The following is a 57,671-nucleotide window of genomic DNA, read 5'->3' on the forward strand; positions in this document are numbered from 1 at the left end:
TTACCCGCGAAGAGGCCTGTCAGGCGAGTGCCGGTTGGCCTTCGTTCTCCGGGTGCAGCGGCAGCAGCGGCGAATGCGGGTCGTTCTTGATCGACGCACGCCATGCATCGATCCAGGCCGCATTGTGTTCGGCCCATACCTGCTCGTGGAGGCGGGTCAACGCCACCGGGTCGCTGAGCAACGCCAGGCGGGTGTTGAGGTCCAGCCCTTTCGGGCCAACCTCCATCGCCTTGGCCACCCGCTCAACGCGCAACGCTTCGATGGGCGCTGCCTGGCCGTGGCGCGCGGTGGCCATGGCGCAGGCCAGGGCATTCTGGCGTGGGTCGACCACGGCCCGCACGAAGCCGTCATGCAGGGCATGCCAGCGGTTCTCGTGGGTGTACTGGTCGGTGGCCAGCAGCTCCTGCGGCGTGGCGTATTCTTCCGGGATGAGGAACAGCTTCTCATCCTTGGCCGCCAGGCCCAGGCGCGTGCGGCTGGAAATCACCGACACAGGGATCGACAGCACCAGCGAACCGACGATTGGCGCCAGCCACCACAGGAAGCTCGGGTTCAGCCACGCCACCAGCCCAGCCCAGGCAAAGCCCAGCAGGGTTTGCGGGCCATGACGGCGCAGTGCTTCGCTCCACGGCGTAGAGTCGTCATCGCGCTGCGGCGAGTTCCAGGTCGCCGCCCAGCCCAGGAACGCGGCCAGCACGAACCGGGTGTGGAAGATCATGCGCACCGGTGCCAGCAGCATGGAGAACAGCATCTCCATCAGCATCGACAGGGTGACCTTGATGCGCCCCCCGAACTCGGTGGCGCCCTTGGCCCAGATCAGGATCACGCTGAGCAGCTTGGGCAAGAACAGCAACACAATGGTGGTGGAGAACAGCGCAACGGCTTTTTCCGGGTGCCACTGTGGCCACAACGGGTACAACTGGTAGGGCTCGATGAAGTACTGCGGCTCCATCAGCGTGTTGGTGGCCAGCAACGCGGTGGACAGTACCAGGAACAGGAACCACAAGGGCGCCGACAGGTACGACATCACCCCGGTGAGGAACACCGCACGGTGCACCGGGTGCATGCCCTTCACCAGGAACAGGCGGAAGTTCATCAGGTTGCCGTGGCACCAGCGGCGGTCGCGCTTGAGCTCGTCCAGCAGGTTGGGCGGCAACTCTTCATAACTGCCCGGCAGGTCGTAGGCGATCCACACCCCCCAGCCGGCACGGCGCATCAGCGCTGCCTCGACGAAGTCGTGGGACAGGATCGCACCGGCGAACGCACCCTTGCCGGGCAACGGCGCCAGGGCGCAGTGTTCGATGAAGGGCTTCATGCGAATGATCGCGTTGTGCCCCCAGTAGTGCGACTCACCCAGCTGCCAGAAGTGCAGGCCGGCGGTGAACAGCGGGCCATACACACGGGTAGCGAACTGCTGCATACGCGCATACAGGGTGTCCATGCCAGAAGCCTTGGGCCCGGTCTGGATGATACCGGCATCCGGGTTGGCCTCCATCAGGCGCACCAGGCTGCTCAGGCATTCGCCGCTCATCACGCTGTCGGCGTCGAGCACCACCATGTACTTGTAGTCGGCGCCCCACCGGCGGCAGAAGTCGTCGAGGTTGCCGCTCTTGCGCTTCACCCGGCGCCGGCGGCGGCGGTAGAAGATACGGCCGAAGCCTTTGGTTTCACGGCACACATCCAGCCAGGCCTGTTGCTCGGCCACGGCGATGTCGGTGTCATTGGTATCGCTGAGCACGAAGAAGTCGAAACGGTCGAGGTTGCCGCTGGCCGCCACCGACTCGAAGGTGGCGCGCAAGCCGGCGAACACCCGGGGTACGTCTTCGTTGCAAATCGGCATCACCAGCGCCGTACGCGCGTCGGCAGCGATCGGCTCGTTACCGGCACTGCTGCCGGAAATCTTGTACTTGTCGCGCCCGGTCAGCAGCTCGAGGAAGCCCATGAGCGCCGTCCAGAAACCTGCGGACACCCAGCAGAACAGGATGCCGAACAGGATCAGGATGGACGTCTGCAACGCATACGGCCACACCTGCACCACGGTGTCCCACAGGGGCTGGCGGGTGACTTCGTCCAGGTCGACGAACGACCAGCCCTGGTACGGCAGGATGCTCTTCATGTACCAGCCGGCGACAAGGGTCTGGCCGATCATGAGGGTGAGCAGGATGTACCGGCGGATGGAGCCCACTGTGCGCCAACGCGCTGCCGGCAGCTCGCGCTTGGGTGGCTGCGGCGCGTTGGGGCGCCCGGTCATGCGCCGCCACAGGCGCACCAGCACGTTGGTGCGCCAGGGCTCTGGCACCACCTTGGTGCGGTTGATCGGCGGGGCGATCTTCAGGCGCAGGCGGCCACTGCCATCGACACTGAGCATCTCGGCGTCTTCAAGCTCGGCCCCATTGCCCACGGCCAGGCGCGAGCCCACCGAGGCCTGCACGGCCTCGGCAGGGCTGGCGTGCGGGGTGGCAGCCAGGCGTTGATGCAGCTCGCTGAATGACGTGCAGCTGGCAAGCTCTGCTCGCTGCTCGTCACTCAAGGGGAGGTGGGCCAGGTACTCGCCAAGCGATACCGGCCTTGCGTTTGAGTTACTCATCGGCAGGCAACTGGTAGCTCCAGGTCTCGGTCAGCACCTTTTCGGTGGTGGCCGGGGCCCCGGTGGTGGGCGCCGCCTCGGCGGCAGGTTGTTCGGCCTTGGTCGCCTTGCCGGCCTTGGCATGCTTGGCAGCAGCCTTGTCCTGCTTGGTTTCCTGGGCAGGTGCGGCAGCCTCTACCGGCACATCACGCACCAGTGCGGCACGCATCTCGGTCGCTTTATTGGCATCCTTCACCTTGAGCCGCAACGTCAGGCGCCAGCCCTTGGTTTCAGGGTTGTAGCGCAGGTTGTTTTCCACAACCTCGGCGTTGTCGCCCACGCTGATCTGGCTGCGCACCGGGGTGTCTTCCGGCAGAGCAGCCAGCGCAGGGCCGGCAAAGTCGACCAGGAAGGCAACGCTGCCATCCGGCTGACGTATCAGGTTGGACTGTTTCACATCACCGGTGGAGCGCAGGGTCTGCTTGACCCAGCCCAACTCAGGGGCCTGGAATTTGGGCTCGTCGATGGTCCAGTGCAGGCGGTAGGCATAGTCCATGGCTTCGCCCGGCTCAGGCAGTTTTTCCGGGCTCCAGAACGCAACGATGTTGTCGTTGGTTTCGTCGGCGGTCGGGATCTCCACCAGGTCGACGGAGCCTTTGCCCCAGTCACCCTTGGGCTCGATCCACGCGCTTGGGCGCTTCTGGTAGTTGTCGTCCAGGTCTTCGAAGTCGCTGAAGGCACGCTGGCGCTGCATCAGGCCGAAACCGCGCGGGTTTTCCACGCTGAAGTTGCTGACCGACAAGTGCTTGGGATTGTTCAGCGGGCGCCACAGCCATTCACCGTTACCGGCGTGAATCGACAGGCCTTCGGAGTCATGCAGTGCCGGGCGATAGTTCAGCACCTTGGAGGGCTGGTTAGGGCCAAACAGGTACATGCTGGTCAGCGGTGCGATGCCCAGGCGGCTGACGTGGTCACGCAGGTAAACACGCGATTGCACGTCTACCACCGTGTCGTTGCCAGGGCGCAGGGTGAGCTTGTAGGCGCCGGTGGAACGCGGCGAGTCCAGCAGGGCATAGATGACCAGGTGCTTGTCGGCCGGCTGGGGCTTCTCGACCCAGAACTCGGTGAAGCGCGGGAATTCCTCGCCCGACGGCAGCGCGGTGTCGATGGCCAGGCCACGGGCCGACAGGCCGTACACATGCCCTTTGCCGACCACGCGGAAGTAGCTGGCGCCAAGCAGGGTCATGATTTCATCCTGCTTGTCGGCCTTGTTGATCGGGTACAGCACGCGGAAACCGGCGTAACCGAGGTTCTTGGTGGCGTCGGCGTCATGCGGGACGTCGCCGAACTCGAACCGGCTCGGGTCGTACTTGATTTCCTCGACCTTGGTGGCGGTGACCTCGTTGATCTTCACCGGCGTGTCGAAGTGCATGCCCTGGTGGTAGAAGGACAGCTTGAACGGCGTCTTGTCGTTGGCCCACTCGGCCTTTTCCTGCAGGAAATGAATCTTCTGGTAGTCCGCGAACTTCATGTCGCGGAACACGGCCGGCAGGTTGCTTTTGGGGGCTTCGTACTTCTGGCCGGCCAGATCCTTTGCCTTGGCTGCAACATCGTCAAGATTGAATGCCCATAGCTGGCCCGCGCTCATCAGGCCGACCAACGCCACGCTGGCCATCAGCGCCTTGCGTAGCCGGACGCCAGGGATTCTTGATGCTTTTTGGGGACTAACAATCACGAGCAACCCTCGCCGAAAACAGATCATGAAACCAACGGCCAGCGACAAATGCCGGGTTGGCGAGCACTGTTCGGACCCCGTAAGGGCGTAATGATTCCCCAAACGGATCCAGACATTGCTCGAGTCAGAGTGAAACGAACCTGCGAACGCAGGCCCATGCAGCGCGCGATTATCCAGCAGGTCGCGTGACAACGCATCAGGCTGCAACAACTATTTATCGTACAAAACCCCTTGTTTTCCCAATGGACAGGGGTTTTTTAACCTCAAATTTGTAACATTAATGTTACAGGGCCATCATTCACCAGATGCACCTGCATATCTGCACCAAATTGGCCCGTCGCAACCTCGGGGTGGCTGGCCTTGGCCCGCTCCACCAGGTAGTCAAACAGCTCGGCGCCAAGCGCAGGTGGCGCCGCAGTGGAAAAGCTCGGGCGCATGCCATTACGGGTATCCGCTGCCAGGGTGAATTGCGACACCAGCAGCAAGCCACCGCCCACCTCTTTGAGCGAGCGGTTCATCTTGCCCTGCTCATCGCTGAACACACGGTAGTTCAACAGCTTGTGCAACAGCTTGTCGGCCTGTTCGCGGGAATCTTCAGGCTCGACGGCCACCAACACCAGCAGCCCTTGGTCGATGGCACCTACCACCTGCCCCGCCACTTCCACGCGCGCACCGCGCACCCGCTGCAGCAGGCCTTTCATGCTTCTTCCAGGGGCAGGTCCAGCAGGCGCCGGGCCATCTGGTCGGCAGCCCGCACCAAGGCGTCGGTGATACCGGGCTCGGAGGCGGCATGGCCAGCATCGCGGATGACCTTGAGCTCGCTGTTGGGCCAGGCCTGGTGCAATGCCCAGGCGTTGTCCAGCGGGCAGATGACGTCGTAGCGACCATGCACGATCACTGCCGGCAGATGGGCAATTTTAGGCACATCGCGAATCAGCTGGTCGGGCTCGAGAAACGCATTGTTCATGAAGTAGTGGCATTCGATGCGGGCAATCGAAAGCGCCCGCTGCGGCTCCGAGAAGCGGTCCACCACCAGCGGGTTGGGGCGCAGGGTGGCCGTACGGCCCTCCCAGGTAGACCAGGCCTTGGCCGCGTGCATCTGGGCGATCTGATCGCTGCCGGTCAGGCGCTTGTGGAACGCAGCCACCAGGTCGCCGCGTTCTTCGGGCGGGATCGGTGCCACGTAGTCCTGCCAGTAATCCGGGAACAGGCGGCTGGCGCCCTCCTGGTAGAACCACTGAATTTCCTGCGGCCGGCACAGGAAGATGCCCCGCAGGATCAGGCCGTGAACCCGCTCGGGGTGAGTCTGGGCGTAGGCCAGCGCCAGGGTGGAGCCCCAGGAGCCGCCGAACAGCACCCATTTATCGATGCCAAGGTGCTCACGGATACGCTCCATGTCCTCGACCAGGTGCCAGGTGGTGTTGTTTTCCAGGCTGGCGTGTGGCGTGGAGCGGCCACAACCGCGCTGGTCGAAGGTGATGATGCGGTACAGGTTGGGGTCGAAGTAGCAACGGCTCTGAGCGTCGCAACCGGCGCCTGGCCCACCGTGGATGAACACCACCGGCAACCCCTCCGGCGAGCCGCTTTCATCAACGTACAACACGTGCGGCGCTTCCACGGCCAGATCGTGCCGGGCGTAGGGTTTGATCTGCGGGTAGAGGGTCTGCATTGCGCACTCCGTGTGAGGATGGTTCGGCCGTGGGCCATCATAAACCTGAATTGCAGTTTCGGCACCGTCCCCGCTTACCTGAGCCACTACCAGGCCACAGATATCTACCTCCTACCGGCGCAACCGGCCAGCGATAGTGCCCTGTCATCTCCGAAGGGCTCTCGCCATGCCAACAGCAGCCACCGAACAACCCACCTTTCACGCTGCCACCCTTGAACGCCAGGTGCCTGCCTGGCTCAAGGCCGCACCGCCGGCCACCCACCAGGCCATGCGCAACTGGCACCTCGCCCCCGCCTGGCTGACGCCAGCGCTTGCCCAGCACCCCGATGTAGCAAGGGCGTGGCAGGCAGAGCACGCCCGCCACCGTGACAATCAGGCGCAGGTGCAACAGCTGTTCACGCAACTGCCCGACCTGGAACGCTTCGCCTGTGACCTGCTGAGCGACGCCATCAAGCAGCGATTCGGGCTGGAGCTGGACGTACGCACCACCTACCTCATCGATGCGCGGCAGATCGACAGCGCCACGGCTGGTGACAGCCGCCAGGCCGTCGACCGCGCCACCCGCTCGCTGCTGCAGTGTGCGCTGCACAACTTCGACCGGGCCGCTGCCGAGCCTGGCGGGATGGACGCACCCGCCGGCATGCTGAAAAAATCGGTCATCGTCGACCACCGCCGCTACATGGGCAGCGTGCCCATCACCAACGCGCTGGCGATGCCTGCCGAGGACTTCGCCGGGCTGTGCCGCACGCTGGATATCGGCGGCAAATACCATGACCGGTTACATGCCATTTACTACCCGGGGTCCGATGAAGCGGCGCTGGCCGTTTACCGCTGCCTGGGCAATGCGCAGGTGTCGGCGTTTCGCCAGGCACTGCATTTCGCCAGGCTCAAGGGCGATATCAGCCAGGCGCTGTATACCGCCGCGCTGGGAGTACCCCTGGACCAGCCGCCCTTGGCCAATGCCAGCGTGCACTTCAGCCTCGTGCAGCTTTGGGAAACCGAATTGACCGGCGTGCTGCTGGTTACACTGCGCACCGACGGCCATCAGGCTGTCGCCTTGTACATCCCCGAGGATGAGGCAACGCCGTTGAAGGAGTTCCCGACGCTCCAGGCGTTGCACTCGGCGCTGCGTGACCGGCTGCTGGCCGACATCACCTACCTCGACCGGCACATACCCGACCGTGACCAGGCTTCTACCATCAGCCGCCTGCGGGACCGGCTGACACCCCTGCAGTGGAGCGAGCGCGGCATACGTGAGCGGGTGCCGACACCACATGCCGAGTTGTATCCGGTTGCCCAACCCCTGCGCCATACCTTCCAGGGCGCCATGGCCTTCCAGCGCGCCCAGCGCCATGAGATGGACGTGCTTTACAACGCCATCCCGACCCAGATCGTCGACCGCCGCTCGGCCCAGGCGCACCGGCAGTTGATTGCCGGGCGAGTACTGGGTGCACTGAACATCGCCGGCTTTTTCGTCCCGGGCCTGGGCGAGCTGATGCTTGCTGTATGCGTGGTCCAGCTGGCACATGAGGTGTACGAGGGGATCGACGCCTGGCACAACGACGAGCGCGACACTGCCTACGGTTACCTGGTGGACGTTGTCGAGAACGTCGCCGCGATGGCCGCCTTTGCCGCCGCTGCCAAGGTAATCAAGGGCCAAGGCGGCACTCCGGGCCTCCCCCCCGCCCCGGTGCCCACGCCTTCCTTCATCGAGGAACTGCACGAAGTCGAAACAACCGACGGCCAGCTGTGCCTGTGGAAGCCGGACCTCACTCCCTACCGCAGCCAGCAACCGCTGCCGCCTGAGCTTGAGCCAGACTCGCTCGGCCTGCGTTACTACCAGGGCCGAAGCTGGCTGGTTCTGGAGAATGAGCACTATGCCGTCGGCCGCTCGCCAGATACGGGTGACTATCATGTGGAGCACCCACACACGCCCCGCCGCTATCGGCCGCCCCTGCGGCACAACGGGGCTGGCGCATGGCTGCACGTCATGGACCAGCCACGCAACTGGTCGGGCACCGCCTTGCTGCATCGCGCCGGGCATCTGAGCGCTCACTTCGATGCACCAACCCTGCGCCGCATTCTTGCTGTCAGCGGCGTTTCCGAAGATGCGTTGCGCCGGTCGCTGGCAGACAGACTGCCGCTGCCGGCCTTGCTGCAAGACACCCTGCAACGCTTCAAACTGGACCAGTCCGTACGCCTGCAAGCCGATACCACCACATGGGCCACCCGTTTCAGCGAAGCCTATGCGGCCCTTGGGAACCCGACAGGCGCCGACGCCCAGGCCATCCAGCGAGCGTATGCGGCGCTGCCGAAGGCGGTGAGCGAAGAAGTGGCAGCCGCGCTCAGCAGCGCCGAGCGCGACATGCTGGCCCACAGCAAAGTACCGCTGCGTGTAGCAGAAGAAATCCGCGTGTATCAGCAGCAGGTACGCCTGGCCCGTGCCTACGAGGGCCTTCATCTGGCGTGCGTGCGCACCTGGGACAGCGACCGCCTGATCATCGACACCCTGGTGCAGCTCCCCGGCTGGCCTGGCGGCACACGGCTACGGCTGCTGCAGCGCAGCACCTGGCCTGCAGCCGAACATGTGGTGGGCGGTGAACGCGATGAGGCGCACGTCACCATCACCCACGCACGGGCCGGCTACATCGTTCACGAACACAGCCAGCCAGATGCTGCGATCGTGCTGCACCGCAACCTGTATGCCGCCTTGCACCAGGCATTGCCGCAGGTCATGGCGCAGATGGGGGTGGCCCATCCGCAAGCACTGCAACGGTTGCTGCAGGAGCGCCCCCCACTGCCCCGCGCCGCTCTACGAGCGGTGCTGGGGATGCAGCCCGTGCGGCCCGGGTATCGCTCGCCGATGCGCCTGGCCGACGGCAGGCTGGGTTACCGCCTTGGAGGAGGTGGCCCGGCCATACAGAGCGTGGGGCGCCAGGCATTGCTCACGGCAGCGCAGGCAGCAGGCCTTGCCGCGGATGACAGGTCGGCTGAACAGGCCCTGCAAGCGCTGGCCAGCAGGGGGCTATCCCAGCGGCAGATGCTCGACCACCTGCAGACCTTGCTCGAACAACGCCACGAACTGATCAGCCGCCTGGACGACTGGGGCGAAGCCATCACACCGGCCTCCGATCAGGCTGCGCGCAGTTACGACAACCTGCGCGAGGCCATCCTGCAGCATTGGCAAGCCACCGCGTTGCAGGGCAGCAGCACGCCCATGATCAACCTACGGGTAACCCAGGTTCCACTGGCCGATATACCGCTGACCCTGCCTGACTTCTTCAACGCTCAGGTGCGCAGCCTGAGCCTGGTCGACCTGCCATCCGGTGCCCTGTCGGGCTGGGCGCAGAACGAGCGCCTGTTGCAACGCCTGCTGCGCCAGATGCCGAACATCGAGTCGCTGGAAATCACCCGCCCGTATGATCCCAGGGCAACGCCTTCGTTTTTTCTGTTCAGCATCCCCACCATTGCCGAACAACTGCCGGGCTTGCAGCGGCTGGTGCTGACCAACCAGAACATGGCGCTTTCCGAAAGTGACGTGAACCTGCTGGCTGGCCTGGGCCAGTTGCGTTACCTGGACCTCAGTGGCAACCGCCTGGCGCAGAACAACAGCCCAAGCTTCCATGAGCTGACCCTGGATTACCTTGGGCTGAACCAGATGCAGCTTTCCCAGTGGCCGATTGGGGTCGGCAGCGACGCCCTGGCCCGCATCACCCACCTGTCACTGCGCGACAATAACCTCAGGGCACTGCCTGCGTTTCTGCTCAACGAGGCAGAGGCCCTGACCAGCCCGCCGGTGATTTCGCTGCAAGGCAACGCCATCAACGAAACCCATTTGCAGCGCTTGCTGCTGAACGAGCGTATGGACGCCTCCGGCATCAGCACCGACCAACCGGCGACGCTGGCCGAACGCCTGGCACGCCTGCGCGAAGAGCGGCAACTGATGCGTGACGCCATCGACGGCTGGGCCCAGGCCTCCAGCTCCAGCAACCCACTGACCCAGGCGGCCCTGGAAGACAGGCAGCGCATACAGGCAGCTGTCACGCAGTTCTGGGAGCAGCAGGAACAAGGGCAGCATTACCTGCGCCTGCAATTGGAAGACGTCGCCATCGCCAACTTTCCGCGGCGCCTGCCGCCGTTCTTCGGCGAGCGGGTACGGGCACTGAGCCTGACGCGGCTGCAGGGGTCCGCGGCGCAGCTCGATGAACTGCTGAGCCGGTTCCCCAACATCACGCGCCTCACAATCGACAGCCATCAGGAAGCCACGGGGGCACTGGCATCTACCTTGGTACGCCTGCCCCATCTCACCCACCTGGAGTTCCGCAACATGGGGCTGGAGGTTGACCAGACCATGCTGGAAACCCTTGCCCGCCTGGAGCACCTGACATCGCTCGATCTGTCCGGCAACCGCTCGGCAGCCATCGCCCAGGTGCCCACCCGGCTGGCTCACAACCTGCAATCGCTGACCCTGGCCAACATGAACCTGCAGGGCTGGCCAAACTGGTGCGACAGCCTGCTGCCGCTGGAGCTGCTGGACCTGAGCAACAACAACATCGCTGAGTTGCCCGAGCACATTCTCTCGAACCTGAACAACCCCATGCCGATTTCCTCCATTGCGCTGTTCGACAACCCACTGCCCCTGGAAACCATCCTGCGCGTGCGCACCTTCTCGGACAGCCAGCACAGCTACTCCTTCGCCCTGGACATTCCGGAAAACCTGATGCTGGTGGACAGTTCCAGCGAAGGCTCACTCGACCACCCGCACTTCCCGCTGATGGGCGACGACATGCCCCGGCTGGAAGACTGGCTGCTGGGCAGCGAAGCGCAGAACACAGCACTGCAGGACAGCTGGCAAACCCTGGGCGGGAGCCCCCTGCTGCGCCTGGTGGGCCGCTTGCGCAACGCGGCACCGTATGTAGCACCGGGTACCCGTGGCAGTTTTTGCGAGCGGGTGCGGATGATGCTGGTGCTTGCGGCCGGCAACGAACGCGAACGCCCGGTGATGGAGGCGATTGCCGAAGCGGCCCTGCCCGACCCTGAAAGCGGCGCACAGACGTGCCACGACGGGGCGCTGCAGGAATTCAACAACATCGAGCTGTACCTAATGGGGCAACGCCTGCTGATCGAGGCAGGCGACACGCTACAGGCCATGCGCCAGCGCCTGCTGCAGCTGTTCCGTATCGAACAGCTCGAACGCCTGGCCAGCCAGCGTTCCAGGCAGGGTGACCTGGTCTCGGTGCGCCTGGCCTACCGCCGGGAGCTGGCACGGGAACTGGACCTGCCGATCGCCGACAGCATGCGTTTTCGCAGTGCGGCCAACCTGGCCCCTGACGAGCTTTCCGAAGTGATGGAAGCAGTACGGCGCAGCGAACGGGGCCAGCCGCTGATCGACTACCTGATGGCCAACGATGACTGGACGACACGGCTGCGGGGCGAATACGCCGAGCGCTTTGCCGAGATCCAGGCGCACTTGCGCGAGCGTGTACTGGCGCTGGCTAGCCTGGACTATCCCCTGGCCCAGGAACTGGACCTGCAAGGTGCCTTGCAGGCCGCCGCGGTACAAGAGGAGCTGGAACTGCTGCGGGACCTGACGATTGCGCAGGTCAATCAGACGTAACGCACCGCAACTCATCGCAAGCGCTCACGGACCTGCACATGACATATTGATTTAGCAGGGACCTGTGTGGGAGCGGCTTCAGCCGCGAACACCGGCGAAGCCGGTGCCATACTGGGCTGCCCCACAAAAGTTGGACACCTATCCAATTTTTGTGGGGCAGCCTAGAAAGCGCGGCGCGGCTAACACCCGTACCGCGCACGGCCCCAGTCCAGCATGGCCTGCAGCAGGTCACGCAGCACGTGTTGGGTGGGCTGGGCCAGGTCTTCGCGGTAGTCGAAAGGCGCGTGCTCCTGCATGTAGGTGCTTTGCGCAAGCTCCAGCTGTACCGCATGGATATGCCCGGCCGGGTCACCATAATGACGGGTGATGTGCCCGCCCTTGAAGCGGCCATTGAGCACATGGCTGTAGCCTTGGGCTTGTGCACACACCGCTTCCAGCTGTTGCGCAAGGGCGGCATCGCAACTGGCGCCATTGAAGGTGCCGAGGTTGAAATCCGGCAGCGTGCCATCGAACAGGTGGGGGATGCATGAGCGGATCGAGTGGGCATCCCACAGCAGGGCGTAGCCAAACTGCGCGCGCAGGCGCTCAAGCTCGCGCTGCAATGTGCCGTGGTACGCCTGCCAGACCTGCTCCAGGTACTGTTGGCGTTGCTCGGCGGTAGGTGCCAGCCCGTCCTTGAACAGGGGCTGGCCGTCGAACAGCGTCGCGGGGAACAGGCCAGTGGTAGCCCCGGCGTACAACGGCTTGTCATCCTGCGGGCGGTTCAAGTCGATAACGAAGCGTGAGTACTCCGCCGCCAGCACACTGGCGCCCATTTCCTGGGCAAAGCCGTACAGCCTGGGGATATGCCAGTCGGTGTCCGGCAAGCCTTGCGCTGCATCGACCAGCCCGTCGCGCACCGCGCTGCTCAAGCGCAGGCCGGCATGGGGCATGCTGATCAACAGCGGCAGGCGGCCTTGGTGAAAACTCAGTACCTGTTCCATGGGGCCTCGCTCAATGGGTGATTTCTTGCCCGCTGCGCACGATGCGCTTGGGCAGGTCGCCGCCCAGCCAGTAGGCCAGGTCGGCGGGGCGTTCGATGTGCCAGGCCACGAAGTCGGCCACCTTGCCCGCTTGCAACGTGCCATGGCTGTGGCCAAGGCCCAGCGCGGTGGCGGCGTGCACGGTGACACCAGCCAGGGCCTCTTCAGGTGTGAGGCCAAAGCAGGTGCAGCCCATGTTCAGCATCAGGCGCAGTGACAACCCGGGCGAAGTACCCGGGTTCAGGTCGGTGGCCAGGGCCATCTTCACACCGTGGCGGCGCAATGCAGCCATCGGCGGCAACTGGGTTTCCCGCAGAAAGTAGAACGCCCCGGGTAGCAACACCGCGACCGTTCCGGCGGCCGCCATGGCGATGGCGTCCTCTTCGGTCATGAACTCCAGGTGATCGGCCGACAGCGCCTGGTAGCGGGCGGCCAGGCTGGAGCCGTGCAACGATGAGAGTTGCTCGGCATGCAGCTTGACCGGCAAGCCCAGTTCGCGCGCCGCGATGAACACGCGCTCTACCTGGGCGGGCGAGAACGCCAGGTGTTCACAGAAGGCGTCCACCGCATCCACCAGGCCTTCGGCAGCCAACGCCGGCAGCATGTGCTCGCAGATGTGCGTGATGTAATCATCAGGCCTGCCACTGTACTCGGGCGGCAGTGCGTGTGCGGCCAGGCAGGTAGCGCGCACGGTCAGCGGCAACGCCTGCCCCAGGCGCCTGGCCACGCGCAGCATCTTGCGCTCGCTGGCAAGGTCAAGGCCGTAGCCGGACTTCACTTCCAGGGTGGTCACGCCGTCACGCATCAGGGCCACGACCCGCTGACGGGCGCTGGCGAACAGCGCCTCTTCACTGGCCGCCCGGGTGGCACGCACCGTACTGGCGATACCCCCGCCCTGGGCGGCAATTTCGGCGTAACTCACGCCTTTCAGACGCTGCTCGAACTCGCCACTGCGGTTACCGCCAAACACGGCATGGGTATGGCAGTCGATAAGCCCAGGCGTCACCCAGGCACCGCCCAGGTCCACCGTGCGCTCGGGCATGGGCGCGGTCAGCTCGGCCTTGGGGCCCACCCATTCCACAAGCCCATCACAGGTGACGATGGCTGCGTCTTCGACCGCCGAATAATGGCCGTCGACCATGGTTGCCACGTGGCAGTGCTGCCAGAGGGTTCTCATGTACAGTCTCCTTTGCTAACGGTGCAGTTCGGCACGTTCCGCAACCGGCCTGCCCTGCCCGGCGCGCGGCTTGCACCACAGCAGGTAGGACGCCACCAGGAACACCAGCCACACCAGCCCGACCAGCAATGCCGCCTGGGTGTCGGGGAAGTAGCCAAGCACACCGAAGATGAACACCATGAACGCGATCGCCATGGCCGGGCCGTAGGGCCAGAACGGTACCGGGAACTTGAGCTTGGCCATCTGCTCACGGCTCATGCGCCGGCGCATGGCAACCTGGGTCACCAGGATCATCAGCCAGACCCACACCGTGGCGAAGGTAGCGATGGAAGCAATCAGCAGGAACACGTTTTCCGGGATCAGGTAATTCAACAGCACGCCGATCAGCAGCGCAGCGCCCATCACCATTACGGTCATCCAGGGTACGCCGTGCCGGGACAGGTGGCTGAACCCGCGTGGTGCATGGCCTTGCTGGGCCAGCCCATACATCATGCGGCCCGCGCCGAAGATGTCGCTGTTGATGGCAGACACCGCCGCAGAGATCACCACGATGTTCAGCACCGCTGCTGCAGAGCCGATCCCCAGGTTGCTGAAGATCTGCACGAAGGGGCTGCCCTGGCTACCGATTTGCGGCCAGGGGTACAGGCACATCAGCACGAACAGGGTGAGCACGTAGAACAGCAGGATGCGCAGCGGCACCGCGTTGATCGCCTTGGGGATCACCCGCTGCGGGTCCTTGGCCTCGCCTGCGGTCACGCCGATGATCTCGATGCCGCCAAACGCGAACATCACCACCGCGAAAGAAGCGATCAGGCCCCCTACGCCATTGGGCATGAAGCCGCCATGGTCGAACAGGTTGCCGAGGCCAACCGCATGGCCGCTACCCACCTGGCTGAAGCCGAACGCCATGATGCCCAGGCCTGCCAGGATCATGGCGATAATGGCGCCGACCTTGAGCAGCGACAGCCAGAACTCCATCTCGCCGAAGACCTTGACGTTGCACAGGTTCAGGCCGCCGATCAGGAAGACAATGCCCAGCACCCAGATCCAGCGGGCTACTTCCGGGAACCAGAAGCCCATGTAGATACCGAAGGCGGTCACGTCGGCGATGGCCACGATGACCATCTCGAAGGCGTAGGTCCAGCCGAGGATGAAGCCCGCCATGGGCCCCAGGTACGTGCTGGCGTAATGGCCGAAGGAACCGGCCACGGGGTTGTGCACGGCCATTTCACCCAGGGCGCGCATGACCATGAACACCGCTGCGCCGCCGATCAGGTAGGCCAGCAGCACGGCAGGGCCGGCCATCTGGATGGCAGAAGCGGAGCCGTAGAACAGGCCGGTACCGATGGCGGAACCTAAGGCCATGAAACGGATGTGGCGGGCACTGAGCCCGCGTTTGAGACCTTGAGCTTGTTGCATGTCACGTCCTTGAATTGTTTTTGTGGTCGTGAGGGCACGGGGCTGCTGCGCAGCCCCTCAGGCATTACAGGCTGGGCAGTACCCCCGCCGGCAGCAAACCGGTCAGGCTGCCTTTGGCCAACAGTTCCACAGCCTTTTCGATGTCCGGCGCGAAGAAACGGTCACGGTCATAGTGCGGTACTTCGCTGCGCAGCGCCTGGCGGGCCTGCTCCAGCTTGGCCGAGGTCTTCAGGCCCTTGCGCAGGTCCAGCCCCTGGCACGCACCCAGCCACTCGATCGCCAGCACCCCACGGGTGTTTTCGGCCATCTCCCACAGGCGCTTGCCGGCTGCCGGGGCCATGGACACGTGGTCTTCCTGGTTGGCAGACGTCGGCAGGCTGTCGACACTGTGCGGGTGCGACAGCGCCTTGTTTTCGCTGGCCAGTGCCGCTGCGGTCACCTGGGCGATCATGAAGCCCGAGTTGACCCCGCCGTTTTCCACCAGGAACGGCGGCAGCTGGGACATGTGCTTGTCCATCATCAGCGAGATGCGGCGTTCGCTGAGCGAGCCAATTTCGGCAATGGCCAGGGCCAGGTTGTCGGCGGCCATGGCTACCGGTTCGGCGTGGAAATTACCCCCGGAAACCACGTCGCCTTCGGCGGCAAACACCAGCGGGTTGTCCGATACGGCGTTGGCCTCGACACCCAGCACCTCGGCGGCCTGGCGCAACTGGGTAAGGCAGGCTCCCATGACCTGCGGTTGGCATCGCAGCGAGTAAGGGTCCTGGACCTTGTCGCAGTTCTTGTGCGACAGCGAAACCTCGCTGGCTTCGCCCAGCAGGTCGCGGAAGCAGGCTGCCGTATCGATCTGCCCGCGCTGGCCGCGCACCTCATGGATACGGGCATCGAACGGCGAGCGCGAACCCAGCGCAGCCTCGACGCTCAGGGCACCACAGGCGATGCCAGCCGCATACAGGTCTTCGCCATGGAACAGACCCCGCAGGGCGTAGGCGGTGGAGGCCTGGGTACCGTTCAGCAGGGCCAGGCCCTCTTTGGCCGCCAGGGTCAGGGGCTCAAGGCCGGCAACGGCCAGCGCTTCAGTTGCGGGTAACCACTGGCCGTGGTGACGGGCCTTGCCCTCGCCCAGCAGCACCAGCGACATGTGCGCCAATGGCGCCAGGTCACCGGAAGCACCTACCGAACCCTTCAGCGGAATGTGGGGGTACACCTCGGCGTTCACCAGGGCGATCAGCGCATCGATCACCTTGCGGCGAATACCCGAGAAGCCGCGGCTGAGGCTGTTGATCTTCAGCACCATGATCAGCCGCACCAGGGCATCGTCCAGCGGTGCGCCAACCCCGGCGGCATGGGACAGCACCAGCGAGCGCTGCAGGTTTTCCAGATCGTGGCTGGCGATGCGGGTGGACGCCAGCAGGCCGAAACCTGTGTTGATGCCATAGGCGGTGCGGTCTTCGGCAATGATCTGTTCGACACAGGCCACGCTTGCGTCGATACCGGCCGCAGCCCCTGGGTCGAGCTGCAGGCGTACGGGCGCGTCATGAATGGCGCGCAGCTGGGCAAGGGTCAGGGCGCCGGGCTTGAGGGTAAGTTGGGTCACGTTGCTACTCCAGTCGCGGGGCATGGCGGGCGTGTCTGTCGGCGCCGGCGTGCCCCTTCTTGTTGTTCAGTATCACCCGCGAAGGGTGCGAGCCAAAGCGTGGCGGTCAGCCGGTGATCATCGGCAGGTCCAGACCTTGCTCGCGGGCGCAGTCGATGGCGATGTCGTAGCCAGCATCGGCATGGCGCATTACGCCGGTGCCAGGGTCGTTGGCCAGCACCCGGGCGATGCGGGCGGCGGCTTCATCGGTGCCGTCGCACACGATGACCATGCCGGAGTGCTGGGAGAAGCCCATGCCAACGCCGCCCCCGTGGTGCAGCGATACCCAGGTGGCACCGCTGGCCGTATTGAGCAGGGCGTTGAGCAGCGGCCAGTCGGAAACGGCATCGGAACCGTCGCGCATGGCTTCGGTTTCGCGGTTGGGGCTGGCTACCGAGCCGGAGTCCAGGTGATCGCGGCCAATCACGATGGGCGCCGACAACTCGCCGCTGCGGACCATTTCGTTGAACGCCAGGCCCAGCTTGGCGCGCAGGCCCAGGCCCACCCAGCAGATGCGGGCTGGCAGGCCCTGGAAGCTGATGCGCTCGCGGGCCATGTCCAGCCAGCGGTGCAGGTGGGCGTCGTCGGGGATCAGTTCCTTGACCTTGGCATCGGTCTTGTAGATGTCCTGGGCATCGCCAGACAGCGCGGCCCAACGGAACGGGCCGATGCCGCGGCAGAACAGCGGGCGGATGTAGGCCGGGACGAAGCCTGGGAAGTCGAAGGCATTGGCAACGCCCTCTTCCTTGGCCATCTGGCGAATGTTGTTGCCGTAGTCGAAGGTGGGAATGCCCTGCTTCTGGAAATCGAGCATGGCCTGCACATGCACGGCCATGGACTGCTTGGCCGCCTTGACCACGGCAGCCGGCTCGGTCTGGGCGCGGTCACGGTATTGCTCCCAGCTCCAGCCTGCGGGCAGGTAACCGTTGAGCGGGTCGTGGGCGCTGGTCTGGTCGGTGACCATGTCCGGGCGTACGCCGCGCTTCACCAGCTCGGGCAGAATTTCAGCCGCGTTGCCATGCAGGGCGATGGAAATGGCCTTGCCCTCGGCGGTATAGCGGGCGATACGGGCCAGGGCGTCGTCCAGGTCGATGGCCTGTTCATCCACATAGCGGGTTTCGAGGCGGAAATCGATACGGCTCTGCTGGCATTCGATGTTCAGCGAGCAGGCGCCGGCCAGCGTAGCGGCCAGGGGCTGAGCACCGCCCATGCCGCCCAGGCCGGCGGTAAGCACCCATTTGCCTTTGAGGCTGCCGCCATAGTGCTGGCGGCCTGCTTCGACGAAGGTTTCGTAAGTACCTTGGACGATGCCTTGGCTGCCAATGTAGATCCAGCTGCCGGCGGTCATCTGGCCGTACATGGCCAGGCCCTTGGCATCCAGCTCGTTGAAGTGTTCCCAATTGGCCCAGTGCGGGACCAGGTTGGAGTTGGCGATCAGCACGCGGGGCGCGTTGCTGTGGGTCTTGAACACACCCACGGGCTTGCCCGACTGCACCAGCAAGGTTTCGTCGTCTTCCAGGCGGGTGAGGGTTTCGACGATCTTGTCGTAGCAGGCCCAGTTGCGCGCAGCACGGCCAATGCCGCCGTAAACCACCAGTTCCCTGGGGTTTTCTGCCACTTGGGGGTCCAGGTTGTTCATCAGCATGCGCAGCGGGGCTTCGGTCAGCCAGCTCTTGGCGGTGAGCTTGTTGCCACGGGGGGCACGGATTTCAACGTCACGGTATTTGTTGTTGTCGGTCACGGGAAGGTCCTCTGCGGTCGTCCGCGGGCAGATGGGGCATGGCGGGTATACAAACACATCTTTACTTGTATGTACAAGCATGGACAACCGAAATTTCTAGATGACTCTAGGGGCCTCACGGTGATTTACCGACGAATGCGGTTGGGCTGGCGGGTGTTCGCCTTTATAGGTGCAGCGCCTGGGAGATCGAGCGCCGCCCGCGCGGCGCTCGGTCTCATAGGCGCAGATCATGTTGCGGCGAACACCTGGCGGCCCTGATGCAATCTCTGCCCCGGACCCTCCACCGGCAGAATGCGGTTGGGCTGGCGGGTGTTCGCCTTTCCAGGTGCAGCGCCTGGGAGATCGAGCGCCGCCCGCGCGGCGCATCGCGAGCTGCGCTCGCTCCTACGGGGGCGGAGTGAGGCAGCTTGGGATTATCAGGCCGTTATACCGTGCCCGGCCAAAAACGCCACGAACGCATCTTCATCCAGCACCTTGAGCCCCAACTCGCTGGCCTTGGCCAGCTTGGAGCCTGCACCGGGGCCTGCGACCACGCAGTGGGTCTTGCCAGAGACGGAGCCTGCCACCTTCGCCCCCAGGCTCTCCAGCTTGTCCTTGGCAATGTCCCGGCTCATGCGCTCGAGGGAACCGGTGAGCACCCAGGTTTGACCGGCCAGCGGCAAGCCTTCTGCCACTTTCTTCTCGCTGTGCCAATGCATGCCGAAGGCCAGCAACTGGGCTTCGATATCGCGGGCCAATTGCTGATTGGCAGCATCACGGAAAAACTCACGCACAGCGTCAGCCTGTTTGGTATTGAGCGCCTGGCGCAGGTCGATACCGTCGGCGGCGATGATCTTGTCCAGGCTATCGAGCTTGGCCACCAGCTTTTCAGCCCCGGTTGGGCCAACGGAGGCAATGTCCAGCTTGGCAATCAGGCCGGCAAGTGTGGTGCTGGCGGCAAACTCGGCAGCCAACTCACCTTCATCCTGCAATTGCATACCACTGTCCAGAAGTTGCTGGATAACCTTCTGGTTGTGCTCGTCTTCAAAGAAGTTGTGAATTTCATACGCCACCTCCAGGCCGATATCAGGCAGGTAGGTAAGCACCTGCGGCAAGGCTTGCTGCACGCGCGCCAGGCTGCCCAGCGAACGGGCCAGCACCTTGGCGGTTTCCTCGCCCACATCCGGAATGCCAAGGGCGTAGATGAAGCGTGCCAGGGTGGGTTGCTTGCTGGCTGCAATGGCATCCAGCAGTTTTTTGCTGGACACTTCGGCAAAGCCTTCCAGGCCCACCACCTGGTCGAACTCCAGCTTGTACAGGTCTGCAGGCGAGGCGATCAGGCCTTCGTCCACCAGCTGCTCGACGCTCTTCTCGCCCAGGCCGTCTATGTCCATGGCGCGGCGCGAAACGTAATGGATAATCGCCTGCTTGAGCTGGGCACCGCAGGCCAGGCGGCCGACACAGCGGTACACCGCACCTTCGCTGGTGGTTTCCTTGCCCTTGCTGCGCTTGACCAACTGGGTGCGCTCCACCTGCGACCCACACACCGGGCACTGGCTGGGCACCTGCACCGGGCGGGCGTGCTCGGGGCGGCGCTCCAGCACCACCTGCATCACCTGAGGGATCACGTCCCCGGCACGCCGGATGATGACGGTATCGCCGATGCGCAAGCCCAGGCGGGCGATCTCGTCCATGTTATGCAGGGTGGCGTTGGACACCGTCACACCAGCCACCTTCACCGGTTTCAGGCGCGCCACCGGCGTCACCGCCCCCGTACGCCCCACCTGGAACTCGACGTCCAGCACCTCGGTGAGCTCCTCCATGGCGGGGAACTTGTGGGCGATGGCCCAGCGCGGCTCACGCGCGCGGAACCCCAGCTCGCGCTGGCTGGCCAAGCTGTTGACCTTGAACACCACGCCGTCGATTTCATAGGGCAGGCTATTGCGCCGCTCACCAATGTCGCGGTAGTACTCAAGGCACTGCTCGATGCCTGCTGCATGGCGCAACTCGCGGCTGATGGGCAGGCCCCAGGCCTTGAGCTGCTCAAGCGTGCCGATATGGCTGTCGGCGATGGGTGCAGCCACCTGGCCAACGCCATAGCAGCAGAACTCCAGGGGCCGGCTGGCAGTGATTTTCGAATCCAGTTGGCGCAGGCTGCCAGCAGCGGCGTTGCGCGGGTTGGCGAAAGTCTTGCCCCCGGCCTCGGCCTGGGTCGCATTCAGCCGGTCGAAGCCGGCCTTGCTCATGAACACCTCGCCACGCACCTCAAGCACGGCTGGCCAGCCTTGGCCCTGCAGCTTGAGGGGAATGTTGCGCACGGTGCGCACGTTGGCGCTGATATCCTCGCCGGTAGTGCCATCGCCCCGGGTTGCGCCCTGCACCAGGTGACCATCCCGGTAAAGCAGGCTGACTGCCAGGCCGTCCAGCTTCGGTTCGCAGCTGTAATCCACCGCACCGGGCAGGTCGAGGCCCTCCACCACGCGGCGCCCGAATTCACGCAGGTCAGCCTCTTCGAAAGCGTTGCCCAGGCTGAGCATGGGCACTTCGTGACGCACCTGGCTGAATGCAGCCAGTGCCGCCCCACCGACGCGCTGGGTAGGCGAGTCGGGGGTGACCAGGTGCGGGTTATCGGCCTCAAGCGCCTTGAGCTCGTTGAACAGGCGGTCGTATTCGGCATCGGGAACGCTGGGCTCGTCGAGCACGTAATAGCGGTAGTTGTGCTGGTCGAGCTCGGCACGCAGTTCGTGGATACGGGTTTCGGCGGTCATTTTCAGGATCTCTTGCAAAGCAAAAGAGCAGCACTGGGCTGCTCTTGCACTTGAAACAGGGTGGACAGGGCTTGGCCAGACCTATCCACTTGGGCACATCAGCGCTTCTGGGTCAGCGCCCGGCGCTCGAACTCGACAATGCGCTGGCGGTAGTGCTCGATGGTCTGGGCGGTCAGCACACTGCGCTGGTCGTCCTTGAGCTCGCCGTTGAGTTCGTGGGCCAGCTTGCGTGCTGCGGCCACCATCACGTCGAAGGCCTGCTTCGGGTGACGAGGGCCTGGCAGCCCCAGGAAGAAGCTGACGGCACGGGTGCTGAAGTGGTCGATGTCATCCAGGTCGAACACGCCTGGCTTCACGGCGTTGGCCATGGAGAACAGCACTTCACCGTGACCGGCCATGCTTTCGTGGCGGTGGAAGATGTCCATTTCGCCAAAGCGCAGGCCGCTTTCCAGAATGTTCTGCAACAATGCCGGGCCTTTGAAGCCGCCGTCGTCGCGGGAGATAACGCTGATCACCAGCACCTCTTCGGCAGGCGGCAGCTCCTTCACGCTGGTGTTGGCAGGCGCGGTGGACGTGTTGCGGGTATTGTCCGCGGCGAAGTCGTCATCGCTGTCGGCAAACAGGTCCGCTTCGCGGGGTTCGGCGGCAAGGCCCAGGTCGCCACGCGGGGCATCTGCCGCCGCTGCGGCACGCTTGGGACGCTTGCTGGCTTTGACCGGCTTCACTTCGCGTTCGCGGTCGCGGCCCGACGCGCTGAGCGACGGCAAGTCGCTTTCGTCCAGCTCAGGCTCCTTGTGGTTATCCAGCACGCGGGAAGGGCCGAGCACCTCGGCGCTGCCACCCTCATCGTCCGCCACATTGGAGTAACTGCGGTCCAGACGGAATTTCAACTTGCCCTTGCCGCCGCGCATGCGGCGCCAGCCGTCGAAAAGAATACCGGCAATGACAATGATGCCGATGACGATCAGCCACTCGCGCAGACCGATTTCCATGTAATCCCGTGCCTCTAATAAAAATATGCTTGAAAACAAAGGCTTCAAAGGCCTTTAACACGTGGCGCCAACTCTATGTTCTGACAGGCGTTTTACCCACGCAAAAAACGAGTGACATTAAGCTAGCACGACCAAAGACAACTTTACACCGTCTGTCACACATGACAGGGGTATTTCACCGCACAATTCGCCCTCAGGGCTGCGTATCACCCGTCGACCATGGCCATGGCCGCCTCCACATCAACTGCAACAAGACGTGAACAACCCGGTTCATGCATGGTCACCCCCATCAGCTGATCGGCCATTTCCATGGCGATCTTGTTGTGGGTGATGTAGATGAACTGCACGCTTTCACTCATCTCCTTCACCAGCCGGGCATACCGCCCGACGTTGGCATCGTCCAGCGGTGCGTCGACTTCGTCGAGCATGCAGAACGGTGCCGGGTTCAACTTGAAAATGGCGAAAACCAGCGCCAGTGCCGTCAGTGCCTTCTCGCCGCCGGACAGCAAATGGATGGTGCTGTTCTTCTTGCCCGGGGGGCGCGCCATGATCGTCACCCCTGTATCGAGTAAATCTTCGCCCGTCAGTTCCAGATAAGCGCTGCCACCACCGAAAACTTTTGGGAAAAGTGCCTGTAATCCGGCATTTATCTGATCGAAGGTATCCTTGAAGCGGTTGCGGGTCTCCTTGTCGATCTTGCGGATGACGTTTTCCAGGGTTTCCAGCGCTTCCACCAGGTCGGCATCCTGGGCGTCGAGGTAGCGCTTGCGCTCAGACTGCTGCTCGTATTCTTCGATGGCCGCCAGGTTGATGGCGCCCAGGCGCTGGATGCGCGCGTCCAGTTGCTCCAATGCCTGCTCGGTGCCCGGCTCGGTGGCTTCTGGTTCAAGCGTAGCCAGCACGCCTTGCAGGTCATAACCGTCGGCGAGCAGCTGCTCCTGCAACGTGTTGCGGCGTACATCCAGGCCCTGGCATTCCAGGCGCAGCTGTTCAAGCTGGCCGCGCAGCAACTGGGCCTGTTGCTCGGCCTGGGTGCGGCGTTTTTCGGCATCGCGCAGTTCGCGGTCGGCCTCATCCATGTGCAGGCGGGCCTGGCGCATTTCCTCGTCGACCCCCATGCGCCGTTCCAGCAGTTCTTCGAGCTTGAGGCGCAGTTCTTCGAGGGGTGCTTCACCCTCCTCCAGGTTCAGGCTCAATTGCTCCTGCCGCTCACTCAGGCGTGCCGCCTGCAGCTCCAGGCGCTCCAGGGCCTGACGGGTGGAGTCATGCTGGGCCCGCAGCGAGCCCAGGCGCACGGCCAGCTGGTGGGCGTGGTCCTTGTGCTGGCGCGCGTCCTGGCGCAGCCGGTCCAGGCCCTCACGCAGCCGGTCACGCGACGCCATCAACTGCTCGCGCTGCTCGGTGTCCTGTGCCATCAGCTCCAGGGCCTCCTCCAGCAGCAGCCGGGACTCGCCCAACTGTTCGTGCTCAAGGGTGCGTTGCTCTTCCAGCTCGGCCAGCTCTTCCTGCAACCGGCGACGCCGCAGTTCCACCTGTTCGGCGCGGGCGCGCCCTGCCGACAGGCTGGCCTTGAGCTCACCGAGCAGGCGATTCTCTTCCTGGGCGCGGCGGCGCAGTTGCTCGCGCTGCGCCTCCAGCGCCTGCTGCTGTTCGCGCAGGGCCTGGGCCTGCTGCTCAAGCTGCTGCAAGGCGTCCGCCTGCAGCAGCTGCTGTTGTTGCAATTGCTCGATTTCTTGCCCGCGGGCCAGCACCCCGCCTTCGCCGCTGCCACCGCGCCGGACCCGCAAGAAGCGCCGCCCTACCCAATAGCCGTCACGGCTCACCAGGCTCTGGCCCGGCGCCAGCGTGGCCCGCCGCCTCAGCGCCTCGGCCAGGTCCTCCACCGGTTGCACCTGCGCAAGCCAGGGGGCCAGGTCGGCGTGCCCCTGTACTTTGGCCAGTAAACTCCCAGGTATGGGCGCCGCCTCACCCCCTGCCTCCAGCAGGCACAGTTCGCCTTGCTCAAGGCCGGCCAGGTCCAACTGGTCGAAATCCTCCACCAGTACAGCCTGCAAGTCGGCGCCCAGCACCGCTTCCACAGCCAGCTCCCAGCCCGGCTCTACCCGCACGCTTTCGGCCAGGCGCGGGAGGTTGCTCAGGCCGCGCGCCTGCAGCCACTCGGTAGCCCCGGTGCCCGGTTCAAGGGCGGCCTGCTGCAACGCCTCCAGCGACGCCAAGCGGCCGCCCAGGCGCTGCTGGTCACCCTGGGCCTGCTGCTGGGCCTGCCCCGCTTGCTGCAATTGCTCGCGCACACGTTCCAGGTGTTCTACCAGCTGTTGTTCGTCGAGCTGCAGTTCGTCCAGCAGCAATTCACTGCTGGCCACTTGTTCGGCCCATTCGAGCATGGCCGCGCCCTGTGGGTCTTCACCCAACTGCGCACGCTCCTCGCCCAGCTTGCGCTGACGGTCTGCCAGGCGCTCCAGGCTGGTTTCAAGTTGCTGCAAGCGCGCCTGCTGCACCTCGGCCTGGCGCCGCGGCTCGGCAGAACGGCTGTTGAAGCTGTCCCATTGCTCCTGCCAACCCTGCATGCCGGCCTCGGCTTCTTCCAGGGCTGCGGCCGACAGTTCGGCAGCGGCAACCGTCATGTCCTGCTCAGGCTCGAGCATGGCCAGCTCTTCACCCAGGGTTGCGAGCAGGGTGCGGTCGTGGCCCAGGTGCGACTCGGTTTCCAGGCGCGTACGCTCGGCTTCCTTGAAGTCGTCCTGCAACTGGCGCAGACGCTGCTGGCCATGCTGAATGCTCTGCTCCACCCGGGCAATGTCGCCGGCCACCGAATAGAAGCGGCCCTGCACCTGATTGAAGCGCTCGGACAATTCATGATGGCCATCGCGCAGCCGCTCGATGCTGGCGTCAGCATTGCGTTGCTCGGCCACCAACGCCTCGTGGGACACATCCTGGTCGCCGATCACCGCCTGGCGCTGGCGCACCCGCTCGTCCAGGTCGCGCCAGCGCAACGCCGACAACCGTGCCTTCAACTGCCGCTCCTGGGCCTTGAACTCACGGTACTTCTCTGCTGCCTGGGCCTGGCGCTGCAGGCGCTCCAGCTGGCGCTCCAGCTCTTCGCGCAGGTCGGTCAGGCGGGCGAGGTTTTCCTGGGTGCGGCGGATGCGGTTCTCGGTTTCGCGGCGGCGCTCCTTGTACTTGGAAATACCGGCCGCTTCTTCGATGAAGTTGCGCAGTTCCTCGGGCTTGGCCTCGATCAGCTTGGAGATCATGCCCTGCTCGATGATCGAGTAGCTGCGTGGGCCCAGGCCTGTGCCCAGGAAGATGTCGGTGATGTCCCGGCGCCTGCACTTGGTGCCGTTCAGGTAATAGCTGTTCTGCCCGTCGCGGGTGACCTTGCGGCGGATCGAGATTTCCGCATAGGCGGCATATTCGCCCACCAGGGTGGTTTCGCTGTTGTCGAACACCAGTTCGATGCTGGCCTGGCTGACCGGCTTGCGGCCGCTGGAGCCGTTGAAGATGACATCGGTCATCGACTCGCCGCGCAAGTTCTTGGCCGAGCTCTCGCCCATCACCCAGCGCACCGCGTCAATGATGTTGGACTTGCCACAGCCATTGGGGCCCACCACTGCGGCCATGTTGCTGGGGAAATTCACCGTGGTCGGGTCGACGAACGACTTGAACCCCGCCAGCCGAATGCACGTCAGGCGCATCGGTCAGCCTCGGCCCAGCGCCGCCAGCACCAGCTCGCAACTGCGCTGGCCGTAGGCGGTTAGCACCTCGCGAATGCGCGGCAGGTCACGCACGACCACGGCGTCGAGCAGGCGGGCGAACAGGTCCAGGTAATCGTTCATACTGGCCTGGCGCTGGTCCAGCGACAGGTAGTAGGCGCGGCTCATGGCAGGCTGCAGGTTTTCGACCGTTTCCTGCAGGAAGGGGTTGTCGGCGAAGGGGTAAGCGGCGCGCATCACCGCAAAGCTCTCGGCCACGAACGCTTCGATGTCCCGCTGCTCATGAGCCAGCTGCAAGCGCTGCTGGATGGCCAGAAAGGGGCGCAAGTCGGCCTCCAGGCGCCATTTTTGTGCAACGGCGTTGCCCAGCAGAATATAGAACTCGCTCATCAGCGCACACAGGCTGCGCACGCTGCGCTCGTCCAGCTCGGTCACATGGGCCCCGCGGCGCGGCAGAATGGCGATCAGATGGCGGCGTTCGAGGATCAGCAGCGCCTCGCGCACCGAACCGCGGCTGACGTTGAGGGCCTGGGTAACCTTCAGCTCTTGAATGCGCTCGCCTGGCGCCAGCTCGCCGCGAATGATGCGCTCGGCCAGGTAGTCGGCAATCTGCTCGGAGAGGCTGTCCGGGGCCTTGAACGTCATGGTTTTCCTTCAAAATCATTGAACTGGGCACAAGGGGCGAAGTGTAGCGTAATTGCATACGCGTAGCGCAGAGGGGGCACCGGGTTTATTTGACCGATGGGACAGCTGCCAGCTCGGCGCGATCTATGCTTGTAACAAGCACGAAGCACCCGCTTGGGCCTGACCGCGCATCATTTCCTGACCTTTGAGTCAGAAAATTATTGACCCGAAACACGGGTGTTGCTTAGAGTCGGCCCAACAACAATAAAATCCTCTGCGAGGTCACCCCGTGATCCAGTTTCTCGTCAACCAGGTGCTGCGCAGCGAGCACGCCCTGGACCCGAACATGACCGTGCTTGAATACCTGCGCGGCCCGCTGGGCAAGACCGGTACCAAGGAAGGCTGCGCCAGTGGCGACTGCGGCGCCTGCACCGTGGTCGTCGGCGAACTCACCACCGGCCCCGGTGGCACCGACAGCTTGCGCTACCGCAGCCTCAACGCCTGCCTTACGTTCGTTTCCAGCCTGCATGGCAAGCAACTGATCAGCGTCGAAGACCTCAAGCACCAGGGCCAGTTGCACAGCGTGCAGCAGGCCATGGCCGACTGCCACGGCTCGCAGTGCGGCTTCTGCACCCCAGGCTTTGTGATGTCGCTGTTCGCGCTGCAAAAAAACAGCGACGGCCCCGACCTGCAGCGTGCCCAGGAAGCCCTGGCCGGTAACCTGTGCCGCTGCACCGGCTATCGGCCCATCCTCGATGCCGCCCAGGCGAGCTGCAGCCAACCGTGCCGCGACCAGTTCGATGAGCAGCAGGCCCACACCATCGCCCGCCTCAAGGCCATTGCCCCCACCCAGACCGGGGAGTTGAACAGCGGCGACAAGCGCTGCCTGGTGCCACTCACCGTGGCCGACCTGGCCGACCTGTACAGCTCGCACCCTGAGGCACGCCTGCTGGCTGGCGGCACCGACCTGGCGCTGGAAGTCACGCAGTTTCACAAGACGTTGCCGGTGATGATCTACGTGGGCCACGTGGCCGAACTCAAGCGCATCGAGAAAACCGCCACCCACCTCGAGATCGGCGCAGCCGCGAGCCTGACCGACTGCTATGGCGCCCTGCATGACGATTACCCGGACTTCGGTGCCCTGCTGCATCGGTTCGCCTCGCTGCAGATCCGCAACCAGGGCACGCTGGGCGGCAACATCGGCAATGCCTCGCCCATCGGCGATTCCCCACCCTTGCTGATCGCCCTCGATGCGCAGGTTGTGCTGCGCCAGGGCGAGCGCCAGCGGGCCTTGCCACTGGAGCAGTACTTCATCGACTACCGCGTCACCGCACGGGAGGAAAGCGAGTTCATCGAGAAGATCCTGGTGCCGCGGGCCAACCGTGAGTGGGCATTCCGCGCCTACAAGGTTTCCAAGCGCCTGGACGACGATATCTCGGCGGTGTGCGCGGCCTTCAACCTGCGTATCGAAAACAGCGTGGTGCGTGAAGCCCGGGCCGCGTTCGGCGGCATGGCGGCCATCCCCAAGCGCGCCCGTGCCTGCGAGGCCGCCCTATGCGGCGCTGCCTGGAACCAGGCCACTGTGGAGCGGGCCTGCCAGGCCCTGGCCGAGGACTTCACGCCACTCAGCGACTTCCGCGCCAGCCAGCAATACCGCTTGCTCGCCGCTCAAAACCTGTTGCGCAAATACTTCATCGAACAGCAATCGCCGCACATCGAAACCCGGGTGACCGCTTATGTCTAACCATCAGATCGCCAAGAGCCAGGCCGAGATGGCCGAGCTGTTCAGCCAGGACCTCACCACCGGTGTGGGGCGCAGCGTCAAGCACGATAGCGCCGACAAGCACGTGGCCGGCGAGGCGGTTTACATCGACGACCGCCTGGAGTTTCCCAACCAGTTGCATGTCTACGCCCGTACCGCCGACCGGGCCCACGCCCGCATCGTGCGAATAGACACCACGCCGTGCTATGCCTTCGAAGGTGTACGCATCGCCATCACCCATGAAGACATCCCAGGCCTCAAGGACATCGGCCCAGTGGTGGCAGGTGACCCGCTGCTGGCCATCGACAAGGTCGAGTTCTTCGGCCAGCCGGTATTGGCGGTGGCCGCGCGCGACCTGGACACTGCGCGCCGCGCGGCCCTGGCCGCCATCGTCGAGTACGAAGACCTGGAGCCGGTGCTGGACGTGGTACAGGCACTGCGCAACAAGCATTTTGTGCTCGACAGCCACACCCACCAGCGCGGCGACAGCGCAGCGGCACTGGCCAGTGCCCCGCACCGGCTGCAAGGCACCCTGCACATCGGCGGCCAGGAGCACTTCTACCTCGAAACGCAGATCTCATCGGTAATGCCCAGCGAAGACGGCGGCATGATCGTCTATTGCTCCACCCAGAACCCTACCGAGGTGCAGAAGCTGGTGGCCGAAGTGCTGGACGTGCCCATGCACAAAGTGGTGCTGGACATGCGCCGCATGGGCGGCGGCTTCGGCGGCAAGGAAACCCAGGCCGCCAGCCCCGCCTGCCTGTGCGCCGTCATTGCCCGCCTGACCGGCCAGCCCACCAAGATGCGCCTGCCACGGATCGAAGACATGACCATGACCGGCAAGCGCCACCCGTTCTACGTGGAATACGACGTAGGCTTCGACGCCACTGGCCGGCTGCACGGCATCAACCTCGACCTGGCCGGCAACTGCGGCTACTCGCCCGACCTGTCCGGCTCGATCGTGGACCGCGCCATGTTCCACTCCGACAACGCCTACTACCTGGGCGATGCCACCGTGCACGGGCACCGCTGCAAGACCAACACCGCCTCCAACACGGCCTACCGTGGTTTCGGCGGGCCGCAGGGGATGGTGGCCATCGAACAGGTCATGGACCACATCGCCCGGTACCTGGGGCTCGACCCGCTGAGCGTGCGCAAGGCCAACTACTACGGCAAGACCGAGCGCAACGTCACCCATTACTACCAGACGGTCGAGCACAACATGCTCGAGGAGATGACGGCCGAGCTGGAAGCCAGCTGCGATTACGCCGAACGCCGCGAGGCCATCCGCCGCTTCAACGCTGCCAGCCCGGTACTGAAAAAGGGCCTGGCGCTGACCCCGGTCAAATTCGGTATCTCGTTCACCGCCACGTTCCTCAACCAGGCCGGGGCGCTGATCCACATCTATACCGACGGCAGCATCCACCTGAACCACGGCGGCACCGAAATGGGCCAGGGGCTGAACACCAAGGTGGCGCAAGTGGTCGCGCAGGTGTTCCAGGTGGATATCAGCCGCATACAGATCACCGCCACCAATACGGACAAGGTGCCCAACACCTCGCCAACGGCAGCCTCCAGCGGGGCCGACCTGAACGGCAAGGCGGCGCAGAACGCAGCAGAAATTCTGAAAAAACGGCTGACCGAATTCGCCGCCCGCCATTACCAGGTCACCGAGGAAGACGTGGAGTTTCGCAATGGCCACGTACGCGTGCGCGAACAGCTCGTGAGCTTCGAACAGCTGGTACAACAGGCGTATTTCGGCCAGGTGTCGCTGTCCACCACGGGCTTTTACCGCACGCCGAAGATTTTTTATGACCGCAGCCAGGCACGTGGCCGGCCCTTCTACTACTACGCGTTTGGCGCCGCCTGCGTGGAAGTGGTGATCGACACCCTGACCGGCGAGTACCGCATGTTGCGCGCCGACATTCTCCACGACGTAGGGGACTCGCTGAACCCGGCCATCGACATCGGCCAGGTGGAAGGCGGCTTCATCCAGGGCATGGGCTGGCTGACCACCGAGGAACTGGTGTGGAACAGCAAAGGCAAGCTGATGACCAATGGCCCGGCCAGCTACAAGATCCCGGCCGTGGCCGACATGCCGCTGGACCTGCGGGTGAAGCTGGTGGAAAACCGCAAGAACCCGGAGGACACGGTGTTCCATTCCAAGGCCGTGGGTGAGCCCCCCTTCATGCTCGGCATCGCTGCCTGGTGTGCGATCAAGGATGCCGTGGCCAGCATTGCCGATTACCGGGTACAGCCACAGGTGGATGCACCGGCGACGCCGGAGCGGGTGTTGTGGGGCTGTGAACAGATGCGCAAGGCGGGGGCTGCCGTGCAACCGGCGGTGCTCGAACTGGACACTGTGAACCACTGAGGGCTGCATCATGCATCAATGGATCAATGCCCTTGCCGACCACCAGGCCCGTGGCGAGGCCTGCGTGCTGGTGACCATCATCGAGGAGCGCGGCTCCACCCCGCGCAATGCCGGCTCGAAGATGGTGGTCAGTGCCACCGGGCTGTTCGACACCATCGGTGGCGGCCACCTGGAATACAAGGCCCTGCACATCGCCCGGCAGATGCTCGACGAGCAGCGCACCTCGCCACACCTGGAGCGCTTCAGCCTGGGCGCCAGCCTGGGCCAGTGCTGCGGTGGCGTCACCGTGTTGCTGTTCGAACCCATGGCCACGGTGCAGGCGCACATCGCCGTGTTCGGCGCGGGCCATGTGGGCCGCGCTCTGGTACCCTTGCTGGCTGCCCTGCCCTGCCGGGTGCGCTGGATCGATTCGCGCGCGCAGGAGTTTCCGGCCTTCATCCCCGACGGGGTTACCCAGGTTGTGAGTGAAGAGCCGGTAGACGAAGTGCAGCACCTGCCGCCGGGCAGCTACTGCATCGTCATGACCCACAACCACCCGCTTGACCTCGAACTGACCGCCGCCATCCTCAAGCGTAACGACTTCACCTGGTTCGGCCTGATCGGCTCGAAAACCAAGCGTGTGAAGTTCGAGCATCGCCTGCGCGAGCGCGGCCATGACCCTGCGGTGATCGCGCGCATGCGCTGCCCCATGGGCCTGGCCGAGGTCAAAGGCAAGCTGCCGATCGAGATTGCCGTGTCCATCGCCGGCGAAATCATCGCCACCTACAACGCCCGCTTCGGCCAGCACGACGCTGCCGCCAATGCCGGCCCCATTGCCCAGTTGCTGCCGCCCTCCCGGCGCAGCCAAGCTATTTGACGAGTGTGATATGACCGTTACCCGCAAAGCCTACCGTGCCGCCATCCTGCACAGCATCGCCGACCCCGCCGAGGTCGGCCTGGAGGCCTCCCACGCGTACTTCGAAGATGGCCTGCTGGTGGTCGACCAGGGGCGCATCAGCGCCGTGGGCCACGCTGCCGACCTGCTGCCGACCCTGCCGGCCGACATGCCGGTGGAGCACTACCCGGACGCGTTGATCACCCCGGGCTTCATCGACACCCATATCCACTTCCCGCAGACCGGCATGATCGGCTCCTACGGCGAGCAGCTGCTGGACTGGCTGAACACCTACACCTTCCCCTGTGAAAAGCAGTTCGCCGACAAGGGCCACGCCGATAACGTCGCGAAAATCTTCCTGAAGGAGCTGCTGCGTAACGGCACCACCACCGCGCTGGTGTTCGGCAGCGTGCACCCTGAATCGGTCAACGCCCTGTTCGAAGAAGCAGAACGCCTGGACCTGCGCCTGATTGCCGGCAAAGTGATGATGGACCGCAACGCACCGGACTACCTTACCGACACCGCCGAGTCAGGTTATGCCCAGAGCAAGGCCCTGATCGAGCGCTGGCACGGCAAGGGCCGCCTGCACTATGCCGTTACCCCCCGTTTCGCGCCGACCAGCACGCCCGAGCAACTGGCCATGGCCGGGCGGTTGCTCAAGGAGCACCCTGGGGTGTACCTGCACACGCACCTGTCGGAAAACCTGAAGGAAATCGACTGGGTAAAATCGCTGTTCCCGGAACAGAAAGGCTACCTGGATGTGTACGACCACTTCGAGCTGCTGGGCGAGCGCTCGGTCTTTGCCCATGGCGTGCACCTGTGCGACGAAGAATGCCAGCGCCTGGCAGACACCGGTTCGGCAGTGGCGTTCTGCCCCACCTCCAACCTGTTCCTGGGCAGCGGCCTGTTCAACCTGCCCCAGGCCGAGCGCTTCAAGGTCAATGTGGGCCTGGGTACCGACGTGGGTGCCGGCACCAGTTTCTCCCTGCTCAACACCCTGAATGAAGCCTACAAGGTGATGCAGCTGCAGGGCGCGCGCCTGCACCCGTACAAATCCCTGTACCTGGCCACCCTGGGCGGTGCCCGTGCGCTGCGCCTGGACGACCGGATCGGCAGCCTGCGCCCGGGTAACGACGCGGACTTCGTGGTGCTGGACTACAAGGCCACGCCACTGCTGGACTACCGGATCCAGCAGTCCAAGAGCATCGAGGAAACATTGTTCGTGCTCACCACCCTGGGCGATGACCGCACCATTCGCGAGACCTACGCAGCAGGGCGCTGCGTGCATCAACGCGATGCCTGACGCACCCGCAAGGTGTCAGCCTTTGGCTGCCACCTTGGGTTTCTTCAGCAAATGGGAGAACACCGCATGCAGGTCGTCCGAGGCGCTTTCTTCGTCCAGGTTCAGCTTGCTGTCGATGTGATCCATGTGGTGCATCATCAGGCTCACCGCCTGGGCCGCATCGCGCGCCTCGATGGCATCGATCAGCTGCATGTGCTCATCGTACGAACAGTGCGAACGGTTGCCGCTTTCGTACTGAGCGATGATCAACGAGGTTTGCGATACCAGGCTGCGCTGGAAACTCACCAACGGCGCATTGCCTGCAGCCTCGGCCAGCTTGAGGTGGAATTCGCCGGAGAGGCGAATACCTGCGCCGCGATCACCCCGGGAAAAGCTGTCGCGCTCTTCTCGCACCATGTGGCGCAGCTCGGCCAGTTGTTCGGCGGTGGCGTGCTGCACCGCCAGTTCAGTGATGGCCCGTTCCACCATACGCCGCGAGAAAAACACCTGGCGCGCCTCTTCCACCGTGGGGCTGGCCACCACTGCGCCGCGGTTGGGCCGTAGCAGCACCACGCTTTCGTGGGCCAGACGCGACAGGGCGCGGCGGATGATGGTACGGCTGACGCCGAAGATCTCGCCCAGGGCTTCCTCGCTCAACTTGGTGCCCGGCGCCAGGCGCTGCTCCAGGATGGCCTCGAAAATGTGCGCGTAGACGATGTCGTCCTGGGTGCCACTGCGGCCGGCCTTGCCGGCACGCGCAGGTTTTTTCAGAGGTTGCAGCTGGTCGTTCATGGGCGCTCGAGCATGAAGGAAGGTATGGCGTCATTGTACACAGGCTGAGCCGTTTCTGCAGGTGGCCTTTTGCGCATATAGCGAATGTACGGCGCACTGCGCATACAAAATAAAAAACAGTATTTGCATTCTTTGTACACAAACGCATAATCGCCCTGTCAGTTTCCTGACCTATAGGTCAACAAAAAACCGGTGACTGCCACCCCTCTCGGAGCCGCCAAGTGCATTGCTCAGGACAACGGGCTCCATAACAACAAGAAAGACTTGAGGAGTACTCGCTGTGGAAAGCCGCAAATCCGAAGCCCCCCTGCTGGATGCTGCACCGCCCCGCGAAACGGGCTGGCTGGAACGCATCTTCAAACTCAGGCAGCACGGCAGTACCGTCAGAACCGAGCTTATCGCCGGGGTGACCACGTTCATCACCATGGCCTACATCATCTTCGTCAACCCCAACATCATGGCCGACGCCGGCATCGACCACGGTGCGGCGTTTGTCGCCACCTGCATCGCCGCCGCATTGGGTTGCCTGCTGATGGGCCTGTACGCCAACTGGCCGGTTGGCCTGGCGCCTGGCATGGGCCTGAATGCCTTCTTCACCTACACCGTGGTCGGCACCATGGGCTACAACTGGGAAACGGCGCTGGGCGCGGTATTTGTGTCAGGCGTGCTGTTCATGTTCCTGACCCTGTCCAGGGTGCGCGAGTGGCTGCTCAACAGCATTCCTGTGAGCCTGCGCCACGCCATGGGTGCGGGCGTGGGGCTGTTTCTTGGGCTGATCGGCCTGAAAACCGCCGGCATCATCGTTGCCAGCCCATCCACACTGATCAAGCTGGGCTCGTTGCACGAACCGGCGCCGCTGCTGGCGGCCGTGTGCTTCCTGCTGATCGCCATCCTCAGCTACAAGCGGGTGTTCGGCGCCATTCTGATCAGCATCATCGGCGTTACCTTGGCGGGCTGGGGCCTGGGCCTGGTGAAGTTCGGCGGCGTGGTCTCGATGCCGCCAAGCCTGGCCCCTACCTGGATGGCCATGGACGTGGCCGGTGTGTTCAACGTCAGCATGATCAGCGTAGTGCTGGCATTTCTGTTCGTGCACATGTTCGATACGGCGGGCACGCTGATGGGTGTGGCCCAGCGGGCCAACCTGGTGGCGCCGGACGGGCGTATCGAAAACCTGTCCAGGGCGCTGAAGGCCGACAGCGCCTCGAGCGTGTTCGGTGCCGTGGTCGGCGTACCGCCGGTGACCAGCTACGTTGAAAGCGCCGCCGGCGTAGCCGCCGGCGGCCGCACGGGCCTGACTGCCGTGGTGGTGGGCGTACTGTTCATCGCCGCCATGTTCTTCGCCCCCCTGGCTGGCATGATCCCGGCGTACGCCACGGCCGGCGCCCTGATCTACGTGGCAATGCTGATGATGGGCAGCATGGCGCACATCAATTGGGACGAAGCCACCGACAGCATCCCGGCAATTGTCACGGTGATCATGATGCCGCTGACCTTTTCGGTTGCCGACGGCATTGCGCTGGGCTTTATCAGTTATGTGGCGTTGAAGGCCGGCACCGGCAAATACAAAGAGGTTTCCGCCAGCCTGTGGGTGCTGTGCGTGATCTTCATTGCGAAGTTTTTGTTCTTGTAAAGCGAGTTTTTATAACTAAGGCGTCTGAGCGCCTTAGTTATACAGGAGACAGCGATACCGCCAGCATTCTAAATAAACACCGCCTGATATTTTTGTCAGATGCACGGCTGAAGAAGGTTTGATACAACGGAACCCAGCCTATCCCGGAGGTCGAGCCAGTGTGCAATAGAACTGCAGTAGCCTATACCTGTTATGGACACGGTGGTCTAGACACCGCGTTCTTGGGGTTCAACGGTGAATGGCGGCAACCCTTGCCAGGCTTTTATGCCCTGGGCAGTGGTCACCGAATGTATCAGCCGTCGCTCATGAGGTTTCTCACGCCTGATGAGTTGAGCCCCTTTGGAAAGGGCGGTGTCAACACATATGCCTATTGTTTGAATGACCCTATCAATCTTATGGATGTTACAGGCCGGGCGCCTGGCCGATTCCAATCTCTACGGCAAAAGGCCTTCGACAGTTGGCAGGTCACAAAAAAATCGCTATTTCAACACCCAACAGCCAGCGAACCAGCCTTTGTGGATGGAAGAGCGTTGATTGATGAGCGCACACGTGAGTTGTCGACTACCCCCTTCGTGGAGAAACTGTCAAAGGTTAATAGAAATCTTGCCAGCCACGGTGATAAGTCACTCAGCCGCGAGCATGCTCAGGCCTATGTCGAGATCGCGGAGCGTAATAGTAAGGGGGAGATTTCCAGCACATCAGCGCATGTGCTGGCGAGCCAAGAGTGGCTGAAAGAAGAGGGTCCAGCACGTCTGGTAGGTTTCACCTTCAATTCGGCCGGCGCGCTAGGTGCGGGGGTGGAGGATCATGCGCAGCTCAAAACCGGCAGGTTTCTAAACCCCAGGGCACGAAATATTCGCAACGCCGTAGACTGAACTAGATAAAAAAGCCCGCCAGTGTGAGGGCGGGCAAGGACCTACGAAGATACCGGCTACGACCTATCAACTCCCCCGATAAGTCGAATAACTGTACGGCGAGATCAGCAACGGCACATGGTAGTGCTCCTGCTGTTCATCAATGCCAAAACGCAGCACCACCACATCCAGAAACGCCTGGGCCGGCAATGGCGTGCCGCGGGCGCGGTAATAGTCACCTGCGCTGAACTGCAGCTGGTACACACCCGTGCGGTAGTTGTCGCCTTGCAGCAGCGGCGCATCGACGCGGCCATCACTGTTGGTCAGCGCTGTATTTACCAGCTCCAGCTGCTGGCCTTCAACGCGGTAGAGCTCCACCTTGATGGAGCTGCCCGGGCAGCCGTGGGCGGCATCGAGTACGTGCGTGGTCAAACGTCCCATCTGCTTGTGGCCTCTTGTTCATCAATGGGCAAAATGTACACAACCGCTGCACCGCAACAGCGCACGCAGTGTGCCTGACGAGTGCCATTAAGACAGTTGAAGCCAGAATTGTACACAATTTTCTACCTCATCCAGGAACCGATTGTCTCAGCTCAAGAAGCAGCTCGGTTGCAGCCGGCTCGCAGGGGCGTGCATTATTAACTGACCATTCAGGCAGGTTTCTTGCAAGTGTTCAGAACGCGACAAATGGGCAGAAATGCGGAAAAACAGGCTTACAAAAGATTTCATAAGTTGTATACAATCAGCCCATCCGGTGGTGCGACACAGCGACGCGGCCCGCCCACCCCCGTACAAACGCACAAGAAGGAAGACTGCAGTGAGCGCTGACTATCCTCGCGACCTGATCGGTTATGGCAACACCCCTCCTCACCCCCACTGGCCAGGCAATGCCCGTATTGCACTGTCGTTCGTGCTGAACTACGAGGAAGGCGGCGAGCGCAACATCCTGCACGGTGACAAGGAGTCCGAAGCCTTCCTGTCGGAAATGGTCGCTGCCCAGCCGCTGCAGGGTGTGCGTAACCAGAGCATGGAGTCGCTTTACGAGTATGGCAGCCGCGCCGGGGTATGGCGCCTGCTCAAGTTGTTCAAGGACAGCGGCGTGCCGCTGACCATCTTCGCCGTGGCCATGGCAGCCCAGCGCCACCCTGACGTGATCCGCGCCATGGCCGACGCCGGCCACGAGATCTGCAGCCACGGTTACCGCTGGATCGACTACCAGTACATGGACGAGGCCCAGGAACGCGAGCACATGCTCGAAGCCATCCGCATCCTCACCGAAATCACCGGCGAGCGCCCCCTGGGCTGGTACACCGGCCGTACCGGCCCCAATACCCGCCGCCTGGTAATGGAAGAAGGCGGCTTTTTGTACGACAGCGACACCTACGACGATGACCTGCCCTACTGGGAGCCCCGCAACCCGACCGGCAAACCGCACCTGGTGATCCCGTACACCCTGGACACCAACGACATGCGCTTCACCCAGGTGCAGGGGTTCAACTGCGGCGAGCAGTTCTACCAGTACCTGAAGGATGCCTTCGACGTGTTGTACGCCGAGGGCGCCGAAGCGCCAAAAATGCTCTCCATCGGCTTGCACTGCCGTTTGGTAGGCCGCCCGGCAAGGCTGGCGGCGCTCAAGCGCTTCGTCGACTACGCCAAGAGCCATGAGCAGGTCTGGTTTGCCCGGCGCGTAGACATCGCACGCCACTGGCACGCCACCCACCCGTACAGCAAAGAGAACGCCTGATGACCGCTTTCAACACCCTCCAACCCTCCACCCTGGGCCGCGAAGCATTCGTCGAGGCATTTGCCGACATCTACGAACATTCGCCTTGGGTCGCTGAAAAGGCGTACGACCTGGGCCAGCCCCATGAGCTGGACCAGGTCGAGGCGCTGCACCAGCGCATGAGCACTATCCTGCTCGATGCACCGCACGCTGACCAACTGGCCTTGATCAACGCCCACCCGGATCTGGCCGGCAAGGCAGCCGTGCAAGGCGAGCTGACGGCATCGAGCACCAACGAACAGGCCGGTGCGGGCATCCACCAGTGCACCGCGGCAGAGTTCGCCCGCTTCACCGAGCTGAACGATGCCTACAAAGCCAAGTTCCAGTTCCCGTTCATCATGGCGGTGCGTGGCAGTAACCGGCACCAGATACTGGCCGCATTCGAGCAGCGTATTCACAACGACGCCGAAGCCGAGTTCCGCGAAGCGCTGGCGCAAATCAACCAGATTGCCCTGTTCCGCCTGCAGCAGCTGTAACCCCCGACAATTCTTTAGAACAACGCACAATAGAAGAGATAACCGCATGCGCACCCTGATGATCGAGCCCCTGACCAAAGAAGCCTTCGCCCCCTTCGGTGACGTGATCGAAACCGATGGCAGCGACCACTTCATGATCAACAACGGCTCGACCATGCGCTTTCACAAGCTCGCCACGGTCGAAACCGCCGAGCCTGAAGACAACGCCATCATCAGCATCTTCCGCGCCGAAGCGCTGGACATGCCGCTGACCGTGCGCATGCTGGAACGCCATCCGCTGGGCAGCCAGGCTTTTATCCCGCTGCTCGGCAACCCCTTTCTGATCGTGGTCGCGCCCGTTGGCGATGCACCTGTATCAGGTCTGGTCCGTGCCTTCCGCAGTAATGGCAGGCAGGGCGTCAATTACCATCGCGGCGTCTGGCACCACCCGGTGCTGACGATCGAAAAGCGGGATGACTTCCTGGTGGTTGATCGCAGTGGTGCAGGTAACAACTGCGATGAGCATTACTTCAGCGAGGAGCAGATGCTGATCCTCAATCCCCACCAATAAGAAAAGGTCGGTCATGCCCCGTCATCGTCCCGGGGCTGTGGTCGGCAAGAGGTACATACTGTGGAAGCACACCTTCACGAGTGGCTGAACCTGAGCATTCGCTGGGTTCACATGATCACCGGCGTGGCCTGGATCGGTGCATCGTTCTACTTCGTCTGGCTGGAAAACAACCTCAACCGCAGCAACCCGCGCGATGGGTTGTCGGGTGATTTATGGGCCATACACGGGGGGGGTATCTACCACCTCGAAAAATACAAGCTGGCACCACCGAAAATGCCCGAGAACCTGCACTGGTTCAAATGGGAAGCCTACTTCACCTGGATGTCCGGCATTGCCCTGCTGTGCGTGGTGTTCTACTGGAACCCAACGCTGTACCTGCTGGCCCCGGGCAGTACCCTGAGCGGCGCCGAGGGCGTGGCCATCGGTATCGGTTCGCTGGTGGCCGGCTGGTTCGTCTACGACGTCCTCTGCGACTCGCCGCTGGGCAAAAAACCCATGCTGCTGGGTGCGGTGCTGTTCGTGCTGATCATAGCGGCCTGCTGGGGCTTCAGCCTGGTGTTCAGCGGCCGTGGCGCCTACCTGCACACAGGCGCCATCATCGGCACCATCATGGTCGGCAACGTGTTCCGCATCATCATGCCGGCCCAGCGACAGCTGGTGGCGGCGATCGAGAACAACACCACGCCCGACCCGTTACTGCCGGCCAAGGGGCTGCTGCGTTCGCGCCATAACAACTACTTCACCTTGCCGGTGCTGTTCATCATGATCAGCAACCACTTCCCCAGCACCTATGGCAGCCAGTACAACTGGCTGATCCTGGCCGGGATCGCCGTGGCGGCCGTGCTCATCCGCCACTACTTCAATACACGCCACGACAGCAACAAGTACGCCTGGACCCTGCCCGCCGGCGCCCTGGCGATGATCTGCCTGGCCTACATCACTGGCCCCCGGCCAATGGCCGTGAGCCCTGAGCAAGCTGCCGCGAAGGTGGAGTACCAGCCACTGCCGGCCACGGCAGTGGGCGGCAAGACTGCCGCCGAGCTGCGCGCCGAGCAGGCAGCCAAACCGGCTGAAGCCGCCGCCCCCGCTCAAGCGACTGCCCAGGCAGGTGGCGACAGTTTCGACAAGATTCACAACGTCATTCAGGAACGCTGCACCGTGTGCCATTCGTCCAAACCGACCAGCCCACTGTTCAGCGCCGCCCCGGCCGGCGTGATGTTCGACACCCCGCAGCAGATCCAGGCCCAGGCTGCGCGCATCCAGGCGCAGGCCGTGGCCAGCCAGATCATGCCGCTGGGCAACATCACCCAGATGACCACCGAAGAGCGCAAGCTGGTAGGTGACTGGATCGCCAAAGGCGCCCCGGTCAACTGACCACACCCTGCCGGCCAGCCCGCCCCCAAGGGCATTCCCTTGCCGGGGTGGGCGTGCCGAGCACCTGACTGGCGCACAGAGGCCGCTAGCCAAAGGCCTCAACGCGCCTGTGTTACGCAACAAGCAAGCATCGAGCGCCAGGTCTCACGGCGGTAACCCAGCATTTGGTGCTGGAACGTACCACCTGATATCTGCTGCTTGGATCCGAGAATAAAAACAAAACTCGAGGTGCTGCATGTCCGAGTCACGCAAGGCCTACATTCCAGTAGCGCCACCCCGACAGCCATTGCCGCTGTTCCAACTCATCCTGGTGGGCCTGCAACATGTGCTGCTGATGTATGGGGGTGCCATCGCGGTGCCGCTGATCATTGGCCAGGCCGCAGGGCTGTCCCGCGAAGAGGTTGCCTTCCTGATCAACGCCGACCTGCTGGTGGCCGGTGTTGCAACCATCGTGCAGTCCTTCGGTATCGGCCCTGTGGGCATTCGCATGCCGGTGATGATGGGCGCCAGCTTTGCCGCCGTCGGCAGCATGGTGGCCATGGCCGGCATGCCCGGTGTGGGCCTGCAAGGCATTTTCGGCGCCACCATCGCCGCCGGGTTCTTCGGCATGCTCGTCGCACCGTTCATGTCCAAGGTGGTGAGGTTCTTCCCGCCCCTGGTCACCGGCACCGTGATCACGTCCATTGGCCTGTCGCTGTTCCCTGTGGCCGTGAACTGGGCAGGTGGGGGCCAGCAGGCCACCACCTTCGGCTCGCCGGTCTACCTGCTGGTGGCCGGCCTGGTGCTGGCGGTCATCCTGCTGATCAACCGCTTCATGCGCGGGTTCTGGGTAAATGTCTCGGTGCTGGTGGGCATGGGCCTTGGCTACCTGCTGGCCGGCGCCATCGGCATGGTCGACCTGTCAGGGCTGGGGGCTGCACCCTGGTTGCAGGTGGTAACGCCCCTGCACTTTGGCATGCCCACCTTCAGCCTGGCGCCCATCCTGTCCATGTGCCTGGTGGTAGTGATCATCTTCGTCGAGTCCACGGGCATGTTCCTGGCGTTGGGCAAGGTCACCGACCGGGAAGTCACCCCGGGCATGCTACGGCGCGGCCTGCTGTGCGATGCCGGCGCATCGTTCATCGCCGGTTTTTTCAACACCTTTACCCACTCCTCGTTCGCCCAGAACATCGGCCTGGTGCAGATGACCGGCGTACGCTGCCGCTACGTCACCGTGGTTGCCGGTGCCCTGTTGGTGCTGCTCAGCCTGCTGCCCAAGGCGGCGTTCCTGATTGCCTCGATACCGCCGGCCGTGCTGGGCGGCGCCTCCATCGCCATGTTCGGCATGGTCACCGCCACAGGGATCAAGATTCTTCAGGAAGCCGACATTGGTGACCGGCGCAACCAGTTGCTGGTGGCGGTCAGCGTGGGTTTCGGGCTCATCCCGGTGGTGCGCCCGGAATTCTTCGCCCAGATGCCCCTGTGGATGGAGCCGATCACCCATAGCGGCATTGCCATGGCCACGGTCAGTGCACTGGTGCTGAATGTGCTGTTCAACATTCTGGGCGGGGCTGACCGCGCGGCGCACAACGCGCCCTGCCACCCCCACTGAAGACCGGGGCGGCGCCATGCCGCCCCTGCCCGCCGCACCAACCAACAAGAACAATAAGGCCGGGAGCCACCCATGAAACACATCACCTCGTCCCTGTTGCTGGGGAGCAGCCTGCTGGCCAACGCGCCCGCCCATGCTGGCGAATGGCTGCAGTGGCACGGCGAAAGCCTGACCTACCTGTATGGCAAGGATTTCAAGGTAAACCCTGATATCCAGCAAACCCTCACGTTCGAGCACGCCAACAAATGGAAGTACGGCGACACCTTTCTGTTCGTCGACAAGATCTTCTACAACGGCAAAGCCGACCCGGGCAAAGGCGTGACCACTTACTACGGCGAGTTCAGCCCGCGCCTGTCATTGGGCAAGATTCTCGACCGCAAGCTGGCCTTGGGGCCGATCAAGGACGTGCTGCTGGCCATGACCTACGAGCGCGGCGAAGGTGACAACGAGGCCTACCTGATCGGCCCGGGGTTTGACCTGGACGTGCCGGGTTTCAACTATTTCGTGCTCAATTTCTACGTGCGCAACACCGAGGGCAGCCGGCCGGGCGACAACGTCTGGCAAATCACCCCGGCCTGGTCATACACCGTGCCTGTCGGCAAATCCGACATTCTGATAGACGGCTACATGGACTGGGTCACGGACAACGACCAGAACCGGCGTGGCACCTACCACGCCAACCTGCACTTCAACCCGCAGGTGAAATACGACCTGGGCAAGGCCCTGAATTTCGGCGCCCGACAACTGTACGTGGGCTTTGAGTACAGCTACTGGAAAGACAAATACGGCATCGACAGCCGCGGCAGCCTGAGCACCAACCAGAGCGTGGCCAGCGCCTTGGTCAAGGTGCACTTCTAGGAAGCTGACCAAACGCACAAGTTTGTACCCACGTGCGCCAGGAAGGAGCACTTGAGGCCAGGCGCGCAAGCCAGTAACCTGCGCGCCCCCTCGATCGGGGCAGAACGGATTCTGCCTGCGTTAACTGACCGCTCAGTCAATGAATTCGGGCGGTTGGCCAACGTGTTGCCAGCCTGAAAGACCCTTTTCATCCGTTCAGAACGACGTCGAGCAGGACGGTTCGGCCAACCTGGAAAAGTTGGCGCGACCCTTGCCAAACAGCTATGGCCAAACGAAAAAAGCTGACTAAAAAGACAGAAAAAGCGCCATCAACGAGCGCTGACAACTGACCAATCAAGGGAGCGACACACGCGATGCGTATCATCAACAGCCTGATCCTGGCCGGCGGCCTGCTGGCGTGCGGCACCACCTTCGGTGGCGACCTGCTGCAGTGGCAGAGCAACAGCCTCACCTACCTGTGGGGCAAGAACTTCAAGGTCAACCCGCCGACCCAGCAAACCGTCACCTTCGAGCACGCCGATGGCTGGAAGTACGGCGACAACTTCATCTTCGTCGACAAGATCTTCTATCAAGGGCAGAAAGACAGCGGCAATGGCCCGAACACCTACTACGGCGAGATCACCCCGCGCCTGTCGTTCGGCAAGATCTTCGACCAGAAGTTTGAGTTCGGCCCCATCAAGGATGTGCTGCTGGCCATGACCTACGAGTTTGGCGAAGGTGATACCGAGGCGTACCTGATCGGCCCAGGGTTCGACCTGGCGATCCCGGGCTTCGACTACTTCCAGCTGAACTTCTACCAGCGCACCACCGACGGCAGCCGCCCGGGTGACAACGTCTGGCAGATCACGCCTGTGTGGTCGTACACCATCCCGGTGGGTTCGTCGGATGTGCTGATCGATGGTTACATGGACTGGGTGGTGGACAACGACGAAAACCGCCGCGGCACCTACCAGGCCAACCTGCACTTCAATCCGCAGATCAAGTATGACCTGGGCAAGGCCATGAACCTGGGCGAAAAGCAGCTGTACGTGGGTGTGGAGTACGACTACTGGAAAAACAAGTACGGGATCAAGAACAGCGACGGCTTCACCACCGACCAGAACACCATGAGCTTCCTGGTCAAGGTGCTGTTCTAACCTAAGTGCGCGGCCGGCGCAGCAGCACCGGCCAGCCACCTTAGTGGGCGGGGCGCAATGCCTGCCACAGCTTGCTCGCCCCACTCACCACCGCCAGCACCACGGCACCGGCGACCACACCGGCCACGCCGTTGAGCAGCGCGCCCGTCAACGCCCCGCCGCGGCCCTCGCTGAACGCCTCGACAGCATGGTGCAAAGGCGCGATGCCGTGTACCAAGATGCCACCACCGACCAGGAACATGGCCGCCGTGCCGACCACCGAGAGGGCTTTCATCATGTAGGGCGCGGCCCGCAGGATGCCGTTGCCGATCGCCTGTACCAGGCGCGAAGCCTTGCGGCTCATCCACAGGCCCAGGTCGTCCAGCTTCACGATCCCGCCCACCACCCCGTACACACCGATGGTCATGACCACGGCGATGCCCGACAGCACGATGATCTGCTGGGTCAGTGGCGCATCGGCAACGATGCCCAAGGTGATGGCGATGATCTCGGCAGAGAGAATGAAGTCGGTGCGCACGGCACCCTTGATCTTGGCCTTCTCGAACGCCACCAGGTCGGTGCTCTGGTCCGCCAGCGCCTCGCTGCGCTTGGCACGCCTGGCCTGTTCTTCGTCCTTGTCGTGGAAGAACGCATGCGCCAGCTTCTCGAAGCCCTCGAAGCACAGGTAGGCCCCCCCCACCATCAGCAACGGTGTGACCGCCCAGGGGATGAACGCGCTGATCAACAGCGCCGCCGGCACCAGGATCGCCTTGTTCATCAGCGAGCCCTTGGCCACTGCCCATACCACGGGCAATTCGCGGTCGGCGCTCACGCCGGTCACCTGTTGCGCATTGAGTGCCAGGTCGTCCCCCAGCACGCCAGCGGTTTTCTTTGCCGCGACCTTGGTCATCAGCGATACGTCGTCGAGCAGCGTGGCGATGTCGTCGATCAGTACCAGTAGACTGCTTGCTGCCATAATTATGCTGTTTCCAAGTGTGTGAATGAGCCGGAGTCTAGCCCAAGGCCGCTGCCTTGAGCGCCCGTCAGGCACGGTGCTACCATGCCCGATCCCTCTTAGAGGTGGCCAGACACGAGGAAGATCCCTGACCATGAGCACCATTCGCGAGCGCAACAAGGAACTGATCCTGCGCGCGGCCAGCGAGGAATTCGCCGACAAGGGCTTCGCGGCCACCAAGACCAGCGACATCGCGGCCAAGGCCGGGTTGCCCAAGCCCAACGTGTACTACTACTTCAAGTCCAAGGACAACCTGTACCGGGAAGTGCTCGAGAGCATCATCGCACCGATCATGCAGGCCTCCACGCCGTTCAACGCCGATGGCGACCCCAGGGAAGTGCTCAGCGCGTACATTCGCTCGAAAATTCGCATTTCCCGTGACCTGCCCCATGCGTCCAAGGTGTTTGCCAGCGAGATCATGCACGGCGCACCGCACCTGTCACCCAGCCAGGTGGAACAGCTGAATGCGCAGGCACGGCACAATATCGAGTGCATCCAGCACTGGATCGACCATGGGCAGATCGCCCATGTGGATGCGCATCACCTGATGTTCAGCATCTGGGCAGCGACCCAGACCTATGCCGACTTCGATTGGCAGATTTCGGCCGTGACCGGCAAGGCCAAGCTGGCCGACAGCGACTACGATGCTGCTGCGCAAACCATCATCCGCATGGTGCTCAAAGGCTGCGAGCCTGAGGTAGCCTGAGTACTGCGCTGGCCCTTTCGCGGGTAAACCTGCTTCCACAGGGGCATTCAGCCCTAGGGCAGAGGCTGTAGTGGGGCAGACGCTGGCTGGCACAAAACCCGAGAGCTGGCGCCATCATTGTGGGAGCGGGTTCACCCGCGAAAGGGCCAGCCCAGGCCAAGCCTGGTCAGGCCACCACCCCCGCATCCGCCCGCAGCCCCACCGCCTCGATGGCACTGATGGCGCACTGCTCGTCAATGTCCGACGTATCGCCACTGATCCCCACCGCGCCCAACACCCTGCCCTCCTGATCACGTATCAGCACACCCCCCGGTGCCGGCACCACCGGTCGCTCGCCCAGCCCATTGAGCGCCGCAAAAAACGCCGGCCGCTGCTGGGCATCCAGGGCCAGCAAGCGTGACCCCTTGCCCAGCGCAATGGCACCCCAGGCCTTGCCCGTGGCCAGCTCAGGCCGCAACAGGCTGGCACCGTCTTCGCGCTGCAATACCAGCACATGCCCACCGGCATCCAGCACTGCCACGGTCAACGGCGCTGCGTTGACGGTTCGGCCTGCCGCCAGCGCAGCCTCTACCAGGCTGACCGCGACTTTCAGGTTCAAAGCGTTCATGTAATGGTCCTCTTCTTATTGTGAGACGCCCGGGGGGCAGTTGAAAACCGAGAACCAAATAGAACACAACCAAGAATATTTTTGTATACAATATTTTTGATCAATCCTAGGCGTCTCTGCAAAGCCCTTTGTGCACGGGCGCTTCATGCAAAGCGTTCTCACCCGATGAAAACCCATTGACCTGACGACTCGGGCATGAATACACTGAATCGCATAGAAAGTTGTATACAATTACAAAATCGATGAGGCACAAATCATGAGCAAAATGAGAGCAATCGATGCAGCCGTTCTGGTCATGCGCCGTGAAGGTGTAGAGACCGCGTTCGGCATCCCCGGGGCTGCCATCAACCCGCTGTATTCGGCCCTGAAAAAAGTCGGTGGCATCGATCACGTCCTCGCTCGCCACGTCGAAGGTGCCTCGCACATGGCCGAGGGCTACACCCGCGCCAACCCCGGCAACATCGGCGTATGCATCGGTACCTCCGGGCCTGCCGGCACCGACATGGTCACCGGCCTTTACAGCGCCAGCGCAGACTCCATCCCGATCCTGTGCATCACTGGCCAGGCCCCCCGCGCCCGCCTGCACAAGGAAGACTTCCAGGCCGTAGACATCACCAGCATCGTCAAGCCGGTGACCAAGTGGGCGACCACCGTGCTGGAGCCGGGCCAAGTGCCCTATGCGTTCCAGAAGGCGTTCTTCGAAATGCGCAGCGGCCGCCCGGGCCCGGTACTGATCGACCTGCCGTTCGACGTGCAGATGGCCGAAATCGAATTCGATATCGATGCCTACGAACCCTTGCCAGTGCACAAGCCAGCGGCCACCCGCATACAGGCGGAAAAAGCCCTGGCCATGCTCAATGACGCTGAACGCCCGCTGCTGGTGGCTGGCGGCGGCATCATCAATGCCGATGCCAGCGACAAACTGGTGGCCTTCGCCGAGCTGACCGGCGTGCCGGTCATCCCCACCCTGATGGGCTGGGGCACCCTGCCCGACGACCACCCGCAAATGGTCGGCATGGTCGGCCTGCAGACCTCGCACCGCTATGGCAACGCCACGCTGTTGAAGTCCGACCTGGTGTTCGGTATCGGCAACCGCTGGGCCAACCGCCATACCGGTTCTGTGGACGTGTACACCGAAGGCCGCACCTTCATCCACGTCGACATCGAGCCGACCCAGATCGGCCGCGTATTCACGCCCGACCTGGGCATCGTCTCGGACGCAGGCCTGGCCCTGGACAAGCTGCTGGAGGTGGCGCGCGAATGGCAAGCCGCCGGCAAGCTCAAATGCCGCAAGGCCTGGCTTGAAGACTGCCAACAGCGCAAAGCCAGCCTGCAGCGCAAAACCCACTTCGACAACGTGCCGGTGAAGCCGCAGCGCGTTTACCAGGAAATGAACCAGGTATTCGGCAAGGACACCTGCTACGTCAGCACCATCGGCCTGTCGCAGATTGCCGGTGCGCAGTTTCTGCATGTGTACAAGCCGCGGCACTGGATCAATTGCGGCCAGGCCGGCCCGCTGGGCTGGACCATCCCTGCCGCGTTGGGCGTGGTCAAGGCCGACCCTCAGCGCAAGGTGGTGGCGCTGTCTGGTGACTACGACTTCCAGTTCATGATCGAGGAACTGGCCGTGGGCGCGCAGTTCAACCTGCCCTACGTCCACGTGCTGGTGAACAACGCCTACCTGGGGCTGATCCGCCAGGCGCAGCGTGGCTTCGACATGGATTACTGTGTACAACTGGCCTTCGAGAACATCAACGCCAGCGACGCCGCCACCTACGGCGTCGACCACGTCGCGGTGGTCGAGGGCCTGGGCTGCAAGGCACTGCGCGTATTCGAGCCGGGCGACATCGCCCCTGCCCTGCTCAAGGCGCAAAAAATGGCCGAAGAGTTCCGCGTGCCCGTGGTGGTGGAGGTGATTCTCGAACGCGTGACCAATATTTCCATGGGCACCGAGATCAACGCGGTCAACGAATTCGAAGACCTGGCCCTGGTCGGCAATGACGCGCCCACCGCCATCTCGCTGCTGGACTGACTGCCGCACGCCCCCAGGCCGCTGCCGGGGGCCTTCTACGCAAGGAGACACACCATGCCGCGCTTCGCCGCCAACCTGTCCATGCTGTTCACCGAACAGGACTTTCTGGCCCGCTTCAAGGCCGCCGCTGACGCCGGCTTCAGCGGTGTCGAATACCTTTTTCCGTATGATTTCAGCGCTGCCGACATCAAGCAGCAACTGGACGCCAACGGCCTGACCCAGGTGCTGTTCAACCTGCCCGCCGGCGACTGGTCGCAAGGCGAGCGCGGCATTGCCTGCCACCCTGACCGGGTGGAGGAATTCCGGGCCGGTGTCGACAAGGCCATCGCGTACGCCAAGGTGCTGGGCAACACCCAGGTCAACGCCCTGGCCGGCATTCGCCCGCAAGGCACGGACTGTGCCACCGTGCGCAGCACCTTCGTGGGCAACCTGCGCTATGCCGCCGACACGCTCAAGGCCGCCGGTATTCGCCTGGTCATGGAAATGATCAACACCCGCGACATCCCGGGCTTCTACCTCAATACCACCCAGCAAGCGCTGGACATCCAGGCCGAGGTGGGCAGCGACAACCTGTTCCTGCAGTACGACATCTACCACATGCAGATCATGGAAGGTGACCTGGCGCGCACCGTCGAGGCCAACCTGCCCTTGATCAACCATATCCAGTTGGCCGACAACCCCGGCCGCCACGAGCCGGGCACCGGCGAGATCAACTACCGCTTCCTGTTCGAGCACCTGGACCGCATTGGTTACCAAGGCTGGGTGGGCGCGGAGTACAAGCCCAAAACCACAACCGAAGCCGGCCTGGGCTGGCTGAAAACCCATAACGCGATCTGAGGGCTGGGCATCAGCCTGTGTGAACCACCAGATTCTGTGGAAGACACCAGCCACTGTGGGAGCGGGTTCACCCGCGAACACCGGCGCAGCCGGTGCCATCCACCGCGGCGTCTGCTTCGCGGGTAAACCCGCTCCCACAGAAGGCCTGCATCGCGTGCTCTAGCGAGATTCAATAAATACAAAAGAGGTAATTTCTCATGGCTAAAATCGGTTTCATCGGCACCGGCATCATGGGCAAGCCCATGGCCCAGAACCTGCAAAAAGCAGGGCACAGCCTGTTCGTTTCCACCCACCACGACGCCGCCCCGGCCGACCTGCTGGCAGCGGGCGCAGTGGCCCTGGCCAACCCCAAGGAAGTAGCCCAGGAAGCCGAGTTCATCATTGTGATGGTGCCTGACACCCCCCAGGTGGAGAGCGTGCTGTTCGGTGAAAACGGGGTGGCCGAAGGCGTGGGCCCAAACAAGGTGGTCATCGACATGAGCTCGATTTCCCCCACCGCCACCAAGGTATTCGCCGACAAGATCAAAGCCACGGGCGCTGCCTACCTGGACGCCCCGGTTTCCGGCGGTGAAGTCGGCGCCAAGGCCGCCACCCTGAGCATCATGGTCGGGGGCTGCCCGAAGGCCTTCGAGCGCGCACTGCCGCTGTTCGAAGCCATGGGCAAGAACATCACCCGCGTCGGTGGCAACGGCGACGGCCAAACCGCCAAGGTGGCCAACCAGATCATCGTTGCCCTGAACATTCAGGCCGTCAGCGAAGCGCTGCTGTTCGCAGCCAAGAACGGTGCCGACCCGGCCAAGGTGCGTGAAGCGCTGATGGGCGGCTTTGCGTCGTCGAAAATCCTCGAGGTGCATGCCGAGCGCATGATCAAGGGCACCTTCGACCCGGGCTTCCGCATCAACCTGCACCAGAAAGACCTGAACCTGGCCCTGCAGGGCGCCAAGGAGCTGGGCATCAACCTGCCCAACACCTCCAATGCCCAGCAGGTGTTCAACACCTGCCAGGCCCTGGGCGGCGGCAACTGGGACCACTCGGCACTGATCAAGGGCCTGGAACACATGGCCAATTTCTCGATTCGCGACGAGCAATAAAACCTACCGGCCTCATCGCGAGCTGCGCTCGCTCCTACGGGATCAGCATAAGGCCCGTAGGAGCGAGCAAAGCTCGCGATTGAAGCACACGCTGGTTGGCCTGCGACCACGGGCCGGCCCGTGAAACCGAGCAACACCCGCCCCTGGTTCGCCCTGCACGGAGGCACTTCCAGGGGCGTTTTTGATTGTGCAAAACAACAATAATTGGGAGCCTGCCATGTCGGTCGATCCGCAAAAAATTCTTCGCGAGCTGTTCGACACAGCCATCGCCGCCGCCCACCCCCGCCAGGTCCTTGAGCCGTATTTGCCCGCTGACCGTACCGGCCGGGTCATTGTCATCGGCGCCGGGAAGGCCGCAGCCGCCATGGCCGAAGTGGTCGAGAAATGCTGGCAGGGGGAAGTCTGCGGCCTGGTGGTCACCCGCTACGGCCATGGGGCCAATTGTCAGAAAATCGAAGTGGTTGAGGCCGCCCACCCCGTTCCCGACGCTGCCGGCCTGGCCGTGGCCAAGCGCGTGCTGGACCTGGTCAGCAACCTCAACGAAGACGACCGCGTGATCTTCCTGCTGTCTGGCGGTGGCTCGGCACTGCTGGCCCTGCCTGCGCAGGGCCTGACGCTGGCCGACAAGCAGCAGATCAACAAGGCGCTGCTCAAATCCGGCGCCACCATCGGCGAGATGAACTGCGTGCGCAAGCACCTCTCGGCGATCAAGGGCGGCCGCCTGGCCAAGGCCTGCTGGCCGGCCACGGTGTACACCTATGCCATTTCCGATGTGCCGGGCGACCTGGCCACGGTGATCGCCTCCGGCCCTACCGTGGCCGACCCGAGCACCCGCGCCGATGCCCTGGCCATCCTCAAACGCTACGCCATCGATGCGCCCAAGGCCGTCATCGACTGGCTTAACAACCCCGCATCAGAAACCGTCAAGGCCGATGATCCGGCCCTGGCACGCAGCCATTTCCAGCTGATCGCCAAGCCCCAGCAGTCGCTGGAAGCCGCGGCCGTCAAAGCCCGCCAGGCGGGTTTCAGCCCGCTGATCCTGGGCGACCTCGAAGGCGAGTCGCGTGAGGTGGCCAAGGTGCACGCGGGCATCGCCCGGCAGATCATCCAGCACGGCCAGCCGCTCAAAGCTCCCTGCGTGATCCTGTCCGGTGGCGAAACCACCGTCACCGTACGGGGCAACGGCCGCGGCGGGCGCAACGCCGAGTTCCTGCTCAGCCTCACCGAAAGCCTCAAAGGCCTGCCGGGCGTGTATGCCCTGGCCGGCGATACCGATGGCATCGACGGGTCGGAAGAAAACGCCGGCGCGCTGATGACCCCCAGCAGCCATGCCCGCGCCCAGGCACTGGGCCTGAGCGCCAGCGACGAGCTGGACAACAACAACGGCTACGGCTACTTCGCCGCGCTGGATGCGTTGATCGTCACCGAGCCGACCCGCACCAACGTCAACGACTTCCGCGCCATCCTGATTCTCGAGAGCAACCCATCATGACGCCCGACAAGAAAGTGAAGGTACTGGCCACCCTCGGCCCGGCAATCAAGACCATCGACGACGTGCGCCAGCTGGTGGAGGCCGGGGTAAATATCTTCCGCCTGAATTTCAGCCACGGCGAACACGCCGACCACGCCTTGCGCTACCAGTGGATTCGCGATGTGGAGCAGCAGCTGAACTACCCGCTGGGCATCCTCATGGACCTGCAAGGGCCCAAGCTGCGGGTGGGTCGCTTCGCTGACGGCAACGTGTACCTGCAGCGTGGCCAGGCCCTGCGCCTGGACCTGGACACCACACCCGGCAGCCCCCAGCGGGTGAACCTGCCGCACCCAGAGATCATTGCCGCGCTGGAACCCGGCATGGACCTGCTGCTGGACGACGGCAAGCTGCGCTTGCGGGTCACCGCCAAGCACCACGACGCCATCGACACCGAGGTGCTGGCCGGCGGGGAGCTGTCCGACCGCAAAGGGGTCAACGTGCCCCAGGCGCTGCTCGACCTCTCGCCACTGACCGAAAAGGACCGCCGCGACCTGGCCTTTGGCCTGGAGCTGGGCGTGGACTGGGTTGCGCTGTCGTTTGTGCAGCGCCCTCAGGACATCGCCGAAGCACGCGCCCTGATCGGCGACCGGGCTTACCTGATGGCCAAGATCGAAAAGCCGTCGGCGGTGGAACAGCTGCAAGCCATCGCCGAACTGGCCGACGCCATCATGGTGGCCCGCGGTGACCTGGGTGTGGAGGTACCGGCCGAGAGCGTGCCGCAGATCCAGAAGCGCATCATCAACACCTGCCGGCAGTTGGGCAAACCGGTGGTGGTGGCCACCCAGATGCTTGAGTCCATGCGTTTTTCCCCGGCCCCTACCCGCGCCGAGGTCACCGACGTGGCCAACGCCGTGGCCGAAGGCGCCGATGCAGTGATGCTGTCAGCAGAAACCGCCTCGGGCGAGTACCCGCTGGAAGCCGTGCAGATGATGAGCAAAATCATCCGCCAGGTGGAAAACGGCCCGGACTACCAGGCCCAGCTTGACGTCGGCCGGCCCAAGGCCGAGGCCACGGTGTCGGACGCCATCAGCTGCGCCATCCGCCGCATCAGCGGCATCCTACCGGTGGCGGTGCTGGTGAACTACAGCGAGTCGGGCGCCTCGACCCTGCGCGCTGCCCGCGAGCGACCCCGCGCGCCGATCCTCAACCTCACCCCCAACCACGCCACCGCGCGCCGGCTGAGTGTGACCTGGGGCGTGCATTCGGTGGTCAATGACCGCTTGCGCCAAGTGGACGAGGTGGTGTCGACCGCCCTTGAAATCGCCCAGGCACAAGGCATGGCCAGCCGGGGTGATACGTTGCTGATCACGGCCGGTGTGCCGTTCGGCAAGCCGGGGTCGACGAACACGCTGCGGATCGAGAGCTTGATCTAGGCCACTGCACCTGACTGCGGACAAATCGAGGCCCGAAGAGGCCCGCCGCTTCTCTTTCAACCTTGCTGACTGCCCATGTACACAAAACATTTCGTCAACCCGTGCCCTGACTGGGCCACGGCGCTGTTCAACGGCTTCAGCCAGGTGCTGCTGCTGCGCAGCCCTGCCTGCGGCCTGTGCTGCCTGTTGGCCATTTTGCTTACCGCACCCGGGCTGGTCGGCGGCGCCCTGCTTGGCGCCCTGGCCGGCCTGATGACCGCACAGGCCCGTGGCTACGACCGTGCCGACCGCCAGGCCGGGCTGTACAGCTACAACGGCGTGCTCATCGGCATCTTGATCAGTGCGGTATTGCCCTGGTCGGTCATCCAGCCACCGCTGATCATCGCCGCGGCGGGCCTGTCCAGCATCATCACCCACCAATGGCGCAAGCGCGGCGGCAAGCTGCTGGTCGCCTACACCGCCCCCTTCGTGCTGCTGGGCTGGGCCGTGCTGCTGGTTGGCAGCCCTGCGCCAAGCGGCCCCGTCGAGGCCGGCCCGCTGTATGGGTTGGCGCGTGGCGTGGGCCAAATCTTTTTGCTCGACCAGCCATTGGCCGGGCTGCTGATCATCCTCGGCCTGTTCATCGCGCATCCCTACGCTGCCCTGTGGGCCGTGATCGGCTCGGCAATCGGCGGTGGCGTAGCGCTGCTCACCGAGCAGCAGGAGGCAGCCTGGCTGGGCCTTTATGGGTTCAATGCGGCGCTGGCGGCACTGGCGTTCAGCCGCCAGGGGGAAAAGCCGTTGGCGACGCTGACTGCAATCGCCGTGGCAGTAACGCTGCAGTCACTGTGGAAGCTACTGCCGACTGCGCCACTGACCGCGCCTTTCGTCATGGCATGCTGGCTTATGCATGGAGGCTCTTCGGTTAGACGATCTGCCCAAACTGCCAGCCTGTAGCTCGCGACAGGCTATTGGCGTATTTGCCGTACAACCTCATTGGCCAGGTCTTTATGAGATACCCGATAGGTTGCCTGATTCCAGGACACACGCTTTTCAGACTGCAGCACCATTCCCACAGGCAGCGGTACAGCCACGGTGCCATCCGCGGGTTTCGTGGTCGCTGCTGAAACGGCGGTCTTGAACGCGTCTGCGTGTGGGACAGTAACGGTGGTCTGCGTGGGGGAGATTCTAAGCGTGGAGTTTTCCAAGCCCTGCACCAGGCTCCCCAACGGCAACTCAAGGCTGGTCTTGCCTTCCGATCGGACCCATTTCCCATTTTTCAGCATATTCAGAACATCCCTTGGGGCGGCATTGAACTGAAGTCGGCCGTTCACAACGCTGATGCTGCCTTCCGCTGATGAGGCTGCGGAAAGTGCTGCTCCCTGTTGAGGGGTTCGGGTCCACAAGCCTTCATATTTCGACCTCACAGGCGCCTGCCTAGTATATTTCGGCCACAGAGGCGCTTGCCCAGTTGGGTCGCTCAGAACCACAGGATTACCTACGCAATATACATAGGCATTCAACCCGCCTTTACCAAATGGGCTATGGACGTCGCTGCTGACGAATCGCATCAAGGCGGGGCTGTAATAACGGTGCCCAGCCCCCAGCGGGTAGCCTTGTAACCGGCGATCCAAGTATTCACCGGTATAACCAAGCCACGTCCTGCCTGATGCCTGGCCCTGATAACCATACACGGTGTAGGCCCTGCCGAGCCGGGGTGAACCGCAAGCGTTGCCCATTGACGTGCTCCTGTGAACTCCGCAGGGCCATTAGTAACAGCTCCCGCCCTGATACAGAACTGGCATTTTTAGAGCGCCTCTGGCGCTGCGTTGCCGTGTATGGGGCAGATCCTCTACTCTTGGTGTTTGCTTTACGGACCCGCGCCTATGCCCACCCCGCAATCCTGGCGTGAACGCCTCTACGTCATCGTCTTCCAGACCGACACGGTCGCCGGCAGACGCTTCGACAAGACGCTCCTGCTGATCATCCTCGCCAGCCTCGTCACGGTGATCCTCGACAGTATCGACGAGGTGCACCGGGGTTACGGCGGCCTGCTGGCGGCCCTGGAGTGGGGCTTCACTGCGGTGTTTCTGTGCGAATACCTCACCCGCCTGTACTGCTCGCCCCGGCCTTTGCGCTATGCGTTCAGCTTCTACGGCCTGGTCGATTTGCTGGCGATCGTGCCGGGCATCATTGCGCTGTACTACAGCGACGCCCAATACCTGCTGATCGTGCGGGTCATCCGTATGCTGCGGATCTTCCGCGTGCTCAAGCTGGGGCCCTACCTCAAGCAGGCCAATTACCTGCTTGCCGCCCTGCGCGGCAGCAAGCAGAAGATCATCGTGTTTCTGGTCAGCGTATCGACGCTGGTCACCGTGTTCGGCACGCTGATGTACGTGATCGAGGGGCCGGAGCATGGCTTTACCAGCATTCCCAAAGGCATCTACTGGGCCATTGTCACCCTCACCACGGTCGGCTTCGGCGATATCGTGCCGCGAACACCCCTGGGGCAGGTGCTGTCATCGCTGGTGATGATCACCGGTTATTCGATCATTGCAGTGCCGACCGGCATCTTCACTGCGGAGCTTGCCAACGCCATGCGTGGCGAGCAGTTGCAGCACGATTGCCCTGCCTGCAGCAAACCCACCCACGAGAACAATGCAGCGTTCTGCTCGCGCTGTGGCAGCCAGCTGTTCACCCCGCGATAAAACCGTGCAGCCGGGCATAACCAAAGGCGTTTTTGTTCTTTAAAGGCAACATCGCCAGCCGCTATAGTCGCAGGCAATGTGCCAACACCCTTCCGCCAACAAGGACGCCCTGTGAAAAAGCTCTTCACCGCCTCGCTGCTCGCCGCCGGCCTTGCCTTGGGCAACATCGCCCAGGCAGCACCGACCCTGCTCAACGTCTCCTATGACGTGATGCGCGACTTCTACAAGGACTACAACCCCGCCTTCCAGAAGCACTGGGAGGCCGAGCACAACGAGAAGGTCAACGTGCAGATGTCCTTCGGCGGTTCGAGCAAGCAGGCGCGTGCAGTGATCGACGGGCTGCCGGCCGATGTCATCACCATGAACATGGCTACCGACATCAATGCCCTGGTCGACAATGGCAAACTGGTGCCCGACAACTGGGTAACCCGGCTGCCTAACAACAGTGCCCCGTTCACCTCTGCCACCGTGTTCATCGTGCGCAAGGGCAACCCCAAGGCGCTGAAAGACTGGCCCGACCTGCTCAAGGATGGCGTGCAGGTGATCGTGCCCAACCCCAAGACCTCCGGGAATGGCCGCTACACCTACCTGTCGGCCTGGGGTTATGTGCTCAAGCAGGGCGGTGACGAGGCCAAGGCCCGTGACTTCGTGGGCAAGCTGTTCAAGCAGGCGCCAGTGCTCGACACCGGTGGCCGCGCGGCAACCACCACCTTCATGACCAACCAGATTGGCGACGTGCTGGTCACCTTCGAGAACGAGGCCGAGATGATCGCCCGGGAGTTTGGCCGCGATCAGTTCGAGGTGGTGTACCCCAGCGTTTCGGCTGAAGCCGAGCCACCGGTCAGCGTCGTTGACAAGGTGGTAGCCCGTAAGGGCACCCAGGCTGTGGCCGAGGAATACCTGAAGTACCTGTGGTCACCTGCTGCACAGGAAATCGCCGCACAGAACTACCTGCGCCCGCGCGATGCAACCGTGCTGGCCAAGTACACCGACCGTTTCCCGAAGGTGGACTTCCTGTCGGTTGAGAAAACCTTTGGTGACTGGCGCACAGTACAGAAGACCCACTTCAATGACGGTGGGGTGTTTGACCAGATCTACACCAACCAGTAAGCGGCACCCTGGTATCGCGAACAAGCTCGGCCTCACCCGGCACTTGCTCGCGATGCCCCACGGCGCCCCTCCCCGCGACTACGCCTGACGAAATACCAGGGCCTTCAGCCCGCCCGCCGAATCCCCATCAGGGAACTCAGGCGGGTTTTCCAGGCGTTCGACAAACGCCAAGCCAGGCGCCTGCTCCGCCATCCCGTCAATCAAGAACTCCGGCCCTATCGCCGGGTCGTTCACGCAGGCCAGTACCGTCCCGCCCGGCGTCAGCAGCTCTGGCAACCGCCGTAGAATCTTGGCGTAATCCTGGGTCAGCACGAAACTGCCGCGCTGGAAGGTGGGCGGGTCGATGATCACCAGGTCGTAGGGGCCGTATTTGCGTACCTTGCCCCACGACTTGAACAGTTCGTGCCCCAGGTACGCCACCCGCGAGGCATCGTGGCCGTTGAGCCGGTGGTTTTCCCGCCCGCGGGACAGCGCCGACTTGGCCATGTCCAGGTTGACCGCCTGCTCAGCCCCGCCGGCAACGGCCGCAACCGAGAAACCGCAGGTGTAGGCGAACAGGTTCAGCACACGCTTGCCACCGGCCTGCTCGCGCACCCATTGCCGCCCGTAGCGCATGTCCAGAAACAGGCCGTTGTTCTGGCGCACGCCCAGGTCCAGCAAGTAGGTGAGCCCATCTTCGACCACCTCGCGCTGTTGGCAAGGCTCACCC

The 57,671-nt window shown here is 63.4% G+C and carries 42 protein-coding genes (1 of these 42 running past the window's edge); 23 read left to right on the plus strand and 19 right to left on the minus strand.

Going from position 1 to position 57,671, the window contains the following annotated elements; genetic code table 11:
* Positions 1 to 19: 19 nt before the first annotated feature.
* The 4 genes from mdoH to pip all read right to left on the minus strand — a co-directional run bounded on the left by mdoH (position 20) and on the right by pip (position 5,970).
* Entirely contained in the window at positions 20 to 2,587 is a 2,568-nt protein-coding gene (gene mdoH / locus IAE38_RS10275) for a glucans biosynthesis glucosyltransferase MdoH (RefSeq protein WP_201217456.1), read from the minus strand.
* Positions 2,580 to 4,301 carry a glucan biosynthesis protein G gene (locus IAE38_RS10280; RefSeq protein ID WP_211230851.1) on the minus strand — a complete coding sequence of 574 codons (1,722 nt, stop codon included), beginning with the start codon at positions 4,299 to 4,301 and terminating at the stop codon, positions 2,580 to 2,582. The genes mdoH and IAE38_RS10280 overlap by 8 nt, the downstream gene beginning before the upstream one ends.
* A gap of 263 nt (positions 4,302 to 4,564) precedes the next feature.
* Positions 4,565 to 5,002, minus strand: a complete 438-nt coding sequence (dtd, locus tag IAE38_RS10285) for a D-aminoacyl-tRNA deacylase (protein ID WP_201217457.1) — start codon at positions 5,000 to 5,002, stop codon at positions 4,565 to 4,567.
* A complete protein-coding gene (gene pip / locus IAE38_RS10290) occupies positions 4,999 to 5,970 on the minus strand; it encodes a prolyl aminopeptidase (protein WP_060480761.1) in 972 nt (323 codons plus the stop codon). The genes dtd and pip overlap by 4 nt, the downstream gene beginning before the upstream one ends.
* Positions 5,971 to 6,136: 166 nt before the next feature.
* Between pip and IAE38_RS10295 the strand changes: the two genes are divergently transcribed.
* Positions 6,137 to 11,587 (plus strand): dermonecrotic toxin domain-containing protein, encoded by a 5,451-nt coding sequence (locus IAE38_RS10295; RefSeq protein ID WP_236403827.1) that lies wholly within the window; start codon positions 6,137 to 6,139, stop codon positions 11,585 to 11,587.
* 179 nt (positions 11,588 to 11,766) lie between these two features.
* Here IAE38_RS10295 and hutG read toward each other — a convergent pair whose 3' ends face one another.
* The 9 genes from hutG to IAE38_RS10340 all read right to left on the minus strand — a co-directional run bounded on the left by hutG (position 11,767) and on the right by IAE38_RS10340 (position 26,679).
* Positions 11,767 to 12,570: an N-formylglutamate deformylase gene (hutG, locus tag IAE38_RS10300; protein ID WP_201217459.1), complete on the minus strand. Its 804-nt coding sequence runs from the start codon at positions 12,568 to 12,570 to the stop codon at positions 11,767 to 11,769.
* 10 nt (positions 12,571 to 12,580) lie between these two features.
* Positions 12,581 to 13,786 (minus strand): imidazolonepropionase, encoded by a 1,206-nt coding sequence (hutI, locus tag IAE38_RS10305; RefSeq protein WP_201217460.1) that lies wholly within the window; start codon positions 13,784 to 13,786, stop codon positions 12,581 to 12,583.
* A 15-nt stretch (positions 13,787 to 13,801) separates the two neighbouring features.
* A complete protein-coding gene (locus tag IAE38_RS10310) occupies positions 13,802 to 15,205 on the minus strand; it encodes an amino acid permease (RefSeq protein WP_201217462.1) in 1,404 nt (467 codons plus the stop codon).
* A 64-nt stretch (positions 15,206 to 15,269) separates the two neighbouring features.
* Positions 15,270 to 16,826, minus strand: coding sequence for a histidine ammonia-lyase (gene hutH, locus IAE38_RS10315; RefSeq protein ID WP_201212044.1), 1,557 nt, complete (start codon positions 16,824 to 16,826; stop codon positions 15,270 to 15,272).
* A gap of 82 nt (positions 16,827 to 16,908) precedes the next feature.
* Positions 16,909 to 18,582, minus strand: a complete 1,674-nt coding sequence (gene hutU / locus IAE38_RS10320) for a urocanate hydratase (RefSeq protein ID WP_201217464.1) — start codon at positions 18,580 to 18,582, stop codon at positions 16,909 to 16,911.
* Between the two features lie 416 nt (positions 18,583 to 18,998).
* Positions 18,999 to 21,329, minus strand: a complete 2,331-nt coding sequence (ligA, locus tag IAE38_RS10325) for an NAD-dependent DNA ligase LigA (RefSeq protein WP_201217465.1) — start codon at positions 21,327 to 21,329, stop codon at positions 18,999 to 19,001.
* Positions 21,330 to 21,427: 98 nt separating this feature from the next.
* A complete protein-coding gene (gene zipA / locus IAE38_RS10330; RefSeq protein WP_201164653.1) occupies positions 21,428 to 22,321 on the minus strand; it encodes a cell division protein ZipA in 894 nt (297 codons plus the stop codon).
* A gap of 206 nt (positions 22,322 to 22,527) precedes the next feature.
* Positions 22,528 to 26,016 (minus strand): chromosome segregation protein SMC, encoded by a 3,489-nt coding sequence (gene smc, locus IAE38_RS10335; RefSeq protein WP_201217467.1) that lies wholly within the window; start codon positions 26,014 to 26,016, stop codon positions 22,528 to 22,530.
* Between the two features lie 3 nt (positions 26,017 to 26,019).
* The gene (locus IAE38_RS10340) at positions 26,020 to 26,679 is read right to left on the minus strand and encodes a GntR family transcriptional regulator (RefSeq protein WP_028632151.1); all 660 of its coding nucleotides are present in this window, start codon (positions 26,677 to 26,679) and stop codon (positions 26,020 to 26,022) included.
* A 268-nt stretch (positions 26,680 to 26,947) separates the two neighbouring features.
* On the opposite strand from IAE38_RS10340, the gene xdhA reads away from it, so the two are divergent.
* The 4 genes from xdhA to guaD are packed head-to-tail and all read left to right on the plus strand — an operon-like array spanning position 26,948 to position 32,971.
* Positions 26,948 to 28,402 (plus strand): xanthine dehydrogenase small subunit, encoded by a 1,455-nt coding sequence (gene xdhA / locus IAE38_RS10345; RefSeq protein ID WP_201217469.1) that lies wholly within the window; start codon positions 26,948 to 26,950, stop codon positions 28,400 to 28,402.
* Positions 28,395 to 30,794 carry a xanthine dehydrogenase molybdopterin binding subunit gene (gene xdhB, locus IAE38_RS10350; RefSeq protein WP_201214473.1) on the plus strand — a complete coding sequence of 800 codons (2,400 nt, stop codon included), beginning with the start codon at positions 28,395 to 28,397 and terminating at the stop codon, positions 30,792 to 30,794. Before xdhA ends, xdhB begins: the two co-directional genes overlap by 8 nt.
* A gap of 10 nt (positions 30,795 to 30,804) precedes the next feature.
* Positions 30,805 to 31,650: a xanthine dehydrogenase accessory protein XdhC gene (gene xdhC, locus IAE38_RS10355; protein ID WP_201164649.1), complete on the plus strand. Its 846-nt coding sequence runs from the start codon at positions 30,805 to 30,807 to the stop codon at positions 31,648 to 31,650.
* Positions 31,651 to 31,660: 10 nt separating this feature from the next.
* On the plus strand, positions 31,661 to 32,971 hold the full coding sequence (guaD, locus tag IAE38_RS10360) for a guanine deaminase (RefSeq protein ID WP_201217470.1): 1,311 nt from the start codon (positions 31,661 to 31,663) through the stop codon (positions 32,969 to 32,971).
* Between the two features lie 15 nt (positions 32,972 to 32,986).
* On the opposite strand, the gene IAE38_RS10365 is transcribed toward guaD, so the two are convergent.
* Positions 32,987 to 33,742: a GntR family transcriptional regulator gene (locus tag IAE38_RS10365; RefSeq protein ID WP_060483524.1), complete on the minus strand. Its 756-nt coding sequence runs from the start codon at positions 33,740 to 33,742 to the stop codon at positions 32,987 to 32,989.
* A gap of 280 nt (positions 33,743 to 34,022) precedes the next feature.
* Between IAE38_RS10365 and IAE38_RS10370 the strand changes: the two genes are divergently transcribed.
* Both IAE38_RS10370 and IAE38_RS10375 read left to right on the plus strand, forming a co-directional pair.
* Positions 34,023 to 35,372, plus strand: a complete 1,350-nt coding sequence (locus tag IAE38_RS10370; RefSeq protein ID WP_201217472.1) for an NCS2 family permease — start codon at positions 34,023 to 34,025, stop codon at positions 35,370 to 35,372.
* 158 nt (positions 35,373 to 35,530) lie between these two features.
* On the plus strand, positions 35,531 to 36,247 hold the full coding sequence (locus IAE38_RS10375) for an RHS repeat-associated core domain-containing protein (protein ID WP_201217474.1): 717 nt from the start codon (positions 35,531 to 35,533) through the stop codon (positions 36,245 to 36,247).
* A gap of 66 nt (positions 36,248 to 36,313) precedes the next feature.
* Here the strand turns inward: IAE38_RS10375 and uraH are convergent, their stop codons facing one another.
* Positions 36,314 to 36,667 carry a hydroxyisourate hydrolase gene (uraH, locus tag IAE38_RS10380; protein WP_060483528.1) on the minus strand — a complete coding sequence of 118 codons (354 nt, stop codon included), beginning with the start codon at positions 36,665 to 36,667 and terminating at the stop codon, positions 36,314 to 36,316.
* A gap of 376 nt (positions 36,668 to 37,043) precedes the next feature.
* Between uraH and puuE the strand changes: the two genes are divergently transcribed.
* The 7 genes from puuE to IAE38_RS10415 all read left to right on the plus strand — a co-directional run bounded on the left by puuE (position 37,044) and on the right by IAE38_RS10415 (position 43,994).
* Positions 37,044 to 37,970: an allantoinase PuuE gene (puuE, locus tag IAE38_RS10385; protein WP_201217475.1), complete on the plus strand. Its 927-nt coding sequence runs from the start codon at positions 37,044 to 37,046 to the stop codon at positions 37,968 to 37,970.
* Positions 37,970 to 38,485: a 2-oxo-4-hydroxy-4-carboxy-5-ureidoimidazoline decarboxylase gene (gene uraD / locus IAE38_RS10390; protein ID WP_201217477.1), complete on the plus strand. Its 516-nt coding sequence runs from the start codon at positions 37,970 to 37,972 to the stop codon at positions 38,483 to 38,485. Before puuE ends, uraD begins: the two co-directional genes overlap by 1 nt.
* A gap of 46 nt (positions 38,486 to 38,531) precedes the next feature.
* Positions 38,532 to 39,035, plus strand: a complete 504-nt coding sequence (locus IAE38_RS10395) for an ureidoglycolate lyase (protein ID WP_060483530.1) — start codon at positions 38,532 to 38,534, stop codon at positions 39,033 to 39,035.
* A 60-nt stretch (positions 39,036 to 39,095) separates the two neighbouring features.
* A complete protein-coding gene (locus tag IAE38_RS10400; RefSeq protein WP_201217479.1) occupies positions 39,096 to 40,409 on the plus strand; it encodes a urate hydroxylase PuuD in 1,314 nt (437 codons plus the stop codon).
* A 235-nt stretch (positions 40,410 to 40,644) separates the two neighbouring features.
* The gene (locus IAE38_RS10405; RefSeq protein WP_201217481.1) at positions 40,645 to 42,000 is read left to right on the plus strand and encodes a nucleobase:cation symporter-2 family protein; all 1,356 of its coding nucleotides are present in this window, start codon (positions 40,645 to 40,647) and stop codon (positions 41,998 to 42,000) included.
* 72 nt (positions 42,001 to 42,072) lie between these two features.
* Entirely contained in the window at positions 42,073 to 42,858 is a 786-nt protein-coding gene (locus tag IAE38_RS10410; protein WP_201217483.1) for an outer membrane protein OmpK, read from the plus strand.
* Positions 42,859 to 43,211: 353 nt separating this feature from the next.
* A complete protein-coding gene (locus IAE38_RS10415) occupies positions 43,212 to 43,994 on the plus strand; it encodes an outer membrane protein OmpK (RefSeq protein ID WP_201217484.1) in 783 nt (260 codons plus the stop codon).
* Positions 43,995 to 44,034: 40 nt separating this feature from the next.
* Here IAE38_RS10415 and IAE38_RS10420 read toward each other — a convergent pair whose 3' ends face one another.
* On the minus strand, positions 44,035 to 44,949 hold the full coding sequence (locus IAE38_RS10420; protein WP_201217486.1) for a DUF808 domain-containing protein: 915 nt from the start codon (positions 44,947 to 44,949) through the stop codon (positions 44,035 to 44,037).
* A 133-nt stretch (positions 44,950 to 45,082) separates the two neighbouring features.
* Here IAE38_RS10420 and IAE38_RS10425 point away from each other — a divergent pair, with 133 nt between their 5' ends.
* Complete coding sequence (locus tag IAE38_RS10425; RefSeq protein WP_201217487.1) at positions 45,083 to 45,694, plus strand: TetR/AcrR family transcriptional regulator; 612 nt, start codon at positions 45,083 to 45,085, stop codon at positions 45,692 to 45,694.
* Positions 45,695 to 45,860: 166 nt separating this feature from the next.
* On the opposite strand, the gene IAE38_RS10430 is transcribed toward IAE38_RS10425, so the two are convergent.
* Entirely contained in the window at positions 45,861 to 46,301 is a 441-nt protein-coding gene (locus tag IAE38_RS10430; protein ID WP_028632134.1) for a GlcG/HbpS family heme-binding protein, read from the minus strand.
* A gap of 256 nt (positions 46,302 to 46,557) precedes the next feature.
* Here IAE38_RS10430 and gcl point away from each other — a divergent pair, with 256 nt between their 5' ends.
* The 6 genes from gcl to IAE38_RS10460 all read left to right on the plus strand — a co-directional run bounded on the left by gcl (position 46,558) and on the right by IAE38_RS10460 (position 54,101).
* Positions 46,558 to 48,333, plus strand: a complete 1,776-nt coding sequence (gene gcl, locus IAE38_RS10435) for a glyoxylate carboligase (protein ID WP_028632133.1) — start codon at positions 46,558 to 46,560, stop codon at positions 48,331 to 48,333.
* A 54-nt stretch (positions 48,334 to 48,387) separates the two neighbouring features.
* Positions 48,388 to 49,170: a hydroxypyruvate isomerase gene (hyi, locus tag IAE38_RS10440; protein WP_201164641.1), complete on the plus strand. Its 783-nt coding sequence runs from the start codon at positions 48,388 to 48,390 to the stop codon at positions 49,168 to 49,170.
* Positions 49,171 to 49,367: 197 nt separating this feature from the next.
* On the plus strand, positions 49,368 to 50,261 hold the full coding sequence (locus IAE38_RS10445; protein WP_201164640.1) for a 2-hydroxy-3-oxopropionate reductase: 894 nt from the start codon (positions 49,368 to 49,370) through the stop codon (positions 50,259 to 50,261).
* 217 nt (positions 50,262 to 50,478) lie between these two features.
* The gene (locus tag IAE38_RS10450; protein WP_201164639.1) at positions 50,479 to 51,753 is read left to right on the plus strand and encodes a glycerate kinase type-2 family protein; all 1,275 of its coding nucleotides are present in this window, start codon (positions 50,479 to 50,481) and stop codon (positions 51,751 to 51,753) included.
* Entirely contained in the window at positions 51,750 to 53,165 is a 1,416-nt protein-coding gene (gene pyk / locus IAE38_RS10455; protein WP_201217489.1) for a pyruvate kinase, read from the plus strand. The genes IAE38_RS10450 and pyk overlap by 4 nt, the downstream gene beginning before the upstream one ends.
* 75 nt (positions 53,166 to 53,240) lie before the next feature.
* On the plus strand, positions 53,241 to 54,101 hold the full coding sequence (locus IAE38_RS10460) for an urea transporter (RefSeq protein WP_201217491.1): 861 nt from the start codon (positions 53,241 to 53,243) through the stop codon (positions 54,099 to 54,101).
* Positions 54,102 to 54,112: 11 nt separating this feature from the next.
* Here IAE38_RS10460 and IAE38_RS10465 read toward each other — a convergent pair whose 3' ends face one another.
* Entirely contained in the window at positions 54,113 to 54,883 is a 771-nt protein-coding gene (locus IAE38_RS10465; protein ID WP_201217492.1) for an RHS repeat-associated core domain-containing protein, read from the minus strand.
* A 147-nt stretch (positions 54,884 to 55,030) separates the two neighbouring features.
* Here IAE38_RS10465 and IAE38_RS10470 point away from each other — a divergent pair, with 147 nt between their 5' ends.
* Together IAE38_RS10470 and IAE38_RS10475 are read left to right on the plus strand one after the other, a co-directional pair.
* Positions 55,031 to 55,852 (plus strand): ion transporter, encoded by an 822-nt coding sequence (locus IAE38_RS10470; protein WP_201217494.1) that lies wholly within the window; start codon positions 55,031 to 55,033, stop codon positions 55,850 to 55,852.
* 111 nt (positions 55,853 to 55,963) lie between these two features.
* Positions 55,964 to 56,962: a sulfate ABC transporter substrate-binding protein gene (locus IAE38_RS10475; RefSeq protein ID WP_028632126.1), complete on the plus strand. Its 999-nt coding sequence runs from the start codon at positions 55,964 to 55,966 to the stop codon at positions 56,960 to 56,962.
* Between the two features lie 78 nt (positions 56,963 to 57,040).
* Here the strand turns inward: IAE38_RS10475 and IAE38_RS10480 are convergent, their stop codons facing one another.
* A protein-coding gene (locus tag IAE38_RS10480; protein WP_201217496.1) for a class I SAM-dependent methyltransferase crosses the window boundary here: on the minus strand, positions 57,041 to 57,671 show its 3' portion. It continues 296 nt past the right edge of the window; only the last 631 of its 927 coding nucleotides appear in the window; its start codon lies off the right edge, out of view; the stop codon is at positions 57,041 to 57,043.

Origin of the sequence: Pseudomonas sp. S32, from assembly GCF_016648095.1 — a bacterium.
GTDB classification, from domain to species: Bacteria; Pseudomonadota; Gammaproteobacteria; order Pseudomonadales; family Pseudomonadaceae; genus Aquipseudomonas; species Aquipseudomonas parafulva.

Bases quoted from the DNA above. Each gene is read 5' to 3' on its own strand.
- mdoH (WP_201217456.1), bottom strand. From the start codon at position 2,587: ATGAGTAACTCAAACGCAAGGCCGGTATCGCTTGGCGAGTACCTGGCC.
- dtd (WP_201217457.1), bottom strand. From the start codon at position 5,002: ATGAAAGGCCTGCTGCAGCGGGTGCGCGGTGCGCGCGTGGAAGTGGCG.
- pip (WP_060480761.1), bottom strand. From the start codon at position 5,970: ATGCAGACCCTCTACCCGCAGATCAAACCCTACGCCCGGCACGATCTG.
- IAE38_RS10295 (WP_236403827.1), top strand. From the start codon at position 6,137: ATGCCAACAGCAGCCACCGAACAACCCACCTTTCACGCTGCCACCCTT.
- hutG (WP_201217459.1), bottom strand. From the start codon at position 12,570: ATGGAACAGGTACTGAGTTTTCACCAAGGCCGCCTGCCGCTGTTGATC.
- hutI (WP_201217460.1), bottom strand. From the start codon at position 13,786: ATGAGAACCCTCTGGCAGCACTGCCACGTGGCAACCATGGTCGACGGC.
- IAE38_RS10310 (WP_201217462.1), bottom strand. From the start codon at position 15,205: ATGCAACAAGCTCAAGGTCTCAAACGCGGGCTCAGTGCCCGCCACATC.
- hutH (WP_201212044.1), bottom strand. From the start codon at position 16,826: ATGCCCCGCGACTGGAGTAGCAACGTGACCCAACTTACCCTCAAGCCC.
- ligA (WP_201217465.1), bottom strand. From the start codon at position 21,329: ATGACCGCCGAAACCCGTATCCACGAACTGCGTGCCGAGCTCGACCAG.
- zipA (WP_201164653.1), bottom strand. From the start codon at position 22,321: ATGGAAATCGGTCTGCGCGAGTGGCTGATCGTCATCGGCATCATTGTC.
- smc (WP_201217467.1), bottom strand. From the start codon at position 26,016: ATGCGCCTGACGTGCATTCGGCTGGCGGGGTTCAAGTCGTTCGTCGAC.
- IAE38_RS10340 (WP_028632151.1), bottom strand. From the start codon at position 26,679: ATGACGTTCAAGGCCCCGGACAGCCTCTCCGAGCAGATTGCCGACTAC.
- xdhB (WP_201214473.1), top strand. From the start codon at position 28,395: ATGTCTAACCATCAGATCGCCAAGAGCCAGGCCGAGATGGCCGAGCTG.
- xdhC (WP_201164649.1), top strand. From the start codon at position 30,805: ATGCATCAATGGATCAATGCCCTTGCCGACCACCAGGCCCGTGGCGAG.
- guaD (WP_201217470.1), top strand. From the start codon at position 31,661: ATGACCGTTACCCGCAAAGCCTACCGTGCCGCCATCCTGCACAGCATC.
- IAE38_RS10365 (WP_060483524.1), bottom strand. From the start codon at position 33,742: ATGAACGACCAGCTGCAACCTCTGAAAAAACCTGCGCGTGCCGGCAAG.
- uraH (WP_060483528.1), bottom strand. From the start codon at position 36,667: ATGGGACGTTTGACCACGCACGTACTCGATGCCGCCCACGGCTGCCCG.
- uraD (WP_201217477.1), top strand. From the start codon at position 37,970: ATGACCGCTTTCAACACCCTCCAACCCTCCACCCTGGGCCGCGAAGCA.
- IAE38_RS10395 (WP_060483530.1), top strand. From the start codon at position 38,532: ATGCGCACCCTGATGATCGAGCCCCTGACCAAAGAAGCCTTCGCCCCC.
- IAE38_RS10405 (WP_201217481.1), top strand. From the start codon at position 40,645: ATGTCCGAGTCACGCAAGGCCTACATTCCAGTAGCGCCACCCCGACAG.
- IAE38_RS10410 (WP_201217483.1), top strand. From the start codon at position 42,073: ATGAAACACATCACCTCGTCCCTGTTGCTGGGGAGCAGCCTGCTGGCC.
- IAE38_RS10415 (WP_201217484.1), top strand. From the start codon at position 43,212: ATGCGTATCATCAACAGCCTGATCCTGGCCGGCGGCCTGCTGGCGTGC.
- IAE38_RS10420 (WP_201217486.1), bottom strand. From the start codon at position 44,949: ATGGCAGCAAGCAGTCTACTGGTACTGATCGACGACATCGCCACGCTG.
- IAE38_RS10425 (WP_201217487.1), top strand. From the start codon at position 45,083: ATGAGCACCATTCGCGAGCGCAACAAGGAACTGATCCTGCGCGCGGCC.
- IAE38_RS10430 (WP_028632134.1), bottom strand. From the start codon at position 46,301: ATGAACGCTTTGAACCTGAAAGTCGCGGTCAGCCTGGTAGAGGCTGCG.
- gcl (WP_028632133.1), top strand. From the start codon at position 46,558: ATGAGCAAAATGAGAGCAATCGATGCAGCCGTTCTGGTCATGCGCCGT.
- hyi (WP_201164641.1), top strand. From the start codon at position 48,388: ATGCCGCGCTTCGCCGCCAACCTGTCCATGCTGTTCACCGAACAGGAC.
- IAE38_RS10445 (WP_201164640.1), top strand. From the start codon at position 49,368: ATGGCTAAAATCGGTTTCATCGGCACCGGCATCATGGGCAAGCCCATG.
- IAE38_RS10450 (WP_201164639.1), top strand. From the start codon at position 50,479: ATGTCGGTCGATCCGCAAAAAATTCTTCGCGAGCTGTTCGACACAGCC.
- pyk (WP_201217489.1), top strand. From the start codon at position 51,750: ATGACGCCCGACAAGAAAGTGAAGGTACTGGCCACCCTCGGCCCGGCA.
- IAE38_RS10460 (WP_201217491.1), top strand. From the start codon at position 53,241: ATGTACACAAAACATTTCGTCAACCCGTGCCCTGACTGGGCCACGGCG.
- IAE38_RS10465 (WP_201217492.1), bottom strand. From the start codon at position 54,883: ATGGGCAACGCTTGCGGTTCACCCCGGCTCGGCAGGGCCTACACCGTG.
- IAE38_RS10470 (WP_201217494.1), top strand. From the start codon at position 55,031: ATGCCCACCCCGCAATCCTGGCGTGAACGCCTCTACGTCATCGTCTTC.